Genomic DNA, 55,978 nt, shown 5'->3' on the forward strand with positions numbered 1-55,978 from the left:
CTGGAACGCGGCTACGCGATCGTGCAACATCCGTCGGGCGAGGTCGTACGCCTGGCCAAGGACGTGCCGCCGGGCACTCCGCTGACGATCCGGCTGAGCGACGACCGGCTCGCGGTCCGTACGGAGGACTAGGGCCCGCGCAGGACGGCGGCGGCCAGGTCGGCGAGGCCGGCCTTGACGCCCTCCACCGTCATGCCGCGCTCCTCCCGCTGGAACTTGATCAACCAGGCGGTGACCGGCGCGAGCAGCGCGTCGGCCAGGTAGGCGACGTGGGCCCCCGGCCGGGCCTCGGTGAGCAGGCCCGCCAGGTGCACCTGATGCACCTTGTACGGCCCGCTGTAGCGCGCCTTGCCCGGCCCGTTCTCCAGCAGCAGGAACAGGTCCTGCTGCTCGACGACGCGATCGACCAGCGCGTGCAGGAAGGCCGTGACCCGCTCGGCCGGCGGCGCGCCGGGCCCGAGCGGCGGCGGGCCGCTCAGGAACGAAGCCTGGAACCGCCGCTCCCGCTCGTCGATCAGCGCGAGGACGAGCCCCGCCCGGTCGCCGAAGCGCCGGTAGACGGTGCCCACGCCCACGCAGGCGGCCTTGGCCACCTCGTCGAGCGAGAGCTCGTCGGCGCCGCGCTCGGCGATCATCGTGGCGGCCACCTCGATGATCTTCCGGCGGTTGCGCGCGGCGTCGGCCCGCTCGGGCTGGGGTTGCCCGACGACGGGCAGCAGGTCACGTGCGCACACGCCTGGAGCATAACCCCGCTTGTAAACGGAGAAGTCTCCGGTATTCTCCGAATCGGAGAACTCTCCGATTATCAGGAGCTGAGATGACCAACTCGTTCAACCAGCAGATCATTGACGAATTCCGGGCCAACGAGGGCCGGGTGGGCGGCCCGTTCGAGGGTGCGTCGCTGGTGCTGATCACGACGACGGGCGCCAAGAGCGGCAGGCCGACGACCACCCCGGTGATGTACCTGGCCGACGGCGACCGCTATGTGATCATCGCCTCCAACGCGGGCGCCGACAACCACCCGGCCTGGTACCACAACCTGCGTGCCAACCCCACGGCGACCGCCGAGGTCGGCACCGAGACGTTCGGGGTGAAGGCCGACTTCATCGAGGGTGAGGAGCGCGACCGGCTCTACGCCCGCATGGTCGAGATCGCCCCCGGCTTCGCGGAGTACGAGGCCAAGACCAGCCGCCGCATCCCGGTGGTGGCGCTCGACCGCACCGCCTCCTAGAGGATCAGAACGGGGCGTCGTCGGCGCCCGGCTCCGAGCGCCTGGCCATGGCGGCGGCGAGCTTGACCCGGGCGCCCTGGAGCCACTCCTCGCAGACGGCCGCGAGCTTCTCGCCGCGCTCCCAGAGCTCGATCGACTGCTCCAGGGTGAGCCCGCCCGTCTCCAGGCGGCGCACCACCTCGGTCAGCTCCTCGCGGGCCTGCTCGTACGAAGGTGTCTTCTCGTCTGCCACGGCCACCACCCTAGACGCCGCCGCGCCCGGCCAGGGTCATCCCTTGGCGCGCTGCTGGAGGAGCCCGGCCAGCTCGGCCAGCTCGGGCCAGTCGGCCGTGCCGGTGACCACGAGGGTGACGTCGGGGAGCACGCGGACGAGCGAGCGCTGGTTCTTGTCCTCGCGGAAACGCTGCTCCCACGTCACCCCGCCCACCTGCCGGCTGCCGGACGACCTGGCGATGCCGGTCATGCGGTTGGCGAACTCGGCGGCCGGCTTCTCGTCGCTCTGGGCGAACATGGCGTGCTGCCGCTCGGCGGTGGCGTAGCCGAGGTAGAGCACCTGCGCGCCGTTCTCGCCCTTGGCGATCCTGTTGCTGTTGGGCACCCAGCCCGCCGGGTCCTTCTGCGGGGACCACACCTGGTAGGGCACGTCGTGCCCGAAGTTGGCGACGGTGATCGAGTAGTCGAGCCGCGGGATGTGCTCCTCACGGCTCTGCGGGGCGACGAGCATGAAGAGCCCCACGCCCGCGAAACACACGAAGAGGGCTACCGCGTAGCCGTAGAAACCTTGGGTGAACCGTCGCACACTTGGCGAGGTTACCCGCTGGAGGGTGCGGTCGCCGAAGCGGCGGGCCTGATCTGGCCGATGATCGCCAGCACCTCGTCGACCATCGCGCGGTCGCCGGAGAAGACGATCTCGCTGACGGCCGCGGCCAGGGCGCCGGTGACCACGACGACGAGCGCGGGCTCGTCCTCGAACAGGGCGGCGTTGCGCTGGGCCCACGTGCGCAGCCGGTCGCGCATGACCACCTCGAAGCCGGGCGGGCCGTCGCCGCGCAGGAACAGGACGGCCAGCTCGCGTTCCTCCAGGCAGCCTTCGAGGTAGGCGCGGGCGGCGTCGATGAACACGCGCATGGGGTCGCCCTCGCCGGCGGCGCGGGCCGTACGGGCGGCCTGCTTGGTGCGCTGGGCCTGCCGGGCCTGCCATTCCTCCCACAAGGTGAGGTAGAGGTCGGCCTTGCCGGAGAAGTGGTGATAGAGGCTTCCCACGCTGGCGTCGGCTTTGGCGACGACGTCCGTCACGCCGGCCTCGGCGAACCCCTTGGAGACGAAGACCTCCCTCGCGGCGGCCAGCAGCGAGCTCCGCGTCGCAGCCCCCCGCTCGGACGTGCGAGGCTGGGTCACCGCGTGTTCCACTTCGCTCATTCGATCTCCTCCACGGCGGGGGCGCATGTCCATGGTGGAGGCGAGATCTTCGACGCGCACGCGATATGGCGCAAAATCCGTTCTCCGTCATGCGGGGCACCCATATAGATATCCCCTTTCGCCGGTCCCTGACCATCGCGCGGCGGCCCTCGTGCGGAGGGGGGAGCAGGACTGGGCAGATTATCCCCATCTGACCGGGAATAGACCGGCAACTACGATCGAGAGAGTTCTCAACGAGGAGGCTCAGCATGTCTGATCAGACGTCGGTACCGGCAGCGCTCGCGACGGGCGAGCACGCCCCCGACCGCAACCTGGCGATGGAGCTGGTACGCGTGACGGAGGCGGCCGCCATGGCCGCGGCCCGCTGGGTGGGCCGCGGCGACAAGAACGGCGCCGACGGCGCGGCGGTCAACGCCATGCGCCAGCTGATCAACACAGTGTCGATGAACGGTGTGGTGGTCATCGGGGAGGGCGAGAAGGACCACGCCCCGATGTTGTACAACGGCGAGCGCGTGGGCGACGGCAGCGGCCCCGACTGCGACGTGGCGGTGGACCCGATCGACGGGACCAGGCTGACGGCGCTCGGCATGCCGGACGCGGTGTCGGTGATCGCGGTGAGCGAGCGCGGCTCGATGTACGACCCGTCCGCGGTGTTCTACATGGAGAAGCTGGTCACCGGGCCGGAGGCGGCCGACGTGGTGAACATCGAGGCGTCCGTGGCCGACAACATCAACGCGGTGGCCAGGGCCAAGCACTGCTCGCCGTCCGACGTCACGGTGGTCGTGCTGGACCGGCCGCGGCACGAGAAGCTGGTCAAGGAGATCAGGGAGACGGGCGCCCGGATCAAGTTCATCGTGGACGGCGACGTGGCCGGCGCGATCATGGCGGCCCGCGCGGGCACCGGCATCGACCTCATGCTGGGCATCGGCGGCACGCCCGAGGGCATCGTGGCCGCGTGCGCGCTCAAGTGCCTGGGCGGCGTGATCCAGGGCCGCCTGTGGCCGCGGGACGACGCCGAGCGCGGCAAGGCCATCGACGCCGGGCACGACCTCAGCCAGGTGCTCACCACGAACGACCTGGTCAGGTCGGACGACGTGTTCTTCGCCGCGACCGGCATCACCCAGGGCGAGCTGATGCAGGGCGTGCGGTTCAGGTCGGGCGCGGCGGTGACCAGCTCGCTGGTGATGCGCGGCCGGTCGGGGACCATCAGGAAGGTCGAGAGCGAGCACCAGCTGTGGAAGCTGCGCGCCTACAGCGCGATCAACTTCGACACGGCCGGCTGACCCTCCTCAGCGGCGGCGCTTGCGCTTGGGCGGTTCCTTGACCTTGACCTCGCCGGCGAAGTTCGTGGTGCGCACCTCGACCACGGGGCCGCCGGGCTCGGCCGGCTGCCTGGTCAGGCGGACGGTCTTGTCCTTGGTGACCCTGATCACCTCAAGGTCCTCCGGCACGTGGATCTCCAGGCCGCCGAAGACCAGGGTGGCGTTGATGACGATCCGGCTGTTCTGCAGGATCGCGTCGCGGAAGTCCAGCTTGGTCGTACCGAACATGGCCGTGACGTCGAGCTCGGCGGGCACCACCCAGCGCCCGCCGCGCTGCTCCTTCTTGAAGATGGCCGACACCGGCCGGCCGTCGAGGTTGAGCGGCTGCTCCTCGGCCGGGAGCAGGTCGGCGGTGAGCCCGGCGAGGTCGCCGAGCGTGCGCGCGGAGTAGACGACGCCGAGCCGCTCCTCCAGCTCGACGAGGTCGAGCCGGCCGTCGGCGTGGGCGTCCTGGAGCACCTGCGCGATGCGTTCGCGGTCGGCGTCGGAGGCGCGCAGCTCGTGCGGCTGCGGCAGGCCGGGCGCCGACGATGCGCGCCGGGCCGTCACGAACTCCTCGGCAAGCCGCTCTCCGACTTCCTGCAGCTTCGGCAACCACGATCCCGCGCGTTCGTTCACACTTCTGACGATATCCGGCGGCCCGGGTATTCGCTCGCCCAAGAGCGGACCAACAGGGCGCACATCCGCGAATCCGCCCGAGCAACGCGCCGATCTCCCGGGCCTGCCCGGCGTTCGCGTCGGCGTGCCGGTGGGCCGTACGCCGGAATCGTCCGGCGCTTTCCGCCGTTGATCCACGCGAAGGCTTCTGGCCGCTGATCCCGGGAGGCGGGCGTGCATCAACCGGCGCGATGGGGGCTCGGTGCGGCGGGGGTGGGCATCGCCGTGATCGTGGGCCTGGAGCTGACCAGCCTCGACGAGACGAACCCGTTCAGGCGCACGATCAGCGAGCACGGCCTCGGCCCCGACGGGTGGATCTTCGGGCTCGCGGTGGGGCTGCTCGCGGCCGGGTCGGCGGCCATCGGCGTCTCGCTGGCGCGCAAGCGGCTGGCCGGGGTGGTCGGCACGGTCGCGCTCATGGGCTGGAGCGTGGGGCTGCTCATGACGGCCTCGTTCCACAAGCACGACTGGGCGGTCGGCCCGAGCATGAGCGGCAGCATCCACCGGGTCGGCAGCTTCGTGGCCTTCCTCAGCCTGCCGCTCGCCGCCGTGATCATCGCCCGGCCCTGGCGGCACCCGGAGCGCCGCAGGTCGGCGATGGTGGCGTTCGGGCTGGGGGTCTGCTCGGTGTTGTGGGTCGTGGGCATCGGCACGGCGATGCTGATCGGCGCCCGCCACGGGCTGCCGTGGTACCGGGTCATGCCGCTCGGCCTGGTCGAACGGGGGCTGGCCGGCACCGAGGTGGCCGCGTTGCTGGCCCTCGGGGTGTGGGCGGCGGCCGGGCGGCTGGCGGAGACCGAGCCCGCCCGGGCGGTCAGGCGGGCCGTAGAGCGGCGATGAGGTCGTCCACGTAGCCGCGGAAGACGGCCGCCATGTCCACCTGGTCGGGGTCGATCAGCCATTGGGTCTGCAGGCCATCCATCATCGCGATCAGGCGGTCGGCGTGGGCCTCGGCGTCGAGGCCGGACCGGAACTCGCCGCGCTCGACGCCCGCGCGCAGCGCGGCGGCCACGTCGGCGCGCAGCCGCCGGTAGCGCCGCCTGGCCCACTCGTGGCCGGGGTGGCCGGGGGTCACCGCCTCGCCGCTGATCACCGAGAAGAGCTGGACGAGGCCCGGCACCCGCGCGTTGTGGTCGACGACGTCGGCCAGGGCGCGCAGCGCGTCGGCGCCGCCGTCGCGGCCGGGCCCGAACCTGCGCTGGTCGAGCTCGTCGCGGTAGTCGAGCACGGCGACGAGGAGACGGTCCTTGCTCCTGAAGTGGTGCAGCAGCCCGGCCTGGGAGAGCTCGACCCGCTCGGCGATGCGGGCCAGGGAGGCGCCGCGGTAGCCGTGCTCGGCGAACTCCAGGAGCGCGACCGCCAGGATGCGCTCCCTGCGCGCCTCGCCGGTCGCGTAGCCCCGTTTCACCCCGGCACCCTATCTGCTGCTGGCGTACGGCCCTGACCAGCCGCTAACCTGACTCCGCCTCACGTTTGATTCCCCCCCGATCAGGAGGCCGTCGTGCCGTCCCCGCGTGATCGCCAGGCCCGTACCGCCACGTTCGTCGTGTACGGCGTGCAGGGCCTCTCCTTCGCCACCCTGCTCGTCCAGGTGGCCAGCCTCCAGACCAAGCTGGAGCTCACCGACGGGGCGCTCACGCTCCTGCTGCTGATCGTGCCCGTCTTCGCCGGCGTCGGCAGCGTCGGCGCCGGCACGTTCGCCGCCCGGTACGGCAGCAAGCTGCTCCTGCGGGTCGCGCAGCCCGTGGTGGCGCTCGCCGTGGTGCTCACCGGCCTCGCGCCCTCGGTGCCGCTGGCCGTCCCCGCGCTGCTGCTGTTCGGCCTGGCGGTCGGCGCGGTGGACGCGGGCATGAACATGCAGGGCGTGGCCGTCGAACGCCGGTACGGCACCGCCGTGCTGAACGGCTTCCACAGCGTGTGGAGCGTCCTCAGCCTGGCGGGGGCCCTGTGGGCGGTGTTCGCGGCCGACCGGGTCTCGCTGGCGGTCACGATGGCGATCCCCATGGTCCTGGCGCTGGCCGGCTCGCTGTACGCCGGGCCGAAGCTGTGCACGATCGCCGAGGAGAAGGTCGAGAACGTCGTCGAGGCCGCGACCGGCAAGTTCCCCTGGCGGCCGATCATCCCGCTCTGCCTGGCCATGGGCTTCCTCTACATCGGCGACGCGGCGGTGTCGAACTTCGCGACCGTCTTCATGGGCAAGGCCCTGCTCGCCCAGGACAGCGTGGCGAAGCTGGCCTACAGCGTCTACCAGGGCGCGACCCTGGCCGTACGGCTCGGCGGCGACGTCGCGGTCCGCCGCTACGGCCCGGCCGCCATCGTCCGGCTCGGCGGCGCGCTGGCCACGCTGGGCTTCCTCGGCGTCGTGGTGGCCCCGAGCCAGCCGCTGGCCATCGTCGCGTTCGGGCTGACCGGGCTGGGGCTGTCGGTGGTGGCGCCGCAGTCGTTCTCCGCGGCGGGCAAGCTGGACCCGGCGGGCACCGGGGTGGCCATCGCCCGGGTGAACCTCTTCAACTACGTGGGCTTCATCGTGGGGGCCGCGCTGATCGGCGGCATCGCCGACGCCGTGGACTGGCGGGTGGCGTTCGTCGCGCCGCTGCTGCTGGCGGGCGTGATCATCGCGCTGGCGCCGGGCTTCGCGCCCAAGCGGGCCGTCGCGGAGGCGTGACGGCCCCGGGCCGGCCTGCGGGTCAGCCCCGCACCTCGGCCACCTGGACGGGACGGGACTCGCGCAACGACAGGTCGGCGGCCTCGGCGACGTACAGGGCGGCCAGGGCGTCCTCGATCGGGCACAGGCCCTCGCCGCCGCGCAGGAAGGCGTCGATCTCGGCCGCGTACGCCGGGCCGAACCTGGTCGCGAAGTCGGGCCAGGGCGGCCCGGGCGGTCGCAGGCCCTCGGCGCTGCGCAGCGGGGCGCGCGGGCCGAGCCCGACCGCCTGGGTGCCCTTCGTGCCCGCCAGCTCCATGCGCACGTCGTAGCCCGCGCCGTTGTAGCGGGAGCCCTGGAGGGTGACCAGCGTGCCGTCGTCGAGGATGAGCAGCGCGGCGCTGTTGTCCACGTCGCCGGCCTCCCTGAAGAACGCCGCGCCCCGGTTCGCGCCGACGGCGTGGACGGAGACGACCTCGCGCCCGGTCACCCAGCGCAGGACGTCGAAGTCGTGGACGTGGCAGTCGCGGAAGAGCCCGCCGGACAGCGGGACGTACTCGGCGGGCGGCGGCGCGGGATCGGCCGTGACCAGGTGGACGCGGTGCAGCTCCCCCAGCTCGCCGGCCAGCAGCGCCGCGCGGGCCGCCCGGTAACCGGGGTCGAACCTGCGCTGGAACCCGATGCCCACCCGCTTGCCCGCGCTCGCCTCCAGCACCTTGAGCGTCTCGGCGACCGTGCTCGCCGCCGGTTTCTCGCAGAGGACGGGCACGCCCAGCTCGCAGGCCCGGATCAGGAGCTCGGCGTGCGTGCCGGTCGGCGTGGCGATGACCACGGCGTCGGCGTCGAAGGGGTCCCCGGGCCTGCCGTACGGCGAGGTCCTGACCGGGTCGGCCACGATGAGCTCGTCGACCAGGGGATGGGCGGCCAGGTTCGCGGCGTGGAAGGCGCCGATCCGGCCCAGGCCCAGCAGTCCGACCCGCATGTCGCCTCCAGTCGAGCGTCTTCTCCCTCAGTTCATGCTATGTCCAGACATACGGACTTTTAAGCCCCTGACGGCCTCCGCCGCCTGGTGCACCGGGACCCGGGCGAACCCGACCACGACCGCCGGAGGGCCGGGCGAGAACCGCATCGGCCCGACCGGCTCGGCGGACAGCCCGAGGCTCTGGGCCGCGCGGACAACCCGGACCTCGTCCCAGCCGTCCGGCAGGTCGAGGTAGACGTGCAGCCCGGCCTGGATGCCCCGGACGCGGATTCCCGGCAGCTCCTCGGCCAGCGCCCTGACCAGGGCGTCCCTGCGGCGGCGGTACTCCCTGCGCATGCGCCGCAGGTGCTTGTCGTAGCCGCCGGTGCGCAGGAAGTGGGCCAGCGCGTACTGCTCGATGACCGGGGAGCCGAGGTCCAGCTCGCTCCGGGCGCGGCGGATCGAGTCGGCCAGGTGGGCGGGGGCGGCGACCCAGCCGAGCCGCAGGCCGGGCGCGAGCGACTTGCTGACGCTGCCGGACAGGATCACCCGGTCGGGGGCCAGCCCTTGCAGGCAGCCGACCGGGTCGCGGTCGTAGCGGAACTCGGCGTCGTAGTCGTCCTCCAGGATCGTCCGGTCGCCCGCGTCGGCCCAATCCATGAGCGCGGCCCGCCTGGCCGGGGAGAGCACGACGCCCGTCGGGTACTGGTGGGCGGGCGTGACCAGCGCCGCCTCGCCGTCCATGTCGCCGGCGATCAGGCCCTCGCAGCCCACGGGCACCGGCACCAGGCGGGCCCCGGCCCGTTCCAGCAGCGGGACCTGGCGCCGGCTGGTGGGGTCCTCGACGATCAGGCGCAGGCCGCCGCGCGGGGCCAGGACGTGCAGCGCCAGGCTCAGCCCCTGGGCCACGCCGCCCACGACGACCAGGTTGTCCGGGTGCACGTCGGCCGCCCTGACCCGCCGCAGGTAACCGGCCAGCTCCTCGCGCAGCTCGGGGACGCCGCCGGGGTCGCCGTAGTCGAGCGCGTCGGACGGCACGGTGGCCAGGACGTGCCGTACGGCCGACAACCAGCGTTCCCTGGGGAAGTGCCCGAGGTCGGGGGACGTGGCCCGGTGCCCGTGGTACGGCCCGCAGGCGCCGCCGTCGGCCACCGGCCCCGGCCGGGCGGGCCGGACGGCGCCCAGCGGGGCCACCTCGGTCCCGGCCCCCACCCGCGAGACCAGGAACCCCTCAGCCACGAGCTGCTCGTACGCCTCCACCACCACGCCCCTGGAGACCTGGAGGTCGGCGGCGAGGTCACGGGTGGCGGGCAGACGGGTGCCGGGCACGAGCCGCCCGAGGCGCACGCCTTCGCGCAGTTCGGCCGCGATCTGCCCGGCAATCCCTCCCTCATCCCGATTTATCTGGATGTGCAGGTCTGCCATATTGGTCCTGTCATATAGCGGGAAATTGGACTGTTTGGACGAACCATTGTCTCCCTAGCATCTCCCCCATGAGAAACGGAATCGCCGGAGCCGCCACCGCCATGTTCCTGGTGGGCACCCTGGCCGGAGTGTCCGGCCTGATCGGCTCCTATCCCGTGTACGGCGGCCAGGCCGTGCGCTACCTCGCGGCCGCCGTCGTCCTGCTGGTCATCACCAGGGCGCTCGGGCTGCGGTTCGTCCGGCTGACCTTGCGCGAGACCCTGTTCCTGGGCGGGCTCACCCTGCTCGGCCTGGTGGTCTTCAACGTGTGCGTCGTCGAGTCCACCAGGGCCTCGGGGCCGGCGCTGGTGGGCACCGTCCTCGGCACCGTGCCGCTGGCGCTCGCGCTGGCCGGAGGGCGTCCGGCGCCGCGCCTGCTGGCGGGCGCCGCGGTGGTGGTGGCCGGTGCGACGCTGGCGACCGGGCTGGGCAGCGGGAACCTGACCGGCCTGCTGTGGGCGCTCGGGGCGCTGGTGGGCGAGGTCAGCTTCTCCGTGCTGGCCATCCCCCTGCTGCCGAAGCTGGGGGCGATCCGGGTGTCGGCGTACTCGACGGCGCTGGCCGTGCCCATGCTGGCCGTGATCGGGCTGGTCAAGGAGGGCGCCGCCATGTTCAGGACGCCGACCGCGGCCGAGACGCTGGGCTTCTCGTACCTGGCGGTCGTGGTCACGGTCGGGGCCTTCTTCCTCTGGTACACCTCGCTGCCCAAGCTCGGCCCTGGGCCGGCCGGGCTGTTCGCCGGGCTCATCCCGGTCGGCGCGATCGTCACGGGGCTCGTGCTCGGCATCGCGACGCCGAGCACCTACGACCTGGCGGGGGCCGGTCTGGTGATCGCGGGCATCCTGGTCGGGCTCACCGCGCGGCGCTCGCCGGAGCCCGTGCCGGCCCCGGGATGACCACCGGACGGGGGGCGTACCCTCTATGGACATGGACTTCGACTACACCGATCTGCTTCCCCTTGGCGCCGATGAGACCGAGTACCGGCTGATCACGTCGGAGGGGGTGCGGAAGGTCGAAGCGGCCGGGCGTACGTTCCTGGAGGTCGACCCGGAGGCCCTGCGGCTGCTCACCGAGACCGCGGTCCACGACATCTCGCACTTCCTGCGCACGTCGCACCTGGCCCAGCTCCGCAAGATCGTCGATGACCCCGAGTCCAGCGGGAACGACCGGTTCGTCGCCCTCGACCTGCTGAAGAACGCCTCGATCTCGGCGGGCGGCGTGCTGCCGATGTGCCAGGACACCGGCACCGCCATCGTCATGGGCAAGCGCGGCCGCCACGTGCTGACCGACGGCCGCGACGCCGAGCACCTCTCGCGCGGCGTCTACGACGCCTACACCAAGCTCAACCTGCGCTACTCCCAGATGGCCCCGCTGACCATGTGGGAGGAGAAGAACACCGGCAACAACCTGCCCGCGCAGATCGAGCTCTACGCCGAGGACCCCCACGGCCACGCCGACGAGTACAAGCTGCTGTTCATGGCCAAGGGCGGCGGCTCGGCCAACAAGTCGTTCCTCTACCAGGAGACCAAGGCGGTGCTCAACGAGAAGCGCATGCTGGCCTTCCTGGAGGAGAAGATCCGCTCGCTGGGCACCGCGGCCTGCCCGCCGTACCACCTGGCCGTGGTGGTGGGCGGCACCTCCGCCGAGTTCGCGCTCAAGACCGCCAAGTACGCCAGCGCCCGCTACCTCGACTCCATCCCCACCGAGGGCTCGCCCGCCGGGCACGGGTTCCGCGACCTGGAGCTGGAGGCCAAGGTCTTCGAGCTGACGCAGAAGCTCGGCATCGGCGCGCAGTTCGGCGGCAAGTACTTCTGCCACGACGTCCGCGTGATCCGCCTGCCCAGGCACGGCGCGTCCTGCCCGGTGGCCATCGCGGTGTCGTGCTCGGCCGACCGCCAGGCGCTGGCGAAGATCACGGCCGAGGGCGTGTTCCTGGAGAAGCTGGAGACCGACCCGGCCCGCTTCCTGCCGGAGACCACCGACGAGCACCTGTCCGACGACGTCGTCCGGGTCGACCTCAACAGGCCGATGCAGGAGATCCTCGCCGAGCTGACGAAGTACCCGGTCAAGACGCGGCTCTCCCTCACCGGCCCGCTCGTCGTCGCCCGCGACATCGCGCACGCCAAGATCGCCGAGCTGCTCGACGACGGCGGCGAGATGCCGCAGTACCTCAAGGACCACGCCGTCTACTACGCCGGCCCGGCCAAGACCCCCGAGGGCTACGCCTCCGGCTCGTTCGGCCCCACCACGGCCGGCCGCATGGACTCCTACGTCGAGCGTTTCCAGGCGGCGGGCGGCTCGATGGTCATGCTGGCCAAGGGCAACAGGTCCAAGCAGGTGACCGAGGCCTGCCAGAAGTACGGCGGCTTCTACCTGGGCTCCATCGGCGGCCCGGCCGCCCGGCTCGCCCAGGACTGCATCAGGAAGGTCGACGTGCTCGAATACCCCGAGCTGGGGATGGAGGCGGTGTGGAAGATCGAGGTCGAGGACTTCCCCGCCTTCATCGTCGTGGACGACAAGGGTGACGACTTCTTCACCGACCGCACCGGGCCGGTGCTGAGCATCGGGCGCAGGTAGGGCCCGAGCGCGTCGAAGGGTGCCGGGCGGGCGTCGCGCCCCTCGGCACCGGACGACGGGGGTTGCCCTCGGGCCGGGGGCCCGCGGGCTCTCAGGCCGCGACGGGCGCTCGGTGGGGGGCGACGACGCTGCCGTCAGGCAGGAGCAGACCCGTGTCCTCGAACAGCACCACGCCGTTGCAGAGGAGGCTCCAGCCCTGGTCGGGGTGGGCCGAGATCACGTGCGAACGCTCACGGTCGGGCGAGTCCGCACTGGGGCATACGGGAAAGTGACTGCACATCATCGCGCACCTCTCAGATGGCGCTCCTGCTTCCTGATGTTCAAAAGGGCAACTGTCGCCCCGACGGCGTGCGAAGGTCCAGGGCGGCTGTGACCGGCTTCCTCGGCCGGCGGCGAACCTGTGTCTGGCGCATCTCCATCACGTCCTTCAACGTCTGTCGTCAGTGGTGGAACGTCGGCGTGTTCACTCAGTCTCGTGACCGGCGCCGACAGTTTCAGCCGCTTCTGGGTTGTCGCTCATGTCCTAACCATGCCCCCGTCCCCTTTCGGCACCCTTACATCTTGCTGACGGCGTGCCATGGTTCCTGTCATTCAGCCTGCCGTACGCGGGAAAGTGCCCTACTAGGCATCATGCACATTTATCGGGAGGAGGGGTGTGCCGAGCGTCACAGCTGCTGTGACGTGCGGTAATACCACAAAGCGCGCATCCCCGGCAGGAATGCGCGCTGTGTCGATGTGTCAGGCGGCGTAGGACGGGTAACCGTAGCCGACGACCTGGGAGGTCGGGCGGACCCGCTCCTCGACCTTGCCGTTGCCGGTGTTGCCCTCGATCGTGGAGATCGTGCCGTCGCCGTTGTCCTTGACGACGAACCCGACGTGCTGGATGTCGCTCAGGCTCTTGCTGCCGCTCCAGGAGAAGAAGACGACGGCTCCGGGCTTGGCCTCGGCGCCCCAGCGGCCGTTGGCGGCGAACCACTTGGCGTGGGTCACGGTGTAGGCGTCCCAGCCGACCTGCGGGCGGGCGCCGGTCTGGTCGCCGACCCAGGAGACGAACATCGAGCACCAGGCGGCGTTCAGGTAGTCCTGGCGGCTGCCGCCGTCGCGGGCGACGGTCTCGGCGGCGCGCTGCGAGTCGGCGTACCACTTCTGGAACTTGGTGCCGCCGCCGTTGGCGTCCTCGGAGGTGCCGACCTGGGCGCGGGCGGTGGCCAGGACCTGGGCGGCGGTGACGTTCACCCTGCCCTGCGCGGAACCCTGCGCGGCCGACTCCTGCGCGGCGGTCTTGGCGGCGGTCCGGTGGGCGGTCTCGGCGCTGACGGCGGCAGTGGCGCCCAGCGCGGTCACGGCGACGGTCGCGCCGAGGGCGAGCTTGGCGATATGGGACGTGGTCATCATGGCGTGCTTGGCCATCGGGGGGTGCTCCTTTGCTCACCGTCCGCGCATGGGGCGCGGCGGGTCACAGGTGTGAATCCTGCGATGGGTGATGACGACAGATCTGCGGGGGCGCCTCGACACGGCTGCCCTGCCGTCGCGTACAAACAGGTACAACAGCGCCCTGACCTGGGTAATTCCCATCCCAAGAAATCCCCACAGGACGCCTGTGCGCGGGCGGCTCAGGCCGCCCGCGCACAAACTGGACCCAACTGACTCGCCACGATGCCCAGGCGAGACCTAGGTCGCAAGTCTGATGCACTTGCGAATAACTTGCAATAGTGTCCTCCAGAGATCTACTTCGAGAGGACGGCCCCATGGCGGACTACACCCTTCCCGACATGCCCTACGACTACGGCGCGCTGGAGCCCGCCATCACCGGCGAGATCCTGGAACTGCACCACGCCAAGCACCACGCGGCCTACGTCAAGGGCGCCAACGACACCCTCGACCGCCTGGCCGAGGCGCGCGAGGGCGGCGACTTCGGCAACCTGGTGGGCCTGGAGAAGACGTTCGCCTTCAACCTGTCAGGCCACGTCCTGCACTCGATCTTCTGGGAGAACCTCTCGCCCGACGGCGGCGACCGCCCCGACGGCGCGCTCAGGGCCGCCATCGACGAGCATTTCGGCACGTTCGAGGCGTTCCAGAAGCAGCTCACCACGGCCACGGCGTCCGTCCAGGGCTCGGGGTGGGGGGTGCTGGCCTGGGAGCCGCTGAGCCGCAGGCTGGTGGTCGAGCAGATCTACGACCACCACGGGAACGTCGGAATGAACACCACGCCGCTTCTCGTGTTCGACGCGTGGGAGCACGCTTACTATCTGCAGTACCGCAACGTGCGCCCGGACTACGTCGAGAAACTGTGGGGCCTCGTCAACTGGGCAGATGTGGCCCGGAGGTTCGCTGACGTAACGAGTCAGGCGGGTTGACTTAAGTTCGCAACAATTTATCGGCCCCGCCTCTACTGGTCGGTTTACACAAATAGGTAAGCTGCCTGGCATGCGTGCGCCCTCCGGTTACCTTCTCGCCGCGCGCTATCGGCTCGTGGAGCCGGTTGGTCGCGGCGGCATGGGCACCGTTTGGCGGGCGCATGACGAGTTGCTCGACCGCGACGTGGCGGTGAAGGAAGTACGGCTGCCCACCGTCCTCGACGAGGAGCTGCGCGCCGAGTTGTGCGCCCGCACCGAGCGCGAGGGCAGGGCGACGGCGATGGTCGCCCATCCGTCGGTGATCACCGTCTTCGACGTCGTGACCGAGGACGACCGTCCCTGGATCGTGATGGAGCTGCTCCGGGCCAGGTCCCTGGAGCAGCTCATCCAGGAGCTCGGACCGCTCCACCCGCGCCGGGCCGCCGAGATCGGCCGGCAGATCCTCGGCGCGCTGCGGGCCGTCCACGCCAAGGGGATCCTCCACCGCGACGTGAAGCCGAGCAACGTCCTGGTGACCGAGGACCGCGCGGTGCTCACCGACTTCGGCCTGGCGGCGCTCGAAGGCGACGTCTCCATCACCCAGGCGGGCATCGTGCTCGGGTCGGCCGGTTACATCGCGCCCGAGCGGGTTCTCGGATCCAAGGCCAGTCCCGCGGGCGATCTGTGGTCGCTCGGCGCGACCCTCTACACCGCCGTCGAGGGCCGGGGGCTGCACGGCCGCCGTACGGCCGCCGCCGCGCTGGCCGCGCTGACCAGTGGCGAGCCGATCCCGATGAGCAAGGCGGGCCCGCTGGCGCCCGTTCTCGACGCGTTGCTCCGGATCGATCCACAGACCCGGCTCGACTCCGTACGGGCCTCGCTCATGCTGGCCCGGGTGGCCGCGGGCGGCTCGGCGGAGGAACCGCTGGCCCCGCGCCGGCCCGTACGCCCGGTGCCCGTGATCGCCTCACCCCCTTTCGCACGCAGGCCCGCGCACCGCGGGCTGCACAGGGCGGAGGCCACCGCGGCCGCGCTGTCGGTCCCGCCGCCGCGCCAGGAGCGCAGGTCAGGCGAGGGGGTCCACCGGAAGCGGGTCGAACCACGTCCGACTCCGTCCACTTATGCCCGTTTCAAAGCGGCGGTGATAAAGTTGTTCCTTCCTCGGCGGTTCTGGCCAAGAGAACTTCGCAAGCGAGGGTAAAGCACTTCCCAAGCGAGAATCGATATCTTCTTCTCATGCCGGAACAGCAGACACGCCTGCTCGCGGAGCGCTACGAGCTCATCGCCCCGCTCGGCCGGGGCACGATGGGGACTGTGTGGCGCGCCCGCGACCGCGCGCTCGGGCGCGAGGTGGCGGTCAAAGAGATCCGCCAGGACCAGGGACTCACCGAGGACCAACGGGCCGAGCTACGCGAGCGCATGGTGCGCGAAGGCCGCCTCGCCTCGCGGATCAACCACCCGTCCGTCGCGGCCATCCATGACGTGCTCATCCATGACGACAGCCCCTGGATCATCATGGAGCTCATCGAGGCCCGCTCATTGGAGCAGGTGATCGAGGAGGAGGGCCCGCTGCCGCCGCGACTCGTCGCCGAGATCGGCGTCGACCTGCTCGGCGCGCTGCGCGCGGCGCACTCCCAGGGCATCACGCACCGCGACGTCAAGCCGGGCAACGTGCTCATCACCGAGAGCGGCCGGGTGGTGCTGACGGACTTCGGCATCGCCAAGGCCGAGGGCGACTCGCGGCTCACCAAGACGGGCATGGTGATCGGCTCGCCCGGGTACACGGCCCCGGAACGTGCCAGGGGCGAGTACACCGGGCCGGAGTCGGACATCTGGTCGCTGGGGGCGACGCTGTACTTCGCGGTCGAGGGGCGGCCGGCGTACGAGCGGGCCACGATCGCCGAGACGCTGGCGGCGCTGCTCAGCGAGAGCGCAGACCCGCCCACGCAGGCGGGGCAGCTCCGGCCGGTGCTGAACGGGCTGCTGAACAAGGACTACCGGCAGCGGCTCAGCGCCGCCAAGGCGGAGACCCTCATGCGGATGGTCGCCGACACGCCCACGAGCGAGATGCCCGCGCTCACGGCAGAAGACCTGATCGCGCAGGAGGCAGCGTTGCCCGACCCGTTCACCGGCTCCGGTTCCCCACGTCCCACCGGGCCGCCGGCCGGGGCCTCGGGCCCTCAGGGCCGCCCTTCCGGGGCGCCGGGGGCGTACGGGCCGGGCGCGACGCCCGGATCGCCCGTCTCGGGCCCGCAGTCGGCGCGTCCCGTCGCAGCACGGCCTTCAGGGCCACAGGCGGCTTCGGGGCCGCAGAAGGCTCCAGGGGCTCAAGGGCCGTCAGGGCCTCAGGGGCCTGGCCAGAGCCCGCTGGGGGCGCCGACGATGCCGCAGGGCGTGCGCCCGGGACAGCCGCCGCAGGACGGTGACGAGGGGGACTTCGACCCCGAGCGGACCGTCAGCGTCATGCGTCCCAAGGGGCCGTTCACGCCGGGGCCCGAGCAGGGCGGCGGCCGTCCGCCGCAACGCCCCGACGACGAGGGGACCGTCAACACCAGGCGCATCTCCGCACCTCGGGCCGGCTCTCCCGGCCAGCAGGTCTACCCGCCGACGCAGCAACCGCCGCAGCCCATGCAGCAGCAGGGCCCGGGACAGGGCGGCCCACAGCAGGGCCGGCCGCAACAGGGCCGCCCGGGACAGCCCGTACCGCACCAGAGCGGTCCGCACCAGGGCCAGGGCCTCGGCACCGACCTGTTCGCCATCGCCGGGCAGCCCGAGAAGCCGCCCGCGGGCAACCGCAACGGCATGCTCGTGCTCATGGCCGTGGCCGCGGCCGCCGCGGTCGTGATCGCCGTCCTCATCGTGGCGCTCCTGTCCAGCTGAGCGAGCCGTCCCCGGTATGCCGGCCCGGTCCTCTCGCTGGACGGGCCGGCTCCGGACTGATCAGGCGGCCGTGGGACAGACTGGAGTCATGAGCGAGTTCAGAATCGAACATGACTCCATGGGCGAGGTCCGCGTGCCGGCGGGAGCGCGGTGGCGGGCCCAGACCCAGCGGGCGGTGGAGAACTTCCCGGTCTCGGGGCGGCCGCTCGAACCGTCCCACATCGCCGCGCTGGGCCTGATCAAGGCGGTCGCCGCCGAGGTCAACGGCGAGCTGGGCGTGATCGACAAGGATCTGGCCGAGGCCGTCGCGCAGGCCGCCGCGGACGTGGCCGACAACGAGCACGACGCCCACTTCCCCCTCGACGTCTTCCAGACCGGCTCCGGCACCTCGTCCAACATGAACGCCAACGAGGTGATCGCGACGCTGGCCGAGGAGCGGCTGGGGCGTCCCGTGCACCCCAACGACCACGTGAACGCCTCCCAGTCGTCCAACGACGTCTTCCCGACCTCGATCCACGTGGCGGCCGCGATCGAGGTGACCTTCCACCTGCTGCCCTCGCTCACGCACCTGGCCGAGACGCTGCACGCCAAGGAGGCCGAGTTCGCACAGGTGGTCAAGTCGGGCAGGACCCACCTGATGGACGCCACGCCCGTGACCCTCGGCCAGGAGTTCGGCGGGTACGCCGCCCAGATCGACCACGGCGGGACCCGCGTCCGCACGGCGCTGAACCACGTACTGGAGCTGCCCCTGGGCGGGACGGCGGTCGGCACGGGCATCAACACCCCGCCGGGCTTCGCGGAGCGGGCGATCGCGAAGCTGGGCGAGGCGACCGGCATCCCCTTCCGCGAGGCCGCCGACCACTTCGAGGCCCAGAGCGCGCAGGACTCCATCGTGGAGCTGTCCGGGCAGCTCAAGGTGGTGGCCGTGTCGCTCAACAAGATCGCGAACGACCTGCGCTGGATGGGCTCGGGCCCGCGCGCCGGGCTCGGCGAGATCAACCTGCCGGACCTCCAGCCGGGCTCGTCCATCATGCCGGGCAAGGTCAACCCGGTGATCCCCGAGGCCACGGCCATGGTCGCGGCCCAGGTCATCGGCAACGACGCGGCGATCACCTTCGCCGGGGCCTCGGGCAGCTTCGAGCTGAACGTGCAGCTCCCGGTCATCGCCCGCAACATCCTGGAGTCGATCAGGCTGCTGGCGAACGTGTCCCGGCTGCTGGCCGACCGCTGCGTCGCCGGCATCACGGCCAACGTCGACCGCCTGCGCGAGTACGCCGAGTCCTCCCCCTCGATCATCACCCCGCTCAACCGGCACGTCGGCTACGAGGAGGCGGCCAAGATAGCCAAGCAGGCGCTGGCCGAGCGCAAGACCATCCGGGAGGTCGTCGTCGAACGCGGCCACGTGGCCGACGGCACCCTGACCGAGGAGCAGCTCGACGCCGCGCTCGACGTGCTGTCCATGACCCGGCCGCCGGCCGGAGGTTGATCCACATAGACGGGCCCGTATCTATGTCGCCCGCACCCATGCGTCCCGGCGCGACGACCGCCTAGGGTTCGGAGTATGGCGAAGGAGCTGACTGGGCGGACCGCGCTGGTGACGGGGGCTGGGGGCGGCATCGGCGCCGCCTGCGCCCGGCGACTGGCCGCCGCGGGGGCCAAGGTGCTGGTGGTCGACCGGCAGGGCGAGGCGGCCGGGAAGGTGGCCGCCGAGATCGGCGGGGTCGCGGTGGTGGCCGACCTGAGCGATCCGGCCTTCGCCGGGTCGCTGCCTGACGAGCCGGTGGACATCGTGGTGAACAACGCCGGGTTCCAGCACGTGGCGCCGGTCGAGGACTTCCCGCCGGAGGTGTTCTCCACCATGATGCGGGTGATGGTGGAGGCGCCGTTCCTGATCGCGCGGCGGGTGCTGCCCGGCATGTACGCCCGGGGGTGGGGACGGTTCGTGAACATGTCGTCGGTGCACGGGTTGCGGGCCTCGCCGTACAAGTCGGCGTACACGACGGCCAAGCACGCGCTGGAGGGGTTCTCCAAGGTCGTCGCGCTGGAGGGGGCGGCCCACGGGGTGACCTCGAACTGCGTGTGCCCGGCGTACGTGCGCACGGCGCTGGTCGAGGCGCAGATCGAGGACCAGGCCAGGCTGCACGGCATCGGCAGCGACGAGGTCGTCGAGAACATCATGCTGGAGCCGGCCGCGGTCAAGCGGCTGATCGAGCCCGAGGAGGTCGCCGAGCTGGTCGCCTACCTCTGCGGCCCGAACGGCTCCTTCATCACCGGCACCTCCCTCCCCGTTGACGGCGGCTGGACGGCCCACTAGTGAGCACGCGCTTCCTGGAGTTGTTGGCGCGGGAGGCGTCGGCGGTCGAGTTCGAGGGCCCGATCGTGGAGGCCAGGGCGCAGGGCGCCGATCCGGCCACGATCGAGGAGCTGGAGCAGGCCAAGGTCGAGGCGCTGAAGGTCAGGGCGCTGCTCAGGCGGCGGGCCAGGCGGGAGGCCGAGCTGTCGGCGCTCTACGACACGGCCGGCGACCTGGCCGCGCTGCGCGACCTCGACGCCGTGCTCGAGGCGATCGTCCACCGGGCCAGGCAGCTGCTGGCTACCGACATCGCGTACATGACGCTGCACGACCCCGAGCGGGGCGACACGTACATGCGGGTCACCGACGGGTCGATCTCGGCCAAGTTCAGGGCGCTCAGGCTGGCCATGGGGGCGGGGCTGGGCGGGCTGGTCGCGCAGACGGCGACCCCGTACGCGACCGCCGACTACTTCGCCGACGCCAGGTTCCGGCACAAGGGCGACATCGACGAGGCCGTCAAGGAAGAGGGCCTGGTCGCGATCCTCGGGGTGCCGCTGCGGCTGGGCCAGCGGGTGATCGGCGTGCTCATGGCGGCCAACCGCAGCGCCAGGCCGTTCCACCAGGAGGAGGTCTCGCTGCTGGCGAGCCTGGCCGCGCACGCCGCCGTCGCCATCGACAACGCCCGGCTGCTCCAGGAGACGAGAAACGCCCTGGAGGAGCTCTCCCAGGCCCACAGGACCGCCAGGGCGCACGGCGAGGCCGTCGAGCGGGCCGCGCTGGCCCACGACCGGATGACCTCGCTGGTGCTGCGGGGCGGCGGCATCGAGGACGTCGCCGCCGTGGTGACCGAGGTGCTCGGCGGCTCGCTGGCCGTGCTCGACGACCTGGGCCGGCCGATCACGGGCGACGTGGGCGAGCTGGACGCGGGGGTGTTCGAGGCGGCGCAGGCGTCCAGGGCGCTGGGGCGTACCGTGCGCAGGGGCGACCTGCTGATCGCGTCGGTGGACGTCGGCGGCGAGCCGTTGTGCACGCTCATCCTGCGCAGCGACGATGCCGACGAGCGCATCCTGGAGCGGGCGGCGCTGGTGTGCGCGCTGCTGCTGCTGTTCCGGCGGAGCGTGGCCGAGGCCGAGGGCCGGGTCAGGGGCGAGCTGCTGGAGGACCTGATCTCGCGGCCGGACTCGCCGGGCCTGGCCGACCGGGCCCGGCGGCTCGGCGTGGACCTGCGCGCGCCGCACGTGGTGGTGGTGGCCAGGCACGGCGGCCAGCGGGAGCGGGCGGCGTTCTGGGCCTCCTCGCACGCCACGGTCCGGCACGGGCTGGCGGCGGGGCGCGGTGACGAGGTGGTGCTGCTGCTGCCGGGCGTCGACGCGGGCGGCCTCGCCCAGCGGGTGGCGGCCGAGCTGAGCGCGTCCCTGCACAGCCCGGCGACGGCGGGCGCCTCCCCGGCCCGCCTCCCGTCCCCCTCGGCGGGCGGCACAGGAGGGGGCACGGGAGTCGGCACGGGAGGCGGCACGGCGGGCGGGTCAGGAGGCGGGACGGGAGGCGGCACGGCGGGCGGCGGGTCAGGAGGCGGGACGGGAGGCGGCACGGCGGGCGGCGGGTCAGGAGGCGGGACGGCAGGGGCGCGGGACGTCGCGGAGGCGTACCAGGAGGCGCGGCGGTGCGCCGAGGCGCTGATCGCGCTCGGCCGGGCCGGCGACGGCGCGAGCCCCGCCGAGCTGGGCTTCGTCGGCCTGCTCGTGGGCGACGGCCGCGACGTGGGCGGGTTCGTCGGCCGCGTGCTCGGCGCGGTGATCGACTACGACGCCCGCCGCGGCACCGCGCTCACCGACACCCTGTCGGCCTACTTCGGCACGGGCGGCTCGCCCTCCCGTACGGCCGAGGCCATGCACATCCACGTCAACACCGTCACGCAACGCCTCGACCGGATCGGCAGGCTGCTCGGCGACGGCTGGCTGGAGCCCGAACGCGCGCTGGAGATCCAGCTCGCGCTCCGCCTGCACCGCCTCGGCCACACATCCTCCGGACAGACTGTGGGTCCCGGCCCCATATAAGTGACGCCGGTCACTCTTTACCGTGACCGGCATGGCCACTTCCATCAAGAGGATCGTCGCCGCGAGCCTGATCGGCACCACCATCGAGTGGTACGACTTCTTCCTGTACGGCTCGGCAGCCGCTCTCGTGTTCAACAAACTCTTCTTCCCCGAGTCCGACCCCCTGACCGGCACGCTGCTGTCGTTCCTCACCTACGCCGTCGGATTCGTCGCCCGCCCGCTCGGCGGCCTGATCTTCGGCCACTTCGGCGACCGGCTGGGCCGCAAGACCCTGCTGGTGGTCAGCCTGCTGATGATGGGCGCCGCCACGTTCCTGATCGGCTGCCTGCCGACGTACGCCACCCTCGGCCCGTCGGCGGCGCTGCTGCTGACCGCGCTCCGGCTCGTGCAGGGCTTCGCGCTCGGCGGCGAGTGGGGCGGCGCGGTGCTGATCGTGTCCGAGCACGGCGACACGAACCGCCGCGGCTTCTGGGCCTCCTGGCCGCAGGCGGGCGCGCCCGGCGGGAACCTGCTCGCCACCGGCGTGCTGGCGGTGCTGGCCGCCTGGCAGTCCGACGAGGCGTTCCTGTCGTGGGGCTGGCGGATCCCGTTCCTGCTGTCGGGCGTGCTGGTGATGGTCGGGCTGTGGATCCGCCTGTCGATCACCGAGTCGCCGGTGTTCCAGCAGGCCGAGCCGGAGCCGACCGCGCCGATCGTGGGCGTGCTGCGGCACCACTGGAAGGACGTGCTCACCGCCATCGGCGCCCGCCTGGCCGAGAACATCTCGTTCTACCTGCTGACCGTGTTCGTCATCACGTACGCGAAGAACGCCAAGATCGACAACTCGACGGTGCTGGGCGCGGTGCTGGTCGCCTCGGCGATCCACTTCGTCACGATCCCGATGTGGGGCGCGTTGTCGGACCGGCTCGGCCGCCGCCCGATCTACCTGGCCGGGGCCGCCGGCATCGGTGTGTGGATCTTCGCCTTCTTCCCGCTGGTGGACACCGGCAACTTCCTGGCGATCACCCTGGCGGTCACCGTCGGCCTGCTCTTCCACGGCATGATGTACGGCCCGCAGGCGGCCTTCTTCTCCGAGCTGTTCGGCACCAGGACCCGCTACACCGGCGTGTCGATCGGCGCCCAGCTCTCGGCCATCGTGGCCGGCGCGCTGGCCCCGCTCATCGCGGTGGCGCTGCTGAAGAGCTACTCCAGCAGTGTGCCCATCTCGGTCTACCTCGGCCTGGCGGCGGTGCTCACGCTGGTCGCCGTCTACACCGCCCGCGAGACCCAGGGACGCGACCTGGCCGAGAGGATCCACGCGCGATGAAGGTCACCACCCCCCGCCTCACGCAGCACGTCCTGACCGTCGAGGGCAGGACGTCCGGCGAGCCCGTGCTGTTCGTGCACGGCAACGTCTCCTCCGGCGCGTTCTGGCGCGACAGCATGGCCGCGCTGCCCGACGGCTACCGCCCGCTCGCCCCCGACCTGCGCGGCTTCGGCGACACCGACCCCCAGCCGGTGGACGCCACCAGGGGCCTGCGCGACTTCTCCGACGACCTCGCCGAGCTGGCCGAGGCGCTCGGGCTCGACGGCGTGCACCTGGTCGGCTGGAGCCTCGGCGGCGGCGTCGTGCTGCAGTTCCTGCGCGACCGTCCGGCCCTGGTCAGAAGCGTCACGCTGGTCAACCCGATCTCCCCGTACGGCTTCGGCGGCACCGAGGGCCCGGACGGCACGCTCACCCACCCCGACGGCGCGGGATCGGGGGCCGGGGCGGCGAACCCCGACTTCGTGGCCCGCCTGAAGGCCGGCGACCTGTCCGAGGAGTCCCCCACCTCCCCCCGCAACGTGCTGCGCTCCGGCTACGTCAAGCACCCCGGGATCCCCGACGAGGACTTCTACCTGCGGTCGATGCTCACCACCCGGGTGGACGACGCCAACTACCCGGGCGACGCCGCCACCTCCCCCGCGTGGCCGGGCGTGGCCCCCGGCAAGCAGGGGGTGCTCAACGCCTGCGCCCCCACCCACTTCCGCCTGGACGACCTGCACGAGATCGACCCCAAGCCGCCCGTCCTGTGGATCAGGGGCGCCGACGACGTGATCGTCTCCGACACCTCGCTGTTCGACCTGGCCCACCTGGGCGCGATCGGCGTCGTGCCCGGCTCCCCCGGCACCCCGGCCCAGCCGATGGTGACCCAGACCAGGACGGTCCTCGACCGCTACGGCCGCTACCGCGAGGTCGTGCTGGACGACTGCGGCCACAGCCCGCACCTGGAGCGGCCCGCCGAGTTCCGGCGCCTGCTCGCCGAGCACCTGGAGGAGGTCTGATGTTCGTCGCCCTCACCCTGGTCGCGAGCCTGCTCACCGCCCCCGTCGCGCACGAGCTGACCGTGCCCGGCGCGGAGAGGCTGGTCAGCGCCACCCTCGACGACCTGACCACGGCCGGCACCACGCTGACCGGCCACACCGACCCGGCCGACTGGGCCGGCCTGCACTCCAAGGCCACCGTCAACCCGACCGGCGTGCCCGGCACGCAGCTCGACGGCTACTTCCCCGACACCTCGACCGGCAACGCCACGCACGGCTGGAACCACGACTCCCAGTTCGTGATCAGACTCCCCGACCGCTGGAACGGCGGCCTGGTCGTCAGCGGCACCCCGGGCAACCGGGAGCAGTACGCCAACGACTACACGATCTCCGACTGGGTCCTGTCCAAGGGCTACGCGTTCGCCGCCACCGACAAGGGCAACGTGGGCGTGGCCTTCCACGAGGACGGCCGCCGCCCCGGCGACGCCATCGCCGAGTGGAACGACCGCGTCACCCAGCTCGCCGTGGCCGCCAGGTCCGTCGTCAGGCAGCGGTACGGCCGCCCGCCGGCCCGGACGTTCATGGCCGGCCTCTCCAACGGCGGCTACCTGGTCAGGTGGCAGCTGGAGAACCGCGGCTGGCTCTACGACGGCGGCGTGGACTGGGAGGGCACGCTCTTCCGGGTCAAGGGCGACAACCTGCTGAACTTCCTGCCGCCGGCGCTGAAGGCGTACCCCGACGAGGCGGGCGTGCGGGCGGCCGGGTTCGCGCCGGGGTCGGAGTTCCTGTGGCCCTTCCACCGGCAGTACTACTGGGAGCTCACCCAGCAGCTCTACCAGAAGGAGCTGGACCCGTCGTACACGGGCGCCCCGGCCGACTACGACTACGACGCGCGCAGGCCGTACGCCGCGATGGCCAGGATCGGGCTGACCGGCAGGATCACCAAGCCGCTGATCACGATCCACGGGACCCTCGACACGCTGCTGCCGATCTCCCGCGACTCCGACGTCTACGCCAGGATGGTCGGCCCGCACCGCCCGTTCCGCTACCACCGGATCGAGGGCGGCAACCACCTCGACAGCCTCGTCGACGTCTACCCCGACCGGCTCAGGCCCATGCTCCCGGCCTTCAGGGACGCCTTCCAGGAGCTGGAGGGCTGGGTCACTCCTTGAGGTAGCGATGCCTGCCCGCACGCGCCCAGCGCACGATGTGCCGCGCTCCGGGCAGGCGCCTGCCGATGCGGTGGAGCACGGTGTCCCGGCCCATGGGCGAGCGCCGCTGGGGATCGACCGCGACGGCCGGGCGCGTCTCGACCCGGCCCCGGCGCACCTGGAGCCCGAACCGCAGCCCGGTCTCCTCGTCGGCCGAGCGCAACGACGACAGCCAGGCGCCGGGGCCGAGGTGGTCCTCGCCCGGCATGTGACGCTTGACCGGGATCTTGGCGACGAGCTGGCCGGCGAGCTTGCCCGGCACGCCGGCCTCGACCAGCGCGGGCGCGCACACCTCGCGTTCGCGGCGGCCGGTGCTGCGCAGCACCAGCTCCAGGGGCGGTCCGCCGCTCGGCGGCACGTACGGGACCGGCAGCACGACGTACACGTGGCCGTCGAGCTGGCGGACGGTCACCCCCGGCGACACCAGCGCGATCGACTCCGAGAACGAGCGCGGCTCGACGGCGAGCCCCAGCTCCCCCTTGTCCGACCAGCACGGCACCACCAGCCGCATCCTGGGCCGCTGCGCCAGCACGCCCAGGCAGTTGAGCGGGCCCTCGGCCCGGCCGACCCGGCTCCTGGCCTGGTTGGCGCCGCTGAACATGCGGACGTGCACCTCCCACTGCCCGGGGCTGAGCGGGCGGCCCATCGCCGCGCTGGTCACGTCCAGCCGGGCCTCGCCCCTGATCTGCACGCGGATCCGGCGGCGGCCGTCGGGCCCGCGCTCGACGTGCTGGGTCATCGGCAGGAAGTGCACCACGCCGGTCCCGCTGTGCCGGATGTAGACGTCCACGCGGGCCCGCTCGACGTCGGCGGTGATGTCGGTGACGTCGTCGGACAGCAGCCTGGCGTCGACCGAGCGCGGCGGGATCCAGTGCAGGCGCTCGCCGTCCACGCGGTACCGGTCGGGCAGGCCGTCGCCGGACATGACCTCCACGGTCAGGCCGAGCACGAGGATGTGGGCGTCCCAGCGCATCTCGGTGAGCTCGGCGCGCAGGCCCGCGCGCCGGGAGGAGTTGGCCAGCATGACGATCTGGTCCAGGCGTCCGTGCCTGACGAACGTGGCCACCGCCCGCATCTGGACGGGCAGGTAGCGGTCGATCCGCTCGGGGAAACGCTCGCCGATCAGCTCCTGGACGACCCGGAAGTGCATGCCCCGGTCCACCGAGGAGTCGGCGAACCTGGCGGTCAGCAGCGGCCTGAGCACGGCGGAGCGGAACCAGTAGGCGTACATGCGGTCGCGCTGGCGGCCTGCGCCGACGTAGGTGTCGATGTCGGTGAGCAGCGTGCTCAGCCCGGCCACGATCACCCGGGGGTCCTCCTCGGGCGCCTCGGGCCGCGGTCCGAGCTGGCAGCAGACGTCCTCGGCCAGTACGGCGATCACCTTGGCCTGTAGATACGCCCGCATCACGAACGCCTGCTCGGCCAGCCTGCCGCCGGGCATGGCGAAGCCCAGCTCGTGCTCCTCCAGGAAGGCCCGGCGGTAGAGCTGCTGCGGGACGAGCAACGTCATCAGGCGCTCGCGCAGGATGTCGGCGCGGGCCGTGCTGCGCTCGAACGCCACCATCGGCGGCCCGTAGTCGCGGGCCAGCCGGCCGATCAGCACGTCGGCGTCGGTCTCGACCGCGCGCTCGTGCATGCGGGCCAGGGCGTCGCGCGCCAGCCGGTCGGCCTGGTCGAGGAAGTAGACGTAGTCGCCCTCCGCCGCGGCCACGCCCATGTTGCGGCCGCGCGACGGCGACCCGGTGTGCGGCAGGTGCAGCACGCGGACGTTCTCGCGGAGATCGGCGATGGTGTCCAGCCGTCGCCCGATGCCGTCGGTGGAGCCGTCGTCCACGAAGATCACTTCGTAGTCGGCGGCCGGCAGCGTCTGCTCCAGCGCGGAGCGGATGCACGCGTCCGCGGTGTCACCCGGGTTGTGGACATTGATGATCACACTGACCTTCGCACCCATGCGGCCAGCGTGCGCCGCTCATACACGATCGGGTGAGACGGCTTGCCGATTACAGAAGGAAAGTTGACCCGTTAGTACCATCCTGTGGACTGTGAGTGGCCCCACGCGCCGCAAGGCGTGCCGTAGCGGCCCTTGATGTAGCCCAGGCCCCACGCGATCTGGGTGGCGGCATTGGTCTGCCAGTCGCCGCCCGCGCTGGCCATCTTGCTCCCGGGAAGGGCCTGCGGGATGCCGTACGCGCCGGAGTAGCGGTTCATCGCCCGCTCGTTCCAGCCGCTCTCCTTCTGCCACAGCAGCTCCAGGCAGCCCCACTGGTCGGCGCCCCAGCCCTTGGCGGCGAGCAACGACTTGGCGACGGCCTTGTTGCTGCCCGGCGAGGGGTTGCTGCCCGGCGGGAAGTTCGCGGGCGGGAAGCCGCTGCCGCCCGGCGCCTTCTTGGGCACGACCCAGTTGAGCTTCTTGGCGCCGCCGCGGCCCTTCTTGAGCTGGTCGGCCCGGTACGCCTGCTCGGCGGCGTTCTTCAGGGCGTCGGTCTCGGGGTCGGGGGCGAGCAGGTCGCCGCCGGCGAGCGCGCCCAGCTGCTCGGCCGTGAACGGGTCGACCGGCGGCTTGTTGGCGTTGTCGACGGCGCGGTAGGCGACGTAACCGCCACCGCCCACGACCACCACCAGCGACACGACGGCGACGGCGACGCGCTTGGGGGTGAAACGAGAAGGCCGGCGGCGCCCCGGGCGAAGGTCATCCTTCGGGGGGCGCTCACTCAACTGCGGACCGGGGCTCACGATCCATGAGCTTGCCCTGTCATGGGGGGTGGTCCGCAACCGGAACGCGGTATTCGGTTGACGTTCTCTTGGCCAACCAGCAGGTAACCACCTTTTTCACGAAAAATTGTGAAGTTGGTCACAGGTATGGCGCGCCTCCCTTCGAGCGCCCGCACCGAAGGGAGGCCGCTTTCAGGCTTCCGCCCCATCTTCAGGATCTGATCCGTACCGGGTCACAGTTTGATGACACAACCCGGGTATAGGGGACATGGAATAATAATGTGCGCGTGGCCGGCATCCTCCTTGTAGAAGACGATCCCTCCGTCCGCACAGCCTTGGAGCTGGCGTTGACGCGGCAGGGACACTCCGTCACGTCCTACGCGACGGGCGAGGAGGCTCTGGACCACATCCGCGCCCGCCGCCCCGAGATCGCGATCCTCGACGTCATGCTGCCCGGCATCGACGGCGTCGAGGTCTGCCGCCGCATCCGCAAGCTGGACCAGCTCCCCGTCATCCTGCTCACCGCCCGCGGCGACGACCTGGACGTCGTGGTCGGCCTGGAGGCCGGCGCCGACGACTACGTGGTCAAGCCGGTCGAGCCGCGGGTGCTCGACGCCCGCATCCGGGCCATCCTGCGCAGGGCCGAGTCCGCCACCTCCGACCGCATCACCTTCGGCGACCTCGTGATCGACCGTGGGGCGCTCAAGGTCACGCTGGCCAGCAAGGAGATCCACCTGACGCCGACCGAGCTGCGGCTGCTGCTGGAGCTCGTCCGGCACCCCGGCCAGGTGCTCAACCGCCGCTACCTGCTGCGGGTCGTCTGGGACCACACACACGTCGCCGACTCGCGGCTGGTGGACGCCTGCGTCCAGCGGGTCCGCGCCAAGATCGAGCCGAGGCCGGCCGAGCCCGTCTTCATCCACACCGTGCGCGGGTTCGGCTACCGGTTCAGCCCTCCGTGATCCCGCTGCCCACCGGGCTGCGGGCGCGCCTGGTCATCACGTTCACCCTCGTCGCGGTCACCGCGTCGGTGCTGGTCGCCACCATCGGCTTCGAGCTGGCCAAGACCGCGCTCGTGACCAGGGCCGAGACCACGTCCCTCGACCTGGTGGCCCGGGAGCTCGGCCGGATCACCTTCCCGGTGGGCAGGCTCAGGCCGGGCGAGGCCGCGCCGTCCATGAAGGAGCTCGACCAGGTCGTCCGAACGCTGTCCAGCCCAGGCCGCAGCGTCCTGGTCGAGTACGGCAACCTGCTGTCCGCCGACGGCCCGATGACCATGAAGGACGTCCCCAACGAGCTGTACGGCCGGGCCAAGCAGAACGTCGTCACCCAGCGCAAGGTGATCGGCAACGAGCTGTGGCTCGTCGTCGGCGCCGAGGTCCACCGGTACGAGTCCGGCACCGCCCCCGAGCCGACCGGGCTGCGCGCGTTCGTGTTCTTCCCGCTGCACGACGAGGAGAGCCAGCTCGCCACGCTGCGCAACACGCTCACCCAGGGCGGCGCGGTCATCGTGCTGATCGCGCTGGTGGTGGCGCTGCTGTCGGCCCGGCAGGTGCTGCTGCCCGTACGGCGGCTCAGCGCGGCCGCCCAGGCGCTCGGCCAGGGCCGGCTGGACACCCGCCTGCCGGTGCACGGCCAGGACGAGCTGGCCGAGCTGACCTCCAGGTTCAACGACGCCGCGGCGGCGCTGGAGCTGAGCGTGTCGGAGCTGCGCTCGCTGGAGGCCATGTCCCGCAGGTTCGTGGCCGACGTCTCGCACGAGCTGCGCACGCCGCTCACCGCCATGACGGCCGTGGCCGACATGCTGTCGGAGGAGGCCAACCGGCTTCCCGACGCGCCCGCGGAGGCCGTACGACTGGTGCTGCGCGAGATCGGGCGCCTGCGCGAGCTGGTCGAGCACCTGATCGAGGTCAGCAGGTTCGACGCCGGCACCGCCACGCTCAACGTGGAGCCCGTCAACGTCGCCGACGCCATCCTCGACTGCCTGGAGGTGCGCGGCTGGAGCGACGAGGTGGACGTGACCGCCTCGCAGGGGTTGACCGTGAACCTGGACCCGAGGAGGTTCGACGTCATCGTGGCCAACCTGGTCGGCAACGCGCTCAAGCACGGCCTGCCCCCGGTGGAGGTCACCGCGAGAGGCACCGAGAACGGCCTGGAGGTGAAGGTGCGCGACCACGGCAAGGGCATCCCCGCCGAGGCGCTGCCCCACGTCTTCGACCGGTTCTTCAAGGCGGGCGCGGGACGGGCCCGCAGCCAGGGCAGCGGCCTCGGCCTGGCCATCGCCCGCGCCAACGTGCACCTGCACGGCGGCACGATCTCCGTACGGGCCCAGCAGCCGGGCACCCTGTTCACGGTCTGGCTGCCGCACCAATGAGAGCGCGCCGGGCCCTGTTCGCCGCCGCCGTCCTGCTGGCCGCGGCGGCCTGCGGCATCTCGCCGACCGACGTCCAGACCAAGGGCGCCGCCCCCACCATCAAGCTGCCGCCGCCCTCGAAGACCATCTACCTGATCAGGAACAAGAAGCTCGTGCTCGAACCCGCCGACGTCGAGACCGACACCGTGGGGAGCCTGCTCGGCGCCCTCTTCGCCGCCTCCGACCAGCCGCTCGGCGACCGCACCACCGAGCTGCGCGGCCTGGAGTACGTCGGCATGAAGGACTCGCTCGACCCCGTGCAGCGCGACGAGATGCAGCTCCCGCGCACGTCCACGCTGACCGTCTACTTCAAGGGCGACCGGCCGCTGAGCAGGCTCGGCAAGGCCCAGATCGTCTGCACCGCGCAGCAGGACACCGCGTTCGAGCAGGTCAAGATCGTCCGGGAGAGCGACGGCCGCCCCTCCAAGGCGGAAGGGCGGCCGTACACCTGCGGCGAGCTCAAGTAGGCCCGCCGCGCCTCACATCGTGATGTCCTCCAGCATCTCCGTCACCAGGGCAGCGATCGGGGAACGCTCGGACCTGGTGAGCGTGACGTGCGCGAAGAGCGGGTGGCCCTTCAGCTTCTCCACCACCGCCACCACGCCGTCGTGCCGGCCGACCCGCAGGTTGTCGCGCTGGGCGACGTCGTGCGTGAGCACCACCCGGGAGTTGGCGCCGATCCGGCTCAGCACCGTGAGCAGCACCCCGCGCTCCAGCGACTGGGCCTCGTCCACGATCACGAACGCGTCGTGCAGCGACCGGCCGCGGATGTGCGTCAGCGGGAGCACCTCCAGCATGCCCCGGTCGAGCACCTCCTCGATCACCTCGGGCGAGGTGACCGCGCCGAGCGTGTCGTAGACCGCCTGCGCCCACGGGCCCATCTTCTCGCCCTCGCCGCCCGGCAGGTAGCCGAGCTCCTGGCCGCCGACGGCGTACAGGGGGCGGAAGACGACCACCTTGCGGTGCTGGCGGCGCTCCAGGACCGCCTCCAGGCCGGCGCAGAGCGCCAGCGCCGACTTGCCGGTGCCGGCCCTGCCGCCCAGCGAGACGATCCCGATCTCGGGGTCCATCAGCAGGTCAAGCGCGATGCGCTGCTCGGCCGAGCGGCCGTGCAGGCCGAAGACCTCGCGGTCGCCGCGGACCAGGCGGACGGACTTGTCCGGCGCCACCCTGCCGAGCGCCGACCCCTTGGCCGACAGCAGCCGCAGGCCGGTGTGCGCCGGCAGTTCCCTGCCCTCCTCCAGGTCGGCCGTGCCCTTCTCGAAGAGCGTCTCGACGTCCTCGGCCGTCACCTGCAGCTCGGCCATCCCGGTCCAGCCGGACTCGACCACCAGCTCGGCGCGGTACTCCTCGGCCGCCAGGCCGATCGAGGCCGCCTTGACCCGCATGGGCAGGTCTTTGGAGACCAGCACGACGTCGCAGCCCTCGGCCGCGAGTGAGCGCGCGACGGTCAGGATGCGCGTGTCGTTGTCGCCCAGGCGGAACCCGACGGGCAGGATGGACGGATCGCTGTGGTTGAGCTCAACCCTGATCGTTCCATCCCCCGTCGGCATCGGCTCGTCGAGCCTGCCGTGCTGAACCCGCAGGTCGTCGAGGTAGCGCAGGGCTTTCCTCGCGAAGTAGCCGAGCTCGGGATGGTGCCGCTTACCTTCCAGCTCCGTGATGACCACGATGGGAAGGACGACGTCGTGCTCGGCGAAGCGCGTCAATGCCGCCGGGTCGGCCAGCAGCACCGAGGTGTCCAGCACGTACGTGCGCTTGGCCGGCTGGTGAGTAGGGTTGCTCGAGGACACTGCCACACGTTCTCCCCCGGGTGCCCATAGGTGCGGGCACCCTGCAGACGAGGTGGGAACCGGACCGGACCCGCGTCCCCGACCGCAACCTGCCGGCGGAGCCGGACTCCGGCCCCCCTCAGCAGATTTCGGTGCAAAGGCGGGCCCTCTCCGGGATGCCCGGCCTGTGGCCGGACACTTCCAACGTTACGTCCTGGATACCCGAATGTCGCATCAAGAACCGTAACGCCGGTGTCTCGCAGCGTAATCGCGCAGCGCCCGCAGGAAATCGACCCTGCGGAAGTCCGGCCAGTAAGCCTCGTGGAAGTAGAACTCGGAGTGAGCGCTCTGCCACAACATGAATCCGGACAGACGCTGCTCGCCCGACGTACGGATGAGGAGGTCCGGGTCGGGTTGGCCGCGAGTGTAGAGATGCTCCGCGATGTGTTCGACATCGAGGACCTCCACGAGGTCCTCGATGCTGGCGCCCTTACTCGCATGCTCCTGGAGGAGTGAGCGCACCGCATCGGCAATCTCACGTCTTCCTCCATACCCAACTGCAACGTTCACAATCAGGCCCGGACGGTGTGATGACGCTTCTTTTGCGTTTTTTAGGACATTGGCCGTCCGGGCGGGGAGGAGGTCGAGCGCGCCCACCGGGCTGACCCGCCAGCCCTCGTCCACGAGCTCCTGGACCACGTCCTCGATGATGCGCAGCAGCGGCTCAAGCTCCTCGCGCGGCCGGTTGAGGTTGTCGTTGGACAACATCCAGACGGTGACGACCTCGACGCCCGTCTCGCGGCACCAGCCGAGCAGCTCCGATATCTTGTCCGCGCCCTTGCGGTGGCCGGTGGCCACGTCTCGCATGCCCATGGCGCGCGCCCAGCGGCGGTTGCCGTCGATGATGACCCCGACATGCCGGGGAACGCTGTCCTTGGACAGCTTGGTCTCCAGCCTGTGTTCGTACAGCCGGTAGACCAGGTCGCGCAGGCCCACGGAGTGCCTCCCCAGCGGTGCTGTGCCTTTGGTCGAATGACCCAACAGGCAATTATCACCGCGTTTCGCCCGTGCCTGCTCCCGCAATCGGATTCCTGGCGAGATCTCTTCCGCCGAGACACCCTTCGGCCTCATGGACCAGTTCGCGGACGAATTCGGACAATTCTGCCGACGTCAGGACCGCCCGCATGCCCACGCCGGTGGCTCCCCACGCCTCGACGTAGGCCCTGCGGGTCAGCCGCCACTGGCCGGGCGCCGGCTGCCAGATGGGGATGGTGCGCAGCTGGCAGCGCAGCTCGCCGCCGCCCACCAGCCCCGAGCGGGTGCGGTAGCGGAAGGAGAACAGCTCGCTCTCCGGCTCCTCGTCGGGGAAGCGGTCGTCGGGGTCGTTCCACCGCCGCGCCGCCCCCCTTCCCTGCCGGGCCTCGTCGACCCCGCGCGCCAGGCGCGCGAGCAGCCACCCGCACCGCTCCCCCACGCTGCCGTACGGCGTGCCGTCGCGATGGAGCTCAAGGGTGATCTCGTACGGCGTGCCGACGGTGTCCGTGCACGCCACGGGCGTTACGGTCAGATATGACCCATCGACACAGCGTAGTCCCCCCACGCCCTTCCCCGTTTCCGGCCCTAACTCAGCTAAACCCGTAGAAACCCCTGGCTGTGTCCCCGAGGACCAGGTCCCGGTCGGTTCCGCCGAGCAGCGCGGCGGTGACCTCCCAGACCGTCCGGTAGTCGGCCGCCTGCAGGGCCACCGGCCAGTCGCTCCCGGCCATCAGGCGGTCCGGGCCGAACAGCTCGACGGCGTGCTCCACGTACGGCCGCAGGTCCTCCACCGTCCAGTTCCGGTGGTCGGCCTCGGTGACCAGGCCCGAGACCTTGGCGTACACGTTGGGGAAGCGGGCCGCGCGGGCCAGCCCACCGGCCCACGGCTCCCATTCGTGATCCCTGATGCGCGGCTTGGACAGGTGGTCGACGACGATCCGCAGGGACGGGTGCCGCCCGGCCAGCGTGGCCACGTGGTCGAGGTGCCGGGGCAGGAGCGAGACCACGTCGAACGTCAGCCCGGCCGCCGCGAGCAGGCCCAGCGACTCCAGCACCTCGTCGCGGACCAGCCAGTCGGGGTCGGGCTCGTCGTGGATCAGGTGCCGGACGCCGCGGAACTTCGGATGTCCGGCGTACCGGGCGATCGCCTCGGCGGCCTCGTCCGGGCGGAGCAGCGGGATCCATCCGACCACCGCGCCGACGAAGTCGTGGGCGTCGGCCAGGGCCAGCAGGGCGTCGGTCTCGGCGTAGGAGTCGGCGGCCTGCACCAGCACCGTACGGTCCACGCCGGCCCGTAGCAGCTCGGGGGCGAGGTCGTCCGGCGCGTACGTCCGGTAGAGCACGCCCGCCTCGGGGGTGAGCCAGGGGTAGTCGCCGGTTTCGAGGTCCCAGAAATGCTGGTGCGCATCGACAATCACCCCCCAAACCTAGGATGTCTGGATATTTCAGAGCAAGGGGTGCCAGCCGTGCTCACGCCAGCCCGGCGGCTGGTGCCACTCCGTCCACCCGAAACCGGTGGCACCGTCGTCGGACTCCAGCTCGCACATCGCCCTCGGGAACTCGGCCACCGCCCCCTCGGGCGACACCAGCGTGACCGGGGCGAACGCGACCGGCCGCACGGTCACCGCGCGGCCGGGGAAGTTCAGCAGCGTCTCCGCCGGACGGTCGCCGTCGAACCGGGTGCCGGCCGCGAAGCCCCCGGCGTGCTCGATCTCGCCGCCGGGCGGCACGGTGAACGCCGGCCACGGCAGCGGCATTCCCAGGTTGACCTGCGTGCCGTGCAGGTGGGTGCCGTCGGAGAGGCGGCCGCTGCTCCACGTCCAGGAGATCGTCCACCAGTCCCTGACGCCCCAGCTGTGGTCGCGCTCGCCGTGGCCGTGGAAGGGCCGGCCGTCGACGGTCCCGGTCACCTCGCAGGGGATCTCGTAGCGGGGGGTGAGCTGGTAGCCGTACACGCCGCCGCGGGTGTGCCATTCGAGGTCGAGCGTCAGGTCCGGGGCGGCCAGGCGCAGCCGTGCGGTGCGGAGGGGGTCGGTCGCGGCCAGGTCCGCCTCGTAGGCGTCGGAGGCCATCGCCAGGCCGGTCGGCGGGGCCTCGTGGTCGGTGATCTCCACCCGCCCGCCGCCACGCCGGACGAGCCGGACCCAGAACCACGTGCGCTTCCAGTTGGGATAGAGCCCGATGCGGACGTATCCGCCCAGCTCGCCGTCGTCGGAGACGAAGTCGAGGTAGGAGGACTCGTTCCACAGCGGGTCGTCGCCCGGCTCGTGGAGCTGCTCGTCCTGCTCGCCGAGGGGCCAGTCGCCCATGTTGACGATCCGCACGCCGTACCGCCTCCCAAGCGCTTGCTACGACCAGCTTAGCCGCGATCCCGGCGGAACAGGCGGGTCCACCGACGCGGCTTCCCTGCCGGCATGAGCCCGCGGGCGCCCAGCCAGGCGGCGAAGTCGTCGGCGTCGGCCCGGTAGCCGGGCGGCGGAACGGTACGGGCCGTCGCGTAGGCGGCGAACTCCGCGGCCAGGGCGGGCCCCGCGGCACGGGCGGCGTCCGGGCGCAGCCTGGCCACCACGGCGCGCCGCTTGGCCACCAGGGCGGCCGCCTGCACGCGGAGCCGTCCCGCGTCGAAGCCCTCGGGCGGGGCCGCCCCGGCCACCAGGCTCGCGACGACCCGGCCCTGGGCCCGTGCCAGCCGCGCCCGCTCACTCATCGCGCCCGCCCACGGCCTGGGCCGGGGACATCGCGGCCTGGACCCGTGCCAGCTCCTCGGCCAGCACGGCGTCGCTCGGGTAGTCGTCGTCCCACTCCAGCAGCACCCCCGGCGGCGTGGTCCGGGCGCACAGCTCGGCCAGCAGGCCGAGGACGGGCGGCGGCACGGCCGAGGCGTGCGTGTCGTGCCAGATCCCGTGGTGCTCGTGCCCGCCGGCCACGTGCACGTACGCCAGATGCTCCAGCGGGAGCGTGTCCAGCGCCTCCATGGCCGACAGCCCCAGGTTGACCTGGTTGGTGTGGAGATTGGCCACGTCCACCAGCAGCCCGACCCCCGTACGTTCCACGACCTCGGCCAGGAAGCGGGCCTCGGTCAGCTCGTCGTCCGGCCAGCCGAAGATCGCGGCCACGTTCTCCAGGGCCAGCGGCACGGGAAGCGCCTCCTGGGCCAGCCGCACGTTCTCCACGACGATCTCCAGCGACTCCCGCGTACGCGGCACGGGAAGCAGGTGCCCCGCCTCCATGCCGCCCCCGCGGACGAACGCCAGGTGCTCGCTGACCAGCGGCGAGCCCAGGGCCCGCGCGCAGGCCGCGAGGTGGGCGAGCCGGGCCGGGTCCGGCGGCTCTGCGCCGCCGACGCCCAGCGAGACGCCGTGCGGGATCACCGGCACGCCCCTGGCCCGCAGTACGCGCAGCGACTCGGGCAGGTCGCCGGGGTCGATGTTCTCGGCGACCACCTCGACGAACCCGACGCCCGCCATCCGCTCGATCGTCAGGTCGAGCTCCGGCCGCCAGCCGATGCCGACGCCCAGGTCCGGCATGTCAGCTCCCCCCGCCGCCGCAGCCGCCGCCCCCGCAGCCGCCGCCTCCGCAACCGCTCCCGCCGCCGCAGCCGCCGCCGTGCCCGCTCGAACTGTGCGACTGGATGTGGCCGCCGGGGCCGCTACGCCGCCGCCCGGCCGTGACCGTACGGGCCGGGGAGCCGTTGAGCGCCAGGACCAGGTTGGCGTCGTTCAGCTCGCCCAGGCCGTACAGCGCGACGGCCACCGGGCCGCCGGACGTGCGCGGCGGGTGGTCCAGCTTGGCCCGGTCGAGCGCGGCCTGCCCGGAAGCGGTCAGGCCGGTCGGGAACGAGCGCCTGTGTCCGGCGATGGCGGTCGGCGCGCCCACGACCGTCCCGGCCAGGACGCCGAGCGCGGCCAGGGGAAGCGGGGACGTCCCCTCGACGGCCACCGACAGCGCCTCCACGACCGCCCCGGCGAGGGCCAGCACCGCCAGCACCCGTAACCGGACGATCAGCCGGTCGACCTGGGTGAAGGAGCCGGTGGGGTGGATGGCGCCGATCCTGCCCAGCCGGTACCTGAGCTCGTCCAGGGTCTCCCCCTGGCTCACGCGCTGCCCGATCGTGCTCGCCCAGCCTCCAGGGGCGCGCTCGACCTCGTCCAGGACGGCGTCCTCGACCGGCTCGCCGGTGCTCCGCGCGCCGGCCACCCGGTGCACCCGTCCGTCGCGGGACACGCGTACGGCCCCTGACGCGGCCAGCAGCCCGACGGCGGTGTCGGCGACGCGCCGCGCGCCGCCCGCCAGGAAGGCCAGCTCGTACGGGCCGAGATCGTGCGGCCGGGGTTCGACGGCCGCGCCTCGGATGGCGGCGTGCTCGCGCCGGACCGCGAGAACCGTGACGGCCGCCGTCGCGGTCAGCGCCACCGCGAAAATGAGAAGGAACAGATCCATACGCCCTCCCCTCGTACGGCCCGTCGGGCCGTGTACCGGGAAGACGTATAAGACGGGCATAAAGGTTCCGCGCGATCAGAACGCCCGCGCGCGGTGCGGCGGCCAGCACCGCCGCACCGCGGGCGCCCGCTCAGCCGAGCCGGTCGAGCAGGGCGTCGTACTCGTCCCACAACTCCTTCGGCAGGTGCTCGCCGAACTTCTCGAAGTGGACCGGGATCAGGGCCGCCTCCTCGCGCCACACGTCGCGGTCGACCGACAGCAGCGTGCGCAGGTCCTCCTCGGCCAGGTCGAGGCCCTCGGTGTCGAGTTCGGCGGGCAGCAGGCCGATCGCCGTGGGGTTCGCCTCGGCCTCGCCGTTGAGGCGGTCGACGATCCACTTGAGCACGCGGCTGTTCTCGCCGAAGCCGGGCCAGATGAACGCGCCCTCGTCGTTCTTCCTGAACCAGTTGACGTAGTAGATGCGCGGCAGCTTCGCGCCCTCGACCCGGCCGATGTCGAGCCAGTGGCCGAAGTAGTCGCCCATGTTGTAGCCGCAGAACGGCAGCATGGCGAACGGGTCGTAGCGCAGCTCGCCCACCTTGCCCTCGGCCGCGGCGGTCTTCTCGGAGGCGACGTTGGCTCCGAGGAAGACGCCGTGCTCCCAGCTCAGCGACTCCGTGACCAGAGGCACGGCGGTGGCGCGGCGGCCGCCGAACAGGATCGCCGAGATGGGCACGCCCTTGGGGTCCTGCCACTCCGGTGCGATGGTCGGGCACTGGGAGGCGGGGGTGGTGAAGCGGGCGTTCGGGTGGGCGGCGGGCTCGTCGCTGTCGGGCGTCCAGGAGCGGCCCTTCCAGTCGGTCAGGTGCGCCGGGGGCTCCTCCGTGAGCCCCTCCCACCACACGTCCCCGTCGTCGGTCAGGGCGACGTTGGTGAAGATGCTGTTGCCCCAGAGCGTCTTGATCGCGTTGGCGTTGGTCACCTCGCCGGTGCCGGGCGCGACGCCGAAGAAACCGGCCTCCGGGTTGATGGCGTGCAGGCGGCCGTCGTCGCCGAAGCGCATCCAGGCGATGTCGTCGCCGATCGTCTCGACCTTCCAGCCCGGGATCGTGGGCTGGAGCATGGCGAGGTTCGTCTTCCCGCACGCGCTCGGGAAGGCGGCCGCGACGTAGCGGGTCTCGCCGGTGGGCGGCGTGAGCTTGAGAATGAGCATGTGCTCGGCCAGCCAGCCCTCGTCGCGGGCCATGACGCTGGCGATGCGCAGCGCGTAGCATTTCTTGCCGAGCAGGGCGTTGCCGCCGTAGCCCGAGCCGTAGGACCAGATCTCACGGGTCTCGGGGAAGTGGCTGATGTACTTGGTGGAGCTGCACGGCCAGGCCACGTCGGACTGGCCCGGCCGCAGCGGGGCGCCGACGGAGTGGACGGCCTTGACGAAGCCGCCCCGCTGCTCGATCAGGCGCAGGGCCCGGTCGCCCATGCGGGTCATGATCCGCATGGACACGGCCACGTACGCGGAGTCGGTGATCTCGACGCCGAGCTGCGAGATCTCGCCGCCGAGCGGGCCCATGCAGAACGGGACGACGTACATGGTGCGCCCGCGCATGCAGCCCGCGAAGAGCTCGGAGAAGGTCTTGCGCATCTGCGCTGGAGCGATCCAGTTGTTGGTCGGGCCCGCGTCCTCCTCGCGCTCCGAGCAGATGTAGGTACGGTCCTCGACCCGCGCCACGTCGCTGGGATCGGACTTGGCGTAGAAGCTGTTCGGGCGCGCGGCGAGCCGGGTGAGCGTGCCCTGCTCGACGAGGAGGTTGGTCAGGCGGGTCCACTCCTCCTCCGAACCGTCGCACCACTCGATCCGGTCGGGCTGGGTCAGGGCTGCGATCTCGTTCACCCACGCGACCAATTCGCGATTGCTCGTCGGCGCGGGCACTTCCACGGAAACGGACACGACTGTGACTCCTCCACTCTCTCAGGGCCTAACATCATTAACGACGAAGGCGCATGAAAGCCAATTGGCATAGACCTATTGGCGCGACCGTCGCCGCAGGCAGCGGCCCTGACGATCCGAGAAGCCTACCCAGGGTTCGGGGATTTAAAAGAGGAATTTCAGAGGGTCGGCCCAGGCCAATTCCGGTGGTCTAAACCAATTACCGCAGTGGTTTAGTCCAATTCCCGAAGCCGTTTCCGCCGGTCTTCTCAGGAATTGACGTCGGGGCCCGCGCTGCGCACCCTGTCGACGTGCTGGAGCGCGTCACGCAACTCGGCCAGCCAGGTGTCGGTGTTCTTGCCGACCAGGCGTACGCACCAGGCGAGCGCGTCGCTGCGGCTCCTGGCCACGCCGGCGGCCACCAGCGTGTCGAGCACCTGACGCTCCGACTGGCGCAGTCGCGTCATGACGGGGACGGAGAGTGTGGTGAACATCACAGTCTCTCCCCCGCACCGCACGCCCCAGGAGACCTTCTGGCGGAAGCGGCGCTCGGCCTCGCGGGCGATCTCGATGCGCCGCTCGCGCGTCTCCTCCCTGAACCGGCGGGCCAGCCCCTCGATGAGGGCGAGACGCTCGGCCGCGGGGGTGTCGGCGGGCGGATCGGGCAGCGTGCCGAGCACCGCGATCTCCTCGCGGTCGTGGACGATCTCCAGGGCCCCGGTGAACCACCCGTCGGGGAGCCGGCCGGTGAACCAGCCGCGGACCTGCGCGCTCATCTCATCTGTTGACATGTAATCACGATTACACAGTTGCGCGCGAAATGCACGAGCCGAAGTGCGGATTCCGCTCGGAGGTCGGCTCAGCGGACGCGGGCGGCCGCGATCGGGCTGACCCGGACGACGCCGGCCAGGTTCCGGGTGCTCAGCGGTGAGATCTTGACGACGTCACCGGTGCGGGGTGCCTGCAGCACCTTCCCGTTGCCCCAATAGATCGCCACATGCGAGATGTAGGACGGGTTCGTCGGGTCGTTGCGCCAGAAGATCAGATCGCCGGGTTGCGCCTGGGACAACGGCACCTGCGGCCCGGCCACCCACTGCTGGTGCGTCACCCGCGGCATCCGTACGCCCGCCTGCCCGTACGCCCACTGCACCAGCCCCGAGCAGTCGAACGTGTCGGGCCCCTCGGCCCCCCACACGTACGGCCGGCCCAGCTTGGACACCGCGGCCTTCAGCGCCGCCGTGAGCTGTTCCACGGTCATGAACGACCCGGACGGCCAGTTCTTCGGGGTGTCGGCCCTGGGCCGCGGCTGGACGGGGTTGACGGCGGCCACCTGCGTGCCCTTGGGCATCGCGGCGAGGATGGCCCTGCGCAGCGCGTCGGAGTTCGTGCCCGGGGCGCTGACGATGAGCGCGTTGTCGCGCGGCAGGCGCAGCCTGCGCCCGGTCTCCTTGGACACGACCGCGTCGACCGCGCCGAACCCGGTGGTGGCGTACGCGCCGATCCGCAGCGGCCCGGCCGGCCCGCTCACGCGGCTGTGCAGCGCGAGCCCGCCGTCGTTGCCCAGCACGAACGAGACCGCCACGTCGCCGGAGGCCACGTTCCGCCACAGGGCGTCGGACGAGGCCGTCACCTTGGGGGTGTACGCCCGGAAGGTGGACGGGTTCACCGCGAGCGTCTGAACCCGCTTGCCGTCGAGCGAGATCGAGGCCGCGTCGGCCAGCTCAAGGGCCCGTACGCCGCGCAGCCTGGCCACCTTGCGCAGCAGCTCCTCGGTGAACGGCTTGCGGGTGAGCACGAAGAGGTTGGGTTTGCGCAGCTTGCCCAGCGGCGCCACCGGCTGGTCGGTACGGGACTGGGCCATGAGCGTCTGCTTCGGCACCGGCCGCGCCCGCACCACCTCGGCCGGCGCCTGCTCCTCCCCCGTCTGGACCAGCACCAGCACGTCGGTGGTCAGCACGGCCACCAGCATCACCACGATGAAGGGGATGAGCCTGGATAAGTCCCGTCGCTTCCGCGTCTTCACCAGGAAGCTGAGATCCTGCGCGATCCCGGGCGAACGCGAAAAGGCCGCCGGGCCGACGTGGGCCCGGCGGTCAGGATCTGCGGGGGTCAGTTGCCGATGTACGGCACAGCCTCAAGGATCTCGACGGTGTTCTGGCGGCCGTTGGGCATCGAGTACGTCGCCTTCTCACCGATCTTCTTGCCGTTGATCGCCGAACCGAGCGGCGACTTGGGCGAGTAGACGTCGATCGGCGCTCCGCTCTCCTCGCGGGAGGCGAGCAGGAAGGTGACCTCGTCGTCGTCGCCGACGAACCGGATGGTCACGGTCATGCCGGGGCCGACCACGCCTTCGGTCTTGGGGGCCTCACCCACCTTGGCGTTGTCGAGGATCTGGCGGAGGTGGAAGATCCGGGCCTCCATCTTGCCCTGCTCGTCCTTGGCGGCGTGGTAGCCGCCGTTCTCCTTCAGGTCGCCCTCCTCACGGGCGGCCTCGATCTTCTTGGCGATGTCGACGCGCCCGGGGCCAGAGAGATATTCGTACTCCGCCTTCAGGCGGTCGTACGCCTCCTGCGTCAGCCATGTGACGTTCTCATCGCGAGAGTCGGCCACGGGTTCTCCTTGCTTGCCTAGGGGGCCCTGAGATCACTTGAGGTAGCGGATGGTTGAATTGCGAAAGGCTAACAACTTAACCGACCGGACGCTTCCCCAAATGTCTCACTATACGAGATTGCAGTACTGGATGTGGACGGAAGTCGCCTGACCGCTGGTGTCGAGGCTCTCCTTGAGCTGCTTACTACCCTCACCAGCCGGGATTCTTACTTCCTTGATACCGACTTCCGCGTGGTAGACGTCCAGTGCCCTGATCCGGCAGACGGCCACTCTATCGTCGGGCTTGTACACCTCGAAGGTGATCTCCGCGCGCCCGGGCGCGTCGACGTTGAACGACACGACCTGAGCGGGGGCCTCCGAGCCGCCGGCCGTCATCGACCACATCACCCAGCCCCAGCCACCGGCGACGATGGCCACCAGCACGCCGATCACGACATGCACGACCAGCCGGCCACCTCTCCTGGGACGGTCGGTGAAGTCGTCGGGTGTGCCGAGAACGGGTCCGTTCCCGACATCTTCGGTGACCATGGCGGAATCTCCCTGCACTCCCTGAGCGTTATCCGAGACAATTGTCGCCCGCGGGGGGCGTGCCCTCGCGACCGCCCAGCAGAAACTAACCTCTCTGGACGAGTGACCGGTCCTCCACCGAGGAGACCCTGTGAGGAGAACGCGCCCGTGAGTGCACCCCTGAGGTTGATGGCAGTCCACGCCCACCCCGACGACGAGTCGAGCAAGGGCGCCGCCACGATGGCCCGTTACGTGCGTGAAGGCGTGGAAGTTCTGGTCTGTACCCTCACGGGCGGTGAGCGGGGTTCCGTGCTCAACCCGAAGATGGACCGGCCCGAGATCGTGGCCAACATCGGCGAGGTGCGCAGGGCCGAGATGGAGCGGGCCCGCGAGATCCTCGGGGTCCAGCAGCGTTTCATGGGCTTTGTCGACTCCGGCCTGCCGGAGAGCGAGGAGGAGGAGCTGCCCGAGGGCTGCTTCGCCGTGCAGAAGCTTGAGGACGCCTCGGCCCCGCTGGTGGCCGCCGTGCGCGAGTTCCGACCCCACGTGATCATCACGTACGACGACGACGGCGGCTACCCGCACCCCGACCACATCATGACCAACAAGGTCTCCGTCGAGGCGTTCGAGGCGGCCGGCGACCCCGACCGCTACCCGGGCACCGGCGACCCGTGGCAGCCGATGAAGCTCTACTACCAGATGGGCTTCACCAAGGAGCGCTTCGAGGCGCTGCACGAGGCCATGACCGAGCGCGGGCTCGGCTCCCCGTACTCCGACTGGATCTCCCGGTGGGAGGACCGGCCCGCCAAGTGGCCGGTGACGACGCGCGTGCCGTGCGGCGACTACTTCCAGATCCGCGACGAGGCCCTGCTCGCGCACGCCACCCAGGTCGACCCCGACGGTTTCTGGTTCGTCTGCCCGCGCGAGCTGCAGCAGGAGATCTGGCCGACCGAGGACTACCACCTGGCGCGCTCGCTCGTCGACACCGAGCTCCCCGAGGACGACCTGTTCGCCGGCATCCACGCCGAGGACGTCTCACCCGCCTGCCACTGACCGGACCATCGCGGGCGGGTGGCAGACTGAAGGTGTGACAGTTCTCGCAGCTGGTGATGTCAGTCCGGGTCTGCTCGGTTTCACCGTCGTCGCCCTCATCGGGCTGGCCCTCTACATCCTCATCAAGTCGATGAACAAGCAGATGTCGAAGATCCAGGTTCCGCACGAGGGCGACACGGACAAGAAGGCCGAATAGATGTCGATCGAAGTAGTCGACAACTCGATGGAGTGCCGCTTCGAGGTCCTCGTCGACGGCAAGGTCGCCGGGTTCGCCGACTATCGACTGCTGCCCACGAAAGTCGTCTTCACGCACACCGAGGTGCTGCCCGCCTACGAGGGCCAGGGCCTGGCGAGCAGGCTGGTGGAGTTCGCGCTGCGCGCGAGCGTCGACACCGGGCTGCGCATCGTGCCGCTGTGCCCCTACGTGGCCCGCTACATCGAGCGTCATCCCGAGTTCAAGGAGTACAGCGACCCGTCAGTCGCCGGGTGACCAGGCCCGTTCCAGCGCCTTGGGCAGGCCCCACCAGCCGAGCGGGGTCAGCACCTCGTCGGCGTCCACGATGCCGAGGTAGGTCCACAGGCTGACCACCGAGGCGAACAGGCCCTCGGTGGCGTCGAGGTCGTCGTCGTCCTGCTCGTCGGAGTCGATGTCGTCCGACTCGGCGATGAGCCTGGCCAGGCGTTCCGGCGAGGCCGGCACCCCCGGCCCCAGGCGGGCCAGCGCCGCCACCGCGGCCAGCCAGTCGGCGTGCTGGATGGCGCACAAATTCGCCAGGGCGGCGTCCTCGTGGCTGAGCTCCCCTTCCAGGTCGGCGAACTCCTCCGGCACGTCGCCCTCCTCCGCCAGGTCGGAGATCGGCCCGGCCACGCCCGCGGCCACCGCCAGCCACAACTCCCGGTCGTCGTCGGGCATCGGCCTGTCGTCGAACCCGGCGCAGGCCCGCAGCACGTTCGCGGGGTAGCCGGGCAGGCCCAGCAGCACGCGCAGGCGCGCGGCGGCCAGCTCCAGCTCGACCAGGGGCAGCTCGGGCGCCTTGGGCAGCTCGCCGACGATGCGCCGCAGCTCCGACAGCGCGAACGCCTCCTCCTCGTCGAGCGCGGCGAACAGCTCCTCGTCCTGCTCGTCGCTGACCGCGAAGCCGGGCACCCGGCCGTCGGGCAGCGGGGTGGCCAGCCAGTGCTCCTGGAGCTCCTCGTACGCCCGGCGGGCCGCGTGGTCGCCCAGGGCCAGCGCGTCGGGGTCGACCTCGCCGGACTCGACGCGCTCCTCCAGGAAGGCGACCAGGCGGCCGAACATCTCGGCCGCGACGGGACCGCGCTCGTCCTCCTCGGGCCAGACGAAGTAGCTGGGCGTCATGAGGATCGGCTCGGTGCCGGTGGACTCGACCCAGCGCTGCACGTCGCCGACGGTGGCCACACCCGCCTCGATGGAGCCGAGCGCGGCCTTGGCGGAGTCCCAGAACGGCTGCGAGAGCGGGTTGCCCGCCGACACCATGGCCCGTCGCAGATCGGGCAGCGCCACGAGTGCCACGCCCGAGGGCACGGCGAGCAGCGCGCGGGCGACGTCCCTGCGCGTGACTGCGGCCGGCGGGCGGTCGGCGTGGGCGCACACGTAGTCGATGTCCACGCCCGTAACCTACGCCGTCCGCCCCGCCGGAGTCAGCCGCGGGGTGGCGGGCCGGGTGCGGGGAGGCGGTTTAGGGTGAGCGGGGGAGGTCCTGATGAACCGCTTGAACGACGCCACGAGCCCTTACCTGCTGCAGCACGCGGGCAATCCCGTCGACTGGCACCCATGGGGCGAGGAGGCGTTCGCCGAGGCCCGGCGCAGGGACGTGCCGCTGCTGATCAGCGTGGGCTACTCGGCGTGCCACTGGTGCCACGTGATGGCCCACGAGAGCTTCGAGGACGCCGAGACGGCCGCCCTGATGAACGAGCACTTCGTCAACGTCAAGGTCGACCGCGAGGAGCGGCCCGACGTCGACGCCGTCTACATGACCGCCACCCAGGCCATGACGCAGCAGGGCGGCTGGCCGATGACGGTGTTCGCCACGCCCGAGGGCCATCCGTTCTACTGCGGCACGTACTTCCCGCGCCCCCACTTCCGGCGCCTGCTGGCCGAGATCCACCGCGTGTGGACCGGCGACAGGGAGTCGGTGCTGGCGCAGGGGGCCAAGGTGGTCGAGGCGCTCAACCAGAACACCGCGTTCCCGCGCGGCGCCACGCCCGGGGCGGACACGCTGGAGCGGGCCGTCGCCAACCTGCGGGAGTCGTTCGACCCGGTCGACGGCGGGTTCGGCGGCGCGCCGAAGTTCCCGCCGTCGATGGTGCTGGAGTTCCTGCTGCGCTGCGGCGAGCGCGAGATGAGCGGCCGGACGCTGGAGTCCATGGCCCGCGGCGGCATCTACGACCAGCTCGGCGGCGGGTTCGCGCGGTACAGCGTCGACGCCGGATGGGTGGTCCCGCACTTCGAGAAGATGCTCTACGACAACGCCCTGCTGCTGCGCGTCCTCACCCACTGGTGGAAGGCGGGCGGCGGCGACCTGGCCCGCCGGGTGGCGCTGGAGACGGCCGGCTGGATGCTGCGCGAGCTGCGTACGCCCGAGGGCGGCTTCGCCTCGGCCCTCGACGCCGACAGCGAGGGCGTGGAGGGCAAGTTCTACGTCTGGACGCCCGAAGAGCTGCGCGAGGTCCTCGGCGACGACGACGGGCGCTGGGCCGCCGGTCTCTTCGACGTCACCGGCACGTTCGAGCACGGCACGTCGGTGCTGCGGCTCCCCCACGACCCCGACGACCCCGTACGGTACGCCGGCGTGCGCGGCCGGCTGCTGGCGGCCAGGGAGCTGCGGGTGCGGCCGGGCCGCGACGACAAGGTGGTGGCCTCCTGGAACGGCCTGGCCGTCGCGGCGCTCGCGGAGGCCGGCGTGGTGTTCGAGCGCCCCGACCTGGTCGAGGCCGCCACGGCGGCGGCCGAGCTGCTCGCCGGCGTGCACATGGCCGACGGACGGCTGCTGCGCACCTCGCGCGACGGGCGCGCGGGCGCCAACGCGGGCGTGCTGGAGGACTACGCGAACGTGGCGGAGGGGCTGATCTCCCTCTACGGCGTGACCGGCGCGACGAAGTGGCTCCGGCTGGCCGGGACGCTGCTCGACACGGTGCTCGACCGCTTCTCCGACGGCTCCGGAGGCTTCTACGACACCGCTGACGACGCCGAACGGCTCTTCCAGCGCCCGCAGGACCCCACGGACAACGCCACGCCCTCCGGCCAGTACGCGGCCGCGGGGGCCCTGCTCTCCTACGGCGCGCTGACCGGCTCGGCCAGGTACCGGGAGGCCGCCTCGGCCGCCCTCGCCACGGTGTCGGTGCTGGCCGACCGGCACGCCAGGTTCGCCGGCTGGGGGCTGGCCGTGGCCCGCGCGGCGCTCGACGGGCCCGTGGAGGTGGCGGTCGTCGGCAGCCCCGCCGACCCGCGTACGGCCGCCCTGCACCGCGCGGCGCTGCTGGCCGACGTGCCGGGCCTGGTGGTCGCGCCCGGCGACGGCGAGACCGGCGGGGAGCCCTTCCCCGCGCTGCTGGAAGGGCGCGGCCCGGTCGGGGGCGCGCCGGCCGCCTACGTGTGCCGGGGGTTCGCCTGCCGGCTGCCGGTCACCACGGTCGAGGAGCTGCGGGCCGAGCTAGCCGGTGCCTGACGGCCGGCCCAGGTTGTCGCGCTGGGTGTCGCGGCCCTCGTCGGGCGGGCCGAGAGGCTGGTCGGGGGGCGCGGTGGGCGCGTCCTGGGGGCGCTCGTCCTGCCGGTCGCGGCCGGTCCTGCCGTTGTCGCCGGAGCCGTCGTCGGTGGGGGCCTCGGTGACCGCCGGGTCGCCGAAGGGCTGGTCGGTGTTGCCGGGGCCGGGGCTGTCCCACTCGTTCTGGTCGGCGGGCGGCGAGGACGGGTGGTCGCGGAGGTCGCGGCCGCGGTCGGGCGGCGAGTAGGAGGACTCGTAGCCGTACTGGGACGGCTCGGGGAACTCCTCGACGGGCTCGCCGGCCATGGCCTCGGTCATGAACGCCCGCCAGACCTGCGCGGGGAGCTGGCCGCCGAACTGCGTGCCGTAGCCGGGGATGGTGACGGTCTTGTCGTCGCTGCGGAACATGTTCACGGCGACGGCGAGCTGCGGGACGAAACCGTTGAACCAGACGTTCTTGGAGTCGTCGGTGGTGCCGGTCTTGCCGGCGACCGGGCGGTCGTAGAGACGGGCGGCGGTGCCGGTGCCGTACTTGACGACCTGCTGCATCGCGTAGACGGTGTCGGCGGCGGCCTGCTCGCCCACCACCTTCGTGGCGACGGGCTTGACCGACTTCTTCTCGCCCTTGCTGTCGGTCACCGACTTCACCACGTGGGCCTCCATGTGCACGCCCTTGTTGGCGAAGGTGGAGAAGCCCGAGGCGTTCTGGACGGCGCTGACCGACGACACGCCGAGCGGGAAGGTGGCGTACGCCTGCTGCCCCTGCAACTGCTCCTTGGGGATGCCCGCGGCCTCGGCCACGGCCGCGACCTTGTTCAGGCCGACCTTCTGGCCGAGGTCGACGAAGGCCGTGTTGACGGAGTTCTGGGTGGCGCTGACCAGGTTGATCTGGCCGTAGGAGCGGCCGCTGTCGTTGGGGATGGGCTTGTCGGCCGAGGCCACGCGCAGCGGCGAGTTGCCGTCGACCCTGGTGGACAGCTCGAAGCCGTTGTCGAGCGCGGCGGCCAGCGTGTACGGCTTGAACGTCGATCCCGCCATCCGCTTGGCCGAGAACGCGTTGTCGTAGTCGCCGACCTGGTCGTGGCGGCCGCCGTAGAAGGCGACGACCTCGCCGGTGGCCGGGTCGACGGCGGCCAGCCCGGTGCGGACGCTCTTCGGCGTCGAGGCCGGGATCACGTCCTTGACCGCCTGCTCGGCCGCCGCCATGAGCTTCTTGTCGAACGTCGTGACGATCTTCAGGCCGCCGCTGTTGATGGTCTCGTCGGAGTAGCCGCGCCGGTTGAGCTCGGCGGTGACCTGATCGAGCATGTACTGGCCCTGGCCCTTGAGCTCGAACGGCTTCTTGGGCGCCTTGAGCACCGGGAAGCGCTCGGCGGCCGCCTGCTGGCGCGACAGCGCGCCCGTCTGGCCCATGGCGTTGATCACGGCCTGCCACCGGGAGCGGGCCGCGGCGAGGTCGACGCCCTCGGGGTCGGCGAACCTGCTGGGCTGCTGGATGACCGCCGCCAGGTACGCGCCCTCGGCGACGGTGAGCTTGTCGACGTCCTTGCCGAAGTAGGCGCGCGCGGCCGACTGGACGCCGTTGGCGCCGCGGCCGAAGTAGATCGTGTTGAGGTACTGCTCCAGGACCCAGTCCTTCGACTTGGACTGGTCGACCTTCATCGCGATGAGGATCTCTTTGAACTTGCGGGTGACCGAGCGCTCCTGGCTGAGCCCGCTGTAGTAGTTGCGCACGAGCTGCTGGGTGATCGTGGAGCCGCCCTGGAGCTGCTGGCCGGTGACGGTGGACCAGACGGCCCGCGCGGTGCCCTTGAGCGAGACGCCGCCGTCGTTGTAGAACGAGCGGTTCTCGGCCGCGATGACCGCGTCGCGCACGTGCTTGGGCACCTTGGCCAGCTCGACGTTCCTGCGATCGACGCCCTGCCGGGCGAGCACGGTCTTTCCGTCGCGGTAGTAGATCACCGAGCCCTCAGCGGTGGCCGATTTCTGCGTGCTGTCGGGAATAGGAGTCATCGCCCAGGCAATGGCGAAAAGACCGGCAAGCACGGCGATTCCGGCACCGAAAGAGATCAACACAATTCGGAGTACGCGCCGTTTCCGCATGCCCTTTCCACCACCGCCCCGCATCCGAGACCCCCCTCTGAGACACCCTCGCCCAACCCCCGCAAGCTGGGCGAATGTCAAGGGTAAACGATCGATAACGGTGCCTCGTCCCTAAGCGATGGTACGTCTAGCGTCCCCCGCGGCGTGGAACGTCGGCGACCAAAGGCAGCACTCGGTAAGGAACCGGTGTGTCGAGTGCGATGATCGAAGAAGTCCTGAGCACCCCCTGAACATCCACGATTTGGTCGATGACGCGTTGCAGGTCGGCATTCGTCCGCGCGACCACCCGGCACAGCAGGTCCGCGCCGCCGGTGATGGTGTGCACCTCCAGCACCTCGGGGATGTGGGCCAGCCGGTGGGCGACCGGGTCGTGGCCGGAGACCTGCCTGATCTCCATGGTGACGAACGCCGTCACGTCGTAGCCCAGCGCCACGGGCGACACGTCGGGCCCGAACCCGGTGATCACACCCCTGCCCACCAGCCGGTCGAGCCTGGCCTGGACGGTGCCGCGGGCGACGCCCAGACGGCGGGAGCATTCGAGCACGCCCAGCCGGGGTTCGGCGGTCAGCAAGGAGATCAGCCGGGCGTCCAGTTCATCGATCGTCATGCTGTACACATTCTCCGACTCGGACGGGGAACGGGTGGACAGATTGTGCACTCGTTCAAGTAACTGTTGCACAACTCGTCCAGCTAAATCGAGAGTTGTCCGTATGACTGATGTCTTTCCGGTTAACGGCATGGATGCCGTGGTGTTCGCCGTGGGCAACGCCCGGCAGGCCGCCCACTACTACTCGACCGCGTTCGGCATGCGACTGGTGGCCTACCGAGGGCCGGAGAACGGCAGCCGCGACGAGGTCGCCTATGTCCTGACCTCGGGCAGCGCCACGTTCGAGTTCAGGGCCTCGATCCGGCCGGGCACGGACATGGCCAGGCACGTCGCCGAGCACGGTGACGGCGTGATCGACCTGGCCATCCAGGTGCCCGACGTGGAGGCCGGGTACGCCTACGCGGTCGCCCACGGGGCCGAGGGCCTGGTGGAGCCGTACACGCTGGAGGACGAGCACGGCAAGGTGGTGATCGCGGCCATCGCCACGTACGGCGAGACGCGGCACACGCTCGTGGACAGGTCCAACTACGGGGGCGCGTACCTGCCCGGCTACGTGCCTGCCGAGCCGCTCGTCGCGCCGCCCGCGACGAAGACGGGACGCCTGTTCCAGGCGGTCGACCACTGCGTCGGCAACGTCGAGCTGGGCAAGATGGACGAGTGGGTGGAGTTCTACCGCAAGGTGATGGGCTTCACGAACATGGCCGAGTTCGTCGGCGACGACATCGCGACCGAGTACTCGGCGCTGATGTCCAAGGTCGTGGCCGACGGCACGCGGAAGGTCAAGTTCCCGCTGAACGAGCCGGCGATCAGTCGCAAGAAGTCGCAGATCGACGAGTACCTGGAGTTCTACGGCGGCCCCGGCGTGCAGCACATCGCCCTCGCCACCAACGACATCCTCACCACCGTCGACCACATGCGCGCGGCGGGCGTGCAGTTCCTCGACACGCCCGACTCCTACTACGACGACCCCGAGCTGCGCGAGCGCATCGGGCAGGTCAGGGCGCCGATCGAGGAGCTGAAGAAGCGCAAGATCCTGGTCGACCGGGACGAGGACGGCTACCTGCTGCAGATCTTCACCCAGCCGGTGCAGGACCGTCCCACGGTCTTCTTCGAGCTGATCGAGCGGCACGGCTCGCTCGGGTTCGGCAAGGGCAACTTCAAGGCCCTGTTCGAGGCGATCGAGCGCGAGCAGGAACGCAGGGGCAATCTTTAGTTTGTCTCGACTTAGTGGTGATCATGTGGATTTCACGGGACCACCACCAGTTTCTGGGCTGATGAGGCGCCGGCGGCGGGCAGCCGCCGGCGCCTCCGTCTCGCCCGCCTCCACGGTGACGAGTAGTCGGGAGCGCGTGACCCAGCGTAAGATTCCGGTCACGGGTTGAAGGGGGCACGTTCACGTATGCGATTCACAAGACGCGGGGCAGCCGTGCTGGTGGCTCTGATCAGCATGCTCGCCTGCGCGCCCGCCGACGAGCCGCCGCCCCACGCGGCCACCGGCCGGCACGCGGGCGCGCCGGGCATCGGCGACACCGACTTCCCCCAAGACGGCAACGGCGGCTACGACGTCGCCCACTACTCGCTCACCGTCGACTACACCCCGACCGGCAAGCGGCTCACCGGCCTGACGAAGATCCGCGCCAAGGCCACCCAGGACCTGTCGAGCTTCAACCTCGACCTCACCGGCCTCGACGTCGCCAAGGTCAAGGTCGACGGCACGCCCGCCCGCTTCTCCCGCAAGGGCGGCGAGCTGACCGTGACCCCGGCCGCGCCGCTCGTCGCCGGGTCGCCGTTCACCGCCGAGATCTCCTACTCGGGCACCCCCACGCCCGCCAAGGACACCGCCAACCTGGGCACGTACGGGTTCATCCCCACCGCCGACGGCGCGTTCGTGGCCTCCGAGCCCAACGGCTCCAAGACCTGGTTCCCCAGCAACGACCATCCGGCCGACAAGGCCACGTTCGACTTCACGGTCACCGTGCCCGCCGGCCTGACCGTCGTGGCCAACGGCGAGCAGAGCGCGGCCCCGTCCACCGCGGGCGGCCGCACCACCTACCGGTGGAGCGAGCGGCACCCGATGGCCACCTACCTCGCCACGGCCACGATCGGCAAGTTCGAGGTGCGCCAGGGCCGCTCGCAGGGCGGCATCCCGACGTACGCGGCCGTCGACCCGAAGTTCAAGACCAGCCTCGACCACGTCTACAACGTCTCGGGCGAGGTCACCGACTACTGGAGCACGGTCTTCGGGCCCTACCCGTTCTCCTCGACCGGCGCCGTGGTCGACGACTACTCGGCCGGCTACGCCCTGGAGAACCAGACCAAGCCCCTCTACGGCGGTTTCGACCCCGACGAGGGCATCATCGCCCACGAGCTGGCCCACCAGTGGTTCGGCGACAGCCTGACCATCAAGCGGTGGAAGGACCTGTGGCTCAACGAGGGGTTCGCCACGTACGCCGAGTGGCTGTGGTCGGAGCACCGGGGCAAGAAGACCGCCGACGCCATCTTCAAGGACTTCTACAACCGCGACGCCAAAGACCCGATGTGGGCCTACCCGCCGGGCCGGGCCAAGCCCGGCGACCTGTTCGACGAGTCGGTCTACACCCGCGGCGGCATGGCGCTGCACGCCCTGCGCAAGGCGGTCGGCGACCCGACGTTCTTCAAGCTGCTCAAGACCTGGACCGCCGAACACCGCTACCGCAACGTCACCACGCGGCAGTTCGTCGACCTGTCCGAGCGGCTGTCCGGCAAGGACCTCGACCCGCTCTTCGACGCGTGGCTCTTCCAGCCGCGCCGCCCGACCCTCGCCTGACCTGCGCGGAAACGCTTCCCTTCGTCCAGTCCAAGTAAAGGTGTAAGGGCGAACGACGAAGGGAGCGAGGCCAGTGCGCCTCAACGAGGACCCGGTGGCCTTCGAGGCCTTCTATCGCCGCCATGTCGACGTCGTCATGCGGTTCGTGGTCCGGCGGGTGAGCGATCCTCATCTCGCCGCCGACCTGACCGCCGACGTCTTCCTGGCGGCCCTGGACTCGGCCCACACCTACGTGCCGGGCCGGGGCAGTCAGACCGCGTGGCTGTACGGCGTGGCCCGCAACGTGGTGTCGGCCCAGTTCCGCAGGTCGGCCCGGGAAGCGCGGGCGGCGACCCGGATCGCGGGGCGGCGGCTGATGGACGACGACGACCTCGTCCGGATGGAGGAGCGGATCGACGCCGAGCGCGAGATGCGCGGCGCCCTGGAGGCCATGGCGGGCCTTCCGGAGGGCGAGCGCGCGGTGCTGGAGCTCGTGGCGATCGACCAGCTCACCGTCTCCGAGGCGGCCGCCGCCCTGGGCATCAGGCAGGTGACCGCGCGGGTCCGCCTGCACCGGGCCAGACGTGCCCTTGAGAACGTCGCTTCGCCGTCGGCCGTGTACGTGGAGGGACAGGCATGAACACTTTCGAGGAGCGGTTGCTGGGCGCGCTCAAGGAGGAGATGGCGGCCGGGACGGGGCTCGTCACGACGCCGGTCGTCCGGCGGCCCCGGCGCAGGGTCGTGGGGCTTGCCGCCGCGGCGGCGGGGGTCGCCGTTGCCGCCACGGTGGCGGCCACCGGCCTGTTCGGCGGTGGGCCGGCGTACGCGGTGACCGGGACGGCCGACGGCGGGGTCGCGGTGGAGATCAACGCCTTCCGGGACCCCGGCGGGCTGGCGTCCGAGCTGGCGGCGGCGGGGGTCAAGGCGGTGGTGGACTATCTGCCGTACGGCCAGACCTGCAAGGAGCCGCGCGGGCGGCACGGGGGCGGCGAGGGGCGCTTCGAGGCGAGCATCGGCAGGAGCGGGGACGGGATCTCCTTCCGGATCGCGAAGGGCCAGGTCCCGGCGGGGCAGACCTTGGTGCTGGCGGTCACCCTGGACAGGAGCGGGCCGGAGGCCCCTCCGGTGTCCACCTCGTTGCAGGTCGTCAGGGGTGCGGTGACACCCTGCGAGCCGGCCGCGATGCCCCTCCCGCCGGCGGACGACCGGAACGACGACCGCTCCGGCACCCGGACGGGCACGGGCGACGGCGAGGGCTCCGGCGTGCACACCCAGCAGGGCTGACCTCCGACGAGGACGGCTCGGCCAGGGACACGGGCGGGTCGCGGGCCTCCGCACCCTTGGCTCGCCCCTGCCCGGCGCCTTTCCAGCGGGAGTCAGCCGCGGGAGTCAGTCGCGGGAGTCAGTCGCGGGAAGGCGGCCAGTAGGCGCCGCCGGCCAGGAGGAGGGCGGCGGCGCCCACCAGGCCGGCTTCCTGGCCGAGGGCGGCGGGCACGACCTTGAGGCGGCGGGCGAAGCCCATGCGGGCGTGTTCCCGCAGCGCCTCCTCCAGGGGGCCGAACAGCGGCTCGCCGGCCTGGGACAACCCGCCGCCGATCGTCACCAGGTCCAGGTCGCACAGGTGGGTGGCGGAGGCGATCGCGATCCCGAGCGCGCGTCCGGCCCGCCGCATCGCCAGCAGGGCCACGGGGTCGCCGGCGAGCGCGTCGGCCGCCAGTGCCCGCCCGGTGACCGCCCGATCCTCCCGGTACGCCGCCGCTCCCCCACCGGCCACGCCTTCGCCGTCCGGGGGCGGGTCTTCCGCGTCCTGTTCCAGGGGTTCCCCGGGGATGGGGGTCCAGCCTTGGGCGAGGGCCCAGGCGGTGAGGGCGGGGCCGCGGGCGACCGCCTCCAGGCAGCCGTGGCCGCCGCAGCCGCAGCGGGGGCCGCCGTCCGGTTCGACCACGACGTGCCCGATGTGGCCGGCGTTGCCCGTGCCGCCGTTGATGAGGCGTCCGTCCAGGACGAGGCCGCCGCCGACGCCCGTGGAGACCACCATGCCGAGCATGTCGGCGCTTCCTTGGCCGGCGCCCCGCCAGTGCTCGGCGATGGCCAGGCAGATGGCGTCGTTGTGGAGGCGTACCGGTAAACCGGGGAAGCGGGCGGAGAGGCGGGCGCGCAGCGGGAAGCCGCGCCAGCCGGGCATGTTGAGCGGCGAGACCTCGCCGTCGGGCCAGGTCATCGGCCCTCCGCAGCCCACGCCCACCCCTTCGGCGCGGGCCGACAGGGGGTCGATGAGGGCCGTGAGGGTGTGCCACAGCGTCTCGGCGCCGGCGTCCTGGGGGGTGGCGGCGCGCCTGGAGGTGATCACGGTGCCGTCATGGGCCACCAGCCCGGCGGCCATCTTGGTGCCGCCGACGTCGATCGCCAGGATCACGACAGCTCCGGCTCCGCGGCGCTGGAGAAGACCAGCACGGACGCCGTCAGCCCGTGCACGTGGTTGTGCCCGCCGACCGGCCCGACCTCGCCCGCGGCGAAGAAGCCCGCGACGCCGATGGGTCCCAGCGTGTCGCGCAGGGCGACCGGGTCGTGGTCGGCGGTGCCGAACATCGCCGAGCCCCGGCCGTTGCAGGAGAACAGCAGGGCGCCGTCCACCTTGCCCAGTTCCTCGCGGTGGGCGTCGAGCAGGTCGTACAGGTCCTCGTCGGCGGTGGCGGCGTCCCTGACCTGGAACCGCACGGTACGGCCGATCTCCACGATGTCCCCGATGGCCACGGCCTCGCGTTCGGGGTCGATGCCGATGACGCCCCGGATGAGGAAGTCGCCGCGTTCGTGGCGTTCGGCGTATTCGTCCATGGCCACGCCGATCTGCAGCCCGGCTGCGACCAGTTCGCGGTCGTCCTCGTCCAGCTCGCTGACGATGTCCTCCAGCCGGGCCAGCGCGGGCTGTCCGGCCAGTTCGAGCAGCAGGTTCTCCTCCGAGGCCGTGACCACCATGCTGG

57 protein-coding genes (2 of these 57 running past the window's edge) are annotated in these 55,978 nt (G+C 71.4%); 27 read left to right on the top strand and 30 right to left on the bottom strand.

From position 1 onward, the window contains the following. A protein-coding gene (gene xseA / locus ACIHAD_RS27950) for an exodeoxyribonuclease VII large subunit (RefSeq protein ID WP_397357596.1) crosses the window boundary here: on the top strand, nt 1-132 show its end. 1,071 nt of this gene lie to the left of the window's left edge; the window shows 132 of its 1,203 coding nt (coding positions 1,072-1,203); its start codon lies off the left edge, out of view; the stop codon is at nt 130-132. On the opposite strand, the gene ACIHAD_RS27955 is transcribed toward xseA, so the two are convergent. Beyond that, complete coding sequence (locus ACIHAD_RS27955; RefSeq protein ID WP_397357597.1) at nt 129-734, bottom strand: TetR/AcrR family transcriptional regulator; 606 nt, start codon at nt 732-734, stop codon at nt 129-131. The two genes, xseA and ACIHAD_RS27955, sit on opposite strands and share 4 nt — an antisense overlap. 83 nt (nt 735-817) lie before the next feature. On the opposite strand from ACIHAD_RS27955, the gene ACIHAD_RS27960 reads away from it, so the two are divergent. After that, the gene (locus ACIHAD_RS27960) at nt 818-1,231 is read left to right on the top strand and encodes a nitroreductase family deazaflavin-dependent oxidoreductase (protein ID WP_397357598.1); all 414 of its coding nucleotides are present in this window, start codon (nt 818-820) and stop codon (nt 1,229-1,231) included. A 4-nt stretch (nt 1,232-1,235) separates the two neighbouring features. Here the strand turns inward: ACIHAD_RS27960 and ACIHAD_RS27965 are convergent, their stop codons facing one another. The 3 genes from ACIHAD_RS27965 to ACIHAD_RS27975 are packed head-to-tail and all read right to left on the bottom strand — an operon-like array spanning nt 1,236 to nt 2,650. After that, nucleotides 1,236-1,463, bottom strand: a complete 228-nt coding sequence (locus ACIHAD_RS27965; RefSeq protein WP_125636712.1) for an exodeoxyribonuclease VII small subunit — start codon at nt 1,461-1,463, stop codon at nt 1,236-1,238. A 36-nt stretch (nt 1,464-1,499) separates the two neighbouring features. Continuing rightward, complete coding sequence (locus ACIHAD_RS27970) at nt 1,500-2,030, bottom strand: DUF4245 domain-containing protein (protein ID WP_397357599.1); 531 nt, start codon at nt 2,028-2,030, stop codon at nt 1,500-1,502. 11 nt (nt 2,031-2,041) lie between these two features. Beyond that, a complete protein-coding gene (locus ACIHAD_RS27975) occupies nt 2,042-2,650 on the bottom strand; it encodes a TetR/AcrR family transcriptional regulator (protein ID WP_397357600.1) in 609 nt (202 codons plus the stop codon). Nucleotides 2,651-2,898: 248 nt separating this feature from the next. Between ACIHAD_RS27975 and glpX the strand changes: the two genes are divergently transcribed. Further along, nucleotides 2,899-3,933 carry a class II fructose-bisphosphatase gene (glpX, locus tag ACIHAD_RS27980; RefSeq protein ID WP_358010052.1) on the top strand — a complete coding sequence of 345 codons (1,035 nt, stop codon included), beginning with the start codon at nt 2,899-2,901 and terminating at the stop codon, nt 3,931-3,933. 6 nt (nt 3,934-3,939) lie between these two features. On the opposite strand, the gene ACIHAD_RS27985 is transcribed toward glpX, so the two are convergent. Then, nucleotides 3,940-4,590, bottom strand: coding sequence for a DUF1707 domain-containing protein (locus tag ACIHAD_RS27985; RefSeq protein WP_397357601.1), 651 nt, complete (start codon nt 4,588-4,590; stop codon nt 3,940-3,942). 213 nt (nt 4,591-4,803) lie between these two features. Between ACIHAD_RS27985 and ACIHAD_RS27990 the strand changes: the two genes are divergently transcribed. Beyond that, nucleotides 4,804-5,469 (top strand): DUF998 domain-containing protein, encoded by a 666-nt coding sequence (locus ACIHAD_RS27990; protein ID WP_397357602.1) that lies wholly within the window; start codon nt 4,804-4,806, stop codon nt 5,467-5,469. Here ACIHAD_RS27990 and ACIHAD_RS27995 read toward each other — a convergent pair. Next, entirely contained in the window at nt 5,444-6,037 is a 594-nt protein-coding gene (locus ACIHAD_RS27995; protein ID WP_397357603.1) for a TetR/AcrR family transcriptional regulator, read from the bottom strand. The two genes, ACIHAD_RS27990 and ACIHAD_RS27995, sit on opposite strands and share 26 nt — an antisense overlap. A gap of 93 nt (nt 6,038-6,130) precedes the next feature. On the opposite strand from ACIHAD_RS27995, the gene ACIHAD_RS28000 reads away from it, so the two are divergent. After that, nucleotides 6,131-7,294: an MFS transporter gene (locus ACIHAD_RS28000; protein ID WP_397357604.1), complete on the top strand. Its 1,164-nt coding sequence runs from the start codon at nt 6,131-6,133 to the stop codon at nt 7,292-7,294. A 22-nt stretch (nt 7,295-7,316) separates the two neighbouring features. Here ACIHAD_RS28000 and ACIHAD_RS28005 read toward each other — a convergent pair whose 3' ends face one another. Next, complete coding sequence (locus tag ACIHAD_RS28005; protein ID WP_397357605.1) at nt 7,317-8,255, bottom strand: Gfo/Idh/MocA family oxidoreductase; 939 nt, start codon at nt 8,253-8,255, stop codon at nt 7,317-7,319. 27 nt (nt 8,256-8,282) lie between these two features. Further along, complete coding sequence (locus ACIHAD_RS28010; RefSeq protein ID WP_397357606.1) at nt 8,283-9,659, bottom strand: PLP-dependent aminotransferase family protein; 1,377 nt, start codon at nt 9,657-9,659, stop codon at nt 8,283-8,285. Between the two features lie 68 nt (nt 9,660-9,727). Here ACIHAD_RS28010 and ACIHAD_RS28015 point away from each other — a divergent pair, with 68 nt between their 5' ends. Together ACIHAD_RS28015 and ACIHAD_RS28020 are read left to right on the top strand one after the other, a co-directional pair. Next, on the top strand, nt 9,728-10,594 hold the full coding sequence (locus ACIHAD_RS28015) for a DMT family transporter (RefSeq protein ID WP_397357607.1): 867 nt from the start codon (nt 9,728-9,730) through the stop codon (nt 10,592-10,594). Between the two features lie 31 nt (nt 10,595-10,625). Further along, on the top strand, nt 10,626-12,275 hold the full coding sequence (locus ACIHAD_RS28020) for a fumarate hydratase (protein WP_397357608.1): 1,650 nt from the start codon (nt 10,626-10,628) through the stop codon (nt 12,273-12,275). Between the two features lie 91 nt (nt 12,276-12,366). Here the strand turns inward: ACIHAD_RS28020 and ACIHAD_RS28025 are convergent, their stop codons facing one another. After that, entirely contained in the window at nt 12,367-12,555 is a 189-nt protein-coding gene (locus ACIHAD_RS28025) for a DUF5999 family protein (RefSeq protein ID WP_352327892.1), read from the bottom strand. A 458-nt stretch (nt 12,556-13,013) separates the two neighbouring features. Then, nucleotides 13,014-13,685 carry a CHAP domain-containing protein gene (locus ACIHAD_RS28030; protein WP_397357609.1) on the bottom strand — a complete coding sequence of 224 codons (672 nt, stop codon included), beginning with the start codon at nt 13,683-13,685 and terminating at the stop codon, nt 13,014-13,016. A 338-nt stretch (nt 13,686-14,023) separates the two neighbouring features. Here ACIHAD_RS28030 and ACIHAD_RS28035 point away from each other — a divergent pair, with 338 nt between their 5' ends. From ACIHAD_RS28035 to ACIHAD_RS28075, 9 genes are all read left to right on the top strand, one after another. After that, nucleotides 14,024-14,632, top strand: a complete 609-nt coding sequence (locus ACIHAD_RS28035; RefSeq protein WP_397357610.1) for a superoxide dismutase — start codon at nt 14,024-14,026, stop codon at nt 14,630-14,632. Between the two features lie 70 nt (nt 14,633-14,702). Next, complete coding sequence (locus ACIHAD_RS28040; protein ID WP_397357611.1) at nt 14,703-15,812, top strand: serine/threonine-protein kinase; 1,110 nt, start codon at nt 14,703-14,705, stop codon at nt 15,810-15,812. A gap of 35 nt (nt 15,813-15,847) precedes the next feature. Next, a complete protein-coding gene (locus tag ACIHAD_RS28045) occupies nt 15,848-17,491 on the top strand; it encodes a protein kinase (RefSeq protein WP_397357612.1) in 1,644 nt (547 codons plus the stop codon). 88 nt (nt 17,492-17,579) lie between these two features. Beyond that, a complete protein-coding gene (locus ACIHAD_RS28050) occupies nt 17,580-18,977 on the top strand; it encodes a class II fumarate hydratase (protein ID WP_397357613.1) in 1,398 nt (465 codons plus the stop codon). 75 nt (nt 18,978-19,052) lie between these two features. Further along, nucleotides 19,053-19,805, top strand: coding sequence for a 3-hydroxybutyrate dehydrogenase (locus ACIHAD_RS28055; RefSeq protein WP_397357614.1), 753 nt, complete (start codon nt 19,053-19,055; stop codon nt 19,803-19,805). After that, the gene (locus tag ACIHAD_RS28060) at nt 19,805-21,841 is read left to right on the top strand and encodes a helix-turn-helix domain-containing protein (protein ID WP_397357615.1); all 2,037 of its coding nucleotides are present in this window, start codon (nt 19,805-19,807) and stop codon (nt 21,839-21,841) included. The genes ACIHAD_RS28055 and ACIHAD_RS28060 overlap by 1 nt, the downstream gene beginning before the upstream one ends. Before the next feature lie 31 nt (nt 21,842-21,872). Then, the gene (locus tag ACIHAD_RS28065; RefSeq protein ID WP_397357616.1) at nt 21,873-23,147 is read left to right on the top strand and encodes an MFS transporter; all 1,275 of its coding nucleotides are present in this window, start codon (nt 21,873-21,875) and stop codon (nt 23,145-23,147) included. Next, a complete protein-coding gene (locus ACIHAD_RS28070) occupies nt 23,144-24,145 on the top strand; it encodes an alpha/beta fold hydrolase (RefSeq protein WP_397357617.1) in 1,002 nt (333 codons plus the stop codon). Before ACIHAD_RS28065 ends, ACIHAD_RS28070 begins: the two co-directional genes overlap by 4 nt. Then, entirely contained in the window at nt 24,145-25,296 is a 1,152-nt protein-coding gene (locus ACIHAD_RS28075; RefSeq protein ID WP_397357618.1) for an alpha/beta hydrolase family protein, read from the top strand. The genes ACIHAD_RS28070 and ACIHAD_RS28075 overlap by 1 nt, the downstream gene beginning before the upstream one ends. Here ACIHAD_RS28075 and ACIHAD_RS28080 read toward each other — a convergent pair. Next, nucleotides 25,286-27,286, bottom strand: a complete 2,001-nt coding sequence (locus ACIHAD_RS28080; protein WP_397357619.1) for a glycosyltransferase family 2 protein — start codon at nt 27,284-27,286, stop codon at nt 25,286-25,288. The two genes, ACIHAD_RS28075 and ACIHAD_RS28080, sit on opposite strands and share 11 nt — an antisense overlap. Nucleotides 27,287-27,357: 71 nt before the next feature. Beyond that, nucleotides 27,358-27,957, bottom strand: a complete 600-nt coding sequence (locus tag ACIHAD_RS28085; RefSeq protein WP_397357719.1) for a lytic transglycosylase domain-containing protein — start codon at nt 27,955-27,957, stop codon at nt 27,358-27,360. 377 nt (nt 27,958-28,334) lie between these two features. Here ACIHAD_RS28085 and ACIHAD_RS28090 point away from each other — a divergent pair, with 377 nt between their 5' ends. From ACIHAD_RS28090 to ACIHAD_RS28100, 3 genes are read left to right on the top strand one after another with little or no spacing between them, the layout of a single operon-like run. Further along, on the top strand, nt 28,335-29,009 hold the full coding sequence (locus ACIHAD_RS28090) for a response regulator transcription factor (RefSeq protein ID WP_125636689.1): 675 nt from the start codon (nt 28,335-28,337) through the stop codon (nt 29,007-29,009). Further along, a complete protein-coding gene (locus ACIHAD_RS28095; protein WP_397357620.1) occupies nt 29,006-30,421 on the top strand; it encodes an ATP-binding protein in 1,416 nt (471 codons plus the stop codon). The genes ACIHAD_RS28090 and ACIHAD_RS28095 overlap by 4 nt, the downstream gene beginning before the upstream one ends. Next, nucleotides 30,418-30,927 carry a hypothetical protein gene (locus ACIHAD_RS28100; protein WP_397357621.1) on the top strand — a complete coding sequence of 170 codons (510 nt, stop codon included), beginning with the start codon at nt 30,418-30,420 and terminating at the stop codon, nt 30,925-30,927. Before ACIHAD_RS28095 ends, ACIHAD_RS28100 begins: the two co-directional genes overlap by 4 nt. A gap of 12 nt (nt 30,928-30,939) precedes the next feature. Here the strand turns inward: ACIHAD_RS28100 and ACIHAD_RS28105 are convergent, their stop codons facing one another. From ACIHAD_RS28105 to ACIHAD_RS28165, 13 genes are all read right to left on the bottom strand, one after another. Beyond that, entirely contained in the window at nt 30,940-32,259 is a 1,320-nt protein-coding gene (locus tag ACIHAD_RS28105) for a PhoH family protein (RefSeq protein ID WP_397357622.1), read from the bottom strand. A 207-nt stretch (nt 32,260-32,466) separates the two neighbouring features. Then, on the bottom strand, nt 32,467-33,228 hold the full coding sequence (locus ACIHAD_RS28110; protein ID WP_397357623.1) for an isoprenyl transferase: 762 nt from the start codon (nt 33,226-33,228) through the stop codon (nt 32,467-32,469). Between the two features lie 55 nt (nt 33,229-33,283). Further along, the gene (locus ACIHAD_RS28115) at nt 33,284-33,784 is read right to left on the bottom strand and encodes a hypothetical protein (protein ID WP_397357624.1); all 501 of its coding nucleotides are present in this window, start codon (nt 33,782-33,784) and stop codon (nt 33,284-33,286) included. A gap of 73 nt (nt 33,785-33,857) precedes the next feature. Next, a complete protein-coding gene (locus tag ACIHAD_RS28120) occupies nt 33,858-34,685 on the bottom strand; it encodes an amidohydrolase family protein (protein WP_397357625.1) in 828 nt (275 codons plus the stop codon). A 27-nt stretch (nt 34,686-34,712) separates the two neighbouring features. Continuing rightward, complete coding sequence (locus tag ACIHAD_RS28125; RefSeq protein ID WP_397357626.1) at nt 34,713-35,591, bottom strand: hypothetical protein; 879 nt, start codon at nt 35,589-35,591, stop codon at nt 34,713-34,715. A gap of 35 nt (nt 35,592-35,626) precedes the next feature. Then, nucleotides 35,627-35,974, bottom strand: coding sequence for a hypothetical protein (locus ACIHAD_RS28130; protein ID WP_397357627.1), 348 nt, complete (start codon nt 35,972-35,974; stop codon nt 35,627-35,629). Further along, entirely contained in the window at nt 35,967-36,794 is an 828-nt protein-coding gene (locus ACIHAD_RS28135) for a DUF692 family multinuclear iron-containing protein (protein ID WP_397357628.1), read from the bottom strand. Before ACIHAD_RS28135 ends, ACIHAD_RS28130 begins: the two co-directional genes overlap by 8 nt. Nucleotide 36,795: 1 nt before the next feature. Beyond that, nucleotides 36,796-37,707, bottom strand: a complete 912-nt coding sequence (locus tag ACIHAD_RS28140) for a TIGR04222 domain-containing membrane protein (protein WP_397357629.1) — start codon at nt 37,705-37,707, stop codon at nt 36,796-36,798. Between the two features lie 130 nt (nt 37,708-37,837). Then, complete coding sequence (locus ACIHAD_RS28145) at nt 37,838-39,631, bottom strand: phosphoenolpyruvate carboxykinase (GTP) (RefSeq protein WP_397357630.1); 1,794 nt, start codon at nt 39,629-39,631, stop codon at nt 37,838-37,840. 248 nt (nt 39,632-39,879) lie between these two features. Then, nucleotides 39,880-40,401, bottom strand: coding sequence for a hypothetical protein (locus ACIHAD_RS28150; RefSeq protein WP_397357631.1), 522 nt, complete (start codon nt 40,399-40,401; stop codon nt 39,880-39,882). 68 nt (nt 40,402-40,469) lie between these two features. Then, nucleotides 40,470-41,633: a C40 family peptidase gene (locus ACIHAD_RS28155; protein WP_397357632.1), complete on the bottom strand. Its 1,164-nt coding sequence runs from the start codon at nt 41,631-41,633 to the stop codon at nt 40,470-40,472. 86 nt (nt 41,634-41,719) lie between these two features. Beyond that, nucleotides 41,720-42,220, bottom strand: a complete 501-nt coding sequence (gene greA, locus ACIHAD_RS28160) for a transcription elongation factor GreA (protein ID WP_352323258.1) — start codon at nt 42,218-42,220, stop codon at nt 41,720-41,722. Between the two features lie 108 nt (nt 42,221-42,328). After that, nucleotides 42,329-42,748, bottom strand: a complete 420-nt coding sequence (locus tag ACIHAD_RS28165; protein WP_397357633.1) for a DUF4307 domain-containing protein — start codon at nt 42,746-42,748, stop codon at nt 42,329-42,331. Nucleotides 42,749-42,895: 147 nt separating this feature from the next. Between ACIHAD_RS28165 and mca the strand changes: the two genes are divergently transcribed. Genes mca through ACIHAD_RS28180 form a run of 3 tightly spaced genes read left to right on the top strand, consistent with a single transcriptional unit; the run spans nt 42,896 to nt 44,270 of the window. Continuing rightward, nucleotides 42,896-43,780 carry a mycothiol conjugate amidase Mca gene (gene mca / locus ACIHAD_RS28170; RefSeq protein ID WP_397357634.1) on the top strand — a complete coding sequence of 295 codons (885 nt, stop codon included), beginning with the start codon at nt 42,896-42,898 and terminating at the stop codon, nt 43,778-43,780. A 34-nt stretch (nt 43,781-43,814) separates the two neighbouring features. After that, the gene (locus tag ACIHAD_RS28175) at nt 43,815-43,976 is read left to right on the top strand and encodes a hypothetical protein (RefSeq protein ID WP_352323255.1); all 162 of its coding nucleotides are present in this window, start codon (nt 43,815-43,817) and stop codon (nt 43,974-43,976) included. Beyond that, nucleotides 43,977-44,270 (top strand): GNAT family N-acetyltransferase, encoded by a 294-nt coding sequence (locus tag ACIHAD_RS28180; protein ID WP_397357635.1) that lies wholly within the window; start codon nt 43,977-43,979, stop codon nt 44,268-44,270. On the opposite strand, the gene ACIHAD_RS28185 is transcribed toward ACIHAD_RS28180, so the two are convergent. Then, the gene (locus tag ACIHAD_RS28185) at nt 44,256-45,407 is read right to left on the bottom strand and encodes a hypothetical protein (protein ID WP_397357636.1); all 1,152 of its coding nucleotides are present in this window, start codon (nt 45,405-45,407) and stop codon (nt 44,256-44,258) included. The two genes, ACIHAD_RS28180 and ACIHAD_RS28185, sit on opposite strands and share 15 nt — an antisense overlap. Nucleotides 45,408-45,501: 94 nt before the next feature. On the opposite strand from ACIHAD_RS28185, the gene ACIHAD_RS28190 reads away from it, so the two are divergent. Then, a complete protein-coding gene (locus tag ACIHAD_RS28190) occupies nt 45,502-47,466 on the top strand; it encodes a thioredoxin domain-containing protein (protein WP_397357637.1) in 1,965 nt (654 codons plus the stop codon). Here ACIHAD_RS28190 and ACIHAD_RS28195 read toward each other — a convergent pair. Beyond that, complete coding sequence (locus ACIHAD_RS28195) at nt 47,452-49,515, bottom strand: transglycosylase domain-containing protein (RefSeq protein ID WP_397357638.1); 2,064 nt, start codon at nt 49,513-49,515, stop codon at nt 47,452-47,454. The genes ACIHAD_RS28190 and ACIHAD_RS28195 overlap by 15 nt on opposite strands. A gap of 217 nt (nt 49,516-49,732) precedes the next feature. After that, a complete protein-coding gene (locus tag ACIHAD_RS28200; RefSeq protein ID WP_357704037.1) occupies nt 49,733-50,212 on the bottom strand; it encodes an Lrp/AsnC family transcriptional regulator in 480 nt (159 codons plus the stop codon). 130 nt (nt 50,213-50,342) lie between these two features. Between ACIHAD_RS28200 and hppD the strand changes: the two genes are divergently transcribed. The 4 genes from hppD (at nt 50,343) to ACIHAD_RS28220 (ending at nt 54,281) form a co-directional block, all read left to right on the top strand. Next, a complete protein-coding gene (gene hppD / locus ACIHAD_RS28205; protein ID WP_397357639.1) occupies nt 50,343-51,425 on the top strand; it encodes a 4-hydroxyphenylpyruvate dioxygenase in 1,083 nt (360 codons plus the stop codon). Nucleotides 51,426-51,611: 186 nt separating this feature from the next. Beyond that, nucleotides 51,612-53,018 carry a M1 family metallopeptidase gene (locus ACIHAD_RS28210; RefSeq protein WP_397357640.1) on the top strand — a complete coding sequence of 469 codons (1,407 nt, stop codon included), beginning with the start codon at nt 51,612-51,614 and terminating at the stop codon, nt 53,016-53,018. A 73-nt stretch (nt 53,019-53,091) separates the two neighbouring features. Then, nucleotides 53,092-53,637: an RNA polymerase sigma factor gene (locus ACIHAD_RS28215; RefSeq protein ID WP_397357641.1), complete on the top strand. Its 546-nt coding sequence runs from the start codon at nt 53,092-53,094 to the stop codon at nt 53,635-53,637. Next, the gene (locus tag ACIHAD_RS28220; protein WP_397357642.1) at nt 53,634-54,281 is read left to right on the top strand and encodes a hypothetical protein; all 648 of its coding nucleotides are present in this window, start codon (nt 53,634-53,636) and stop codon (nt 54,279-54,281) included. Before ACIHAD_RS28215 ends, ACIHAD_RS28220 begins: the two co-directional genes overlap by 4 nt. 118 nt (nt 54,282-54,399) lie before the next feature. On the opposite strand, the gene ACIHAD_RS28225 is transcribed toward ACIHAD_RS28220, so the two are convergent. Continuing rightward, nucleotides 54,400-55,413, bottom strand: coding sequence for an ROK family protein (locus ACIHAD_RS28225; protein WP_397357643.1), 1,014 nt, complete (start codon nt 55,411-55,413; stop codon nt 54,400-54,402). Further along, nucleotides 55,410-55,978, bottom strand: the 3' end of a protein-coding gene (locus tag ACIHAD_RS28230; RefSeq protein ID WP_357708870.1) for an FIST N-terminal domain-containing protein. The gene runs 613 nt beyond the window's last position; the window shows 569 of its 1,182 coding nt (coding positions 614-1,182); its start codon lies off the right edge, out of view; its stop codon occupies nt 55,410-55,412. The genes ACIHAD_RS28225 and ACIHAD_RS28230 overlap by 4 nt, the downstream gene beginning before the upstream one ends.

The organism is Nonomuraea sp. NPDC052265, from assembly GCF_044547985.1.
Taxonomy (GTDB): Bacteria; Actinomycetota; Actinomycetes; order Streptosporangiales; family Streptosporangiaceae; genus Nonomuraea.

Bases quoted from the DNA above. Each gene is read 5' to 3' on its own strand.
- ACIHAD_RS28200 (WP_357704037.1), bottom strand. From the start codon at position 50,212: ATGACGATCGATGAACTGGACGCCCGGCTGATCTCCTTGCTGACCGCC.
- ACIHAD_RS28190 (WP_397357637.1), top strand. From the start codon at position 45,502: ATGAACCGCTTGAACGACGCCACGAGCCCTTACCTGCTGCAGCACGCG.
- ACIHAD_RS28130 (WP_397357627.1), bottom strand. From the start codon at position 35,974: ATGAGTGAGCGGGCGCGGCTGGCACGGGCCCAGGGCCGGGTCGTCGCG.
- ACIHAD_RS28065 (WP_397357616.1), top strand. From the start codon at position 21,873: ATGGCCACTTCCATCAAGAGGATCGTCGCCGCGAGCCTGATCGGCACC.
- glpX (WP_358010052.1), top strand. From the start codon at position 2,899: ATGTCTGATCAGACGTCGGTACCGGCAGCGCTCGCGACGGGCGAGCAC.
- ACIHAD_RS28180 (WP_397357635.1), top strand. From the start codon at position 43,977: ATGTCGATCGAAGTAGTCGACAACTCGATGGAGTGCCGCTTCGAGGTC.
- ACIHAD_RS28220 (WP_397357642.1), top strand. From the start codon at position 53,634: ATGAACACTTTCGAGGAGCGGTTGCTGGGCGCGCTCAAGGAGGAGATG.
- ACIHAD_RS28040 (WP_397357611.1), top strand. From the start codon at position 14,703: ATGCGTGCGCCCTCCGGTTACCTTCTCGCCGCGCGCTATCGGCTCGTG.
- hppD (WP_397357639.1), top strand. From the start codon at position 50,343: ATGGATGCCGTGGTGTTCGCCGTGGGCAACGCCCGGCAGGCCGCCCAC.
- ACIHAD_RS28075 (WP_397357618.1), top strand. From the start codon at position 24,145: ATGTTCGTCGCCCTCACCCTGGTCGCGAGCCTGCTCACCGCCCCCGTC.
- ACIHAD_RS28030 (WP_397357609.1), bottom strand. From the start codon at position 13,685: ATGGCCAAGCACGCCATGATGACCACGTCCCATATCGCCAAGCTCGCC.
- ACIHAD_RS28015 (WP_397357607.1), top strand. From the start codon at position 9,728: ATGAGAAACGGAATCGCCGGAGCCGCCACCGCCATGTTCCTGGTGGGC.
- ACIHAD_RS28020 (WP_397357608.1), top strand. From the start codon at position 10,626: ATGGACTTCGACTACACCGATCTGCTTCCCCTTGGCGCCGATGAGACC.
- ACIHAD_RS28035 (WP_397357610.1), top strand. From the start codon at position 14,024: ATGGCGGACTACACCCTTCCCGACATGCCCTACGACTACGGCGCGCTG.
- ACIHAD_RS27960 (WP_397357598.1), top strand. From the start codon at position 818: ATGACCAACTCGTTCAACCAGCAGATCATTGACGAATTCCGGGCCAAC.
- ACIHAD_RS28165 (WP_397357633.1), bottom strand. From the start codon at position 42,748: ATGGTCACCGAAGATGTCGGGAACGGACCCGTTCTCGGCACACCCGAC.
- ACIHAD_RS28135 (WP_397357628.1), bottom strand. From the start codon at position 36,794: ATGCCGGACCTGGGCGTCGGCATCGGCTGGCGGCCGGAGCTCGACCTG.
- ACIHAD_RS28150 (WP_397357631.1), bottom strand. From the start codon at position 40,401: ATGTCAACAGATGAGATGAGCGCGCAGGTCCGCGGCTGGTTCACCGGC.
- ACIHAD_RS28210 (WP_397357640.1), top strand. From the start codon at position 51,612: ATGCGATTCACAAGACGCGGGGCAGCCGTGCTGGTGGCTCTGATCAGC.
- ACIHAD_RS28055 (WP_397357614.1), top strand. From the start codon at position 19,053: ATGGCGAAGGAGCTGACTGGGCGGACCGCGCTGGTGACGGGGGCTGGG.
- ACIHAD_RS28140 (WP_397357629.1), bottom strand. From the start codon at position 37,707: ATGGATCTGTTCCTTCTCATTTTCGCGGTGGCGCTGACCGCGACGGCG.
- ACIHAD_RS28070 (WP_397357617.1), top strand. From the start codon at position 23,144: ATGAAGGTCACCACCCCCCGCCTCACGCAGCACGTCCTGACCGTCGAG.
- ACIHAD_RS28045 (WP_397357612.1), top strand. From the start codon at position 15,848: ATGCCGGAACAGCAGACACGCCTGCTCGCGGAGCGCTACGAGCTCATC.
- ACIHAD_RS28025 (WP_352327892.1), bottom strand. From the start codon at position 12,555: ATGTGCAGTCACTTTCCCGTATGCCCCAGTGCGGACTCGCCCGACCGT.
- ACIHAD_RS28195 (WP_397357638.1), bottom strand. From the start codon at position 49,515: ATGACTCCTATTCCCGACAGCACGCAGAAATCGGCCACCGCTGAGGGC.
- ACIHAD_RS28050 (WP_397357613.1), top strand. From the start codon at position 17,580: ATGAGCGAGTTCAGAATCGAACATGACTCCATGGGCGAGGTCCGCGTG.
- ACIHAD_RS28080 (WP_397357619.1), bottom strand. From the start codon at position 27,286: ATGGGTGCGAAGGTCAGTGTGATCATCAATGTCCACAACCCGGGTGAC.
- ACIHAD_RS28010 (WP_397357606.1), bottom strand. From the start codon at position 9,659: ATGGCAGACCTGCACATCCAGATAAATCGGGATGAGGGAGGGATTGCC.
- ACIHAD_RS28005 (WP_397357605.1), bottom strand. From the start codon at position 8,255: ATGCGGGTCGGACTGCTGGGCCTGGGCCGGATCGGCGCCTTCCACGCC.
- ACIHAD_RS27975 (WP_397357600.1), bottom strand. From the start codon at position 2,650: ATGAGCGAAGTGGAACACGCGGTGACCCAGCCTCGCACGTCCGAGCGG.
- ACIHAD_RS28100 (WP_397357621.1), top strand. From the start codon at position 30,418: ATGAGAGCGCGCCGGGCCCTGTTCGCCGCCGCCGTCCTGCTGGCCGCG.